The following is a 57,671-nucleotide window of genomic DNA, read 5'->3' as shown; positions in this document are numbered from 1 at the left end:
AGACTTTTACCCCGCGCTGCGACAGCTTTCCAAATACGATTGCGGGAGATTGTTACAGTGGCGAATACTCGTTTGTCCAGGTTACAGAAGGTGTGAATTATACTTTTTCGAGTGACCTTTCAACTGATTTTGTGACCATTAGCGATGAAGCTGGAACCGTTGTTTATGCATCTGGTGAAGGCAGTGCCGAATGGACAGCAACAATTTCAGGCATCATTCGTTTTTACCTGCACGATAACGCGGAATGCGCCGATAGCGATGACGAAAGAGCGCGTATCGTAACCTGCGGAACAGCGCCTATTTGCGAACCTCTCGATATTCCATTTACAGGCGGATTTGAATTTGATGAAAACATCAGTTGCTTTACTTATGAAGATGTCAATGGCGGCGAGGATTCGGGCTGGGCGGTACAAAGTGATGTTCCATCTGATTCAGGAACTTATAGTTTGCTTTACACGTATGATTCTGAATTACCTGGCGATGACTGGGCATTTACGCCTGGTTTAAACCTTACCGGCGGTGTGGCCTACAACTTAAAATTCAAATACCGCAGCGGATTGGGCTTGTTTGATTATGTAGAACATCTGGAAGTGAATTTCGGCGCTGAAGCCTCTTCTACAGCCATGAGCACTGAGCCGCTTTTGGTTTTTGACAACATGATCACAAGTTTTGATGATCCTTATGACGAAGCTACTGTGAATTTTACACCTCAAACCAGCGGGGTATATTATGTAGGGTTTCATAGTTTGTCTGATGCCGACCAAGGGTACATTCAAATCGACGACATTAGTTTAGATACGGCTTTGGCTACGACTGCCTTTGACAATAAGGCTTTTGCATATTATCCAAATCCTGTTAAAGACGTATTGCATTTTGCTGCGGCAAGCAATATTTCAGCTGTGTCAGTTTACAATCTTTTAGGACAGGAAGTAAAAGCGAAAAACATCAATGCTGTTACAGGTGATGTAGACTTTTCAGGGCTTTCAAAAGGGGCTTACATCGTAAAAGTCAATTCAGATAACATGACGAAAACGATTAAAATCATCAAGGAATAATTTATTTTCTGATATGAAAAAGGCTGCCCGAAAGAGCAGCCTTTTTTATTTTTTAGTTTCAGGTTCCGGATTTTTCCGCCTGTCTTTTTTCACGACTTTATTGGTTTTCGTATTGTATTCGGCATCGAGGATTTCTTTTCCGGTTTTGCTGAAGACTTTGATTTCGGGCTTTTCGTGCGTTCCGGTGATCACAATCGGAATTCCGATTAATCCCAAAGGCGGCAAACCGAGCCTCAATTTCAAATCGAGCAATCCGTCAAAACTTGTTGTTCCTTTAATTGTTGGCCTGAACGCCGAAACTTTGAAGGTAAAATCTTCAATATGGATCAGATTGTTGTTAATCGTTGTTTTGATGTCAATGCCTTTCATCTGCGGATTGTTGAGTCCGTCCTGCCCTGTTTTCTCGCTCACGCTGCCAAACAGTTTTAATCCTGTAACTTTTACATCCCTCAGATTGATCGTTCCTCCGCCTTCGAGCGATTCATATATCGGGCTCATATTTCCATCAATATCACCTTTCAACTGGTAATCTAACGAAATAATTCCTTCTGTTTTTTCAGCAGCCGAAACCATATCGTGAAACATCGGAATTTCATTATATGCTCTTTTTACGCTAAAATCGTTGGCACGGAAATGAACATCGAAGTTTGCAGCCAACGGCGTTTCGTCATCATATCTCGCATCGATGCCCACTTTGCATCCAATAATGTCAAAAACCGTATTTTCAAGGTACAGCTGCCCTTTTGAAATTCCGGTTTTGCCGGCTAGCGCATTAAGCACCAATCCGTTGTATTCGACTTTATCCACATTGGTAACCAGGGAAACATTGAGGTTTTTCGGCACGGCCACTACTCCACTCATTTTCGGGTTTTCTTCTTTCGCCACTTCAACATCGCCTTTGCGGTCTTTATTTTCACCTTCTTTGAGCGACATGAATTCATCAACATTGATCAGTTTTGACTTCAGGTTGAAGTTTCCGCTCAGCGTGCCATGCGATTCCAGGAAGTAATTGATCGTATTTAGTAAGTATCCATTTAACGCAAAATCAGATTTCCCATAATTGGCCGTAAATTTCTCGAACCACATTTTTTCATTCTGAAATCGGAACAAACCTTCATTGATCACAAATGCTTTCGGAAACAGCTCAGATGTGGTTTTGATGTTCTTTAAAATGATTGTTCCTTTATTATCAAGTTTGCTGTATTGTCCGGTGGTCGCATAGCTTTGCCTACCGTTCAGCGAAAGATCTGCTTTAGCATAACCAGTAACATCAAGGCCTTTTCGCGAAAATACCTGGTAAATCTTGCCCACGTTGAGTTCGCCCTTAATCCTAGCCTTATATGCCATATCGCTAAAATCTGATACCGCCGCATTCACATAAACCGGATTTCCTTCAAATTTAAAAGATGCCGGAGTGACAGCCACGCTCAAATCCTGAAAAGTTCCCGCATTGTTCAGGATGCTTGCCACAAAAGTAATGTTCGTAATCGGGTTTGGATAATATTTGGTTTTGATCCATCCGCCTTGCAGGTTGATTCCGCCTTTGGTTTTAGGAAAAAGCTTTAGGGAATCGCTGTAAGTTCCGTTTGCAGTAATATCTGTTTTAAGAATTCCACGCATGTCGAAATCGGGAATTCCAACGGCTGCGTTAAGGGTTTTTAGGTCAAGCGCACCTTTGATATTGGCATTGACATTCATTTCAGACAATCCTTTTGTTTGTAAAACGGCGTTGAAATAATCTTTTTCACCGAGTTTAAATCCGAAATTTTTCACGTCAAGCGTGAGTTTTTTAACATCCAGAGAAGGCATCATCGCCGATAAATCCATATTAAAATCAGTCAGCGGAACAGGTGATTTTTTATATTCAATTCCGCCATCGCGCACTTTAAACTTAAATCCGAGATCGGGCTTTTGGTTTTTGGAAGCGTTGTATCGGCCTTTAAAAGTAAACAGTAAATCGCTGCGGCCTTTGATTTTAGTATCTTCTGCCCAGGTTTGGTATTGTGGCGGCAAAACCGAAACCAGATCTTCAACGGTTGTGTTTTGTGACGCTGCATCAAGATTGATTTTATAACCGTCTTTTAAAATGGTAAACACACCTGTAAATTCAAGCGGCAACTTGTTGATCCGCAATTCGTTTTTCTGAAGAATGAAAGAAAGCGCGTTGGTGTTGATGCGCGTGATCAAATCGGCGTGCAGTTTTTTCTTTTGGAGGTAAGGCGTTTTATCGTAGTAAAAATCAAGCGAATCAATCTCGGCATCGGTTTGCAGATCGAACACATCTTCGCTGAGATCGCCTTTTCCAACATAATTGAAACCGTGCGCATCAACAAGGATTTTTGCAGATCGGTCGTTGTATTTGATGTGGCAGTTTTCAAAATCGATTCGGTCGAGCCTGATTGCCGTTCCTTCATCTGTCGAGTCTTTCGGCTGGTCTTTTGGAGCAATATACACATTGTAATTGGCTTCGCCTTTTGTATTAACCATGACGTTTACAAATGCATCGGAAATATAAAGCTTGTCAATTTTGACTTCATTGTTAAAAATCAGCCTTTTGAGATTGATCCCAAAAGCAACCTGATCGGCTTTTAATAAGGTATCGTTTCGAAATGGTGCCGAACCGGTAAGCGACAAATCGTCAAGCGAAACGGTGAGTGACGGAAAATGCGTAAAAAACGACAACTTTGATTTGGTGAAATTTAGTTTGGCGTCGAGACTTTTATTGGCGACTTTTTTTACTTCGGAAGCAATTGTTCCGGGAAACAGCATGGGAAGTAAAAACATCAGCAATAAAATTCCCGCGATCGTTATCCCGAACCACTTCATTATTTTCAAAAAGGTTTTCTTTAAATCGGATGTCATAATCTTTAAATTTAAGGCTAATAAAAATAGTTGTTTGTATGGGTACTTCGTTTCTTTTTAACCGTTTTTTGTTGTAAAATTCGGCTTTTACAAATGTTGAGATACTTGTTAAAACCAACAAATTTACATTCTTAGAATGGATTAAGCATATTCGAACTATGAATATTATAGTAAAAACGGATATACCTTTTAAATCAAAAAAAATAATTTTGTTATACGTCTTTTTATATATTTGTGAACTTATCATATTTTATTAAATAAATTATGATTATCGTAATTTTATCGAATAAAAATTAAATTATACAGATGTTTGAAAGCAATAGGCAGAATGACCAATTGCTCGTGCGTGAACTCAAAAATCACAGCGAGTTGGCTTTTCGCAAGCTTTTTGATCTGTATTACCAGGATATTTACGGTTATAGCCTGAGTTTATTAAAATCTAAAGATTTCGCCGAAGAAAATGTGCAGGATGTTTTTCTAAAAGTCTGGCTACACCGCGAAAACCTGGATTCCGAAAAATCTTTCAGGGCTTATTTATTTACCATAGCCCGAAACCAGGCTTTTAATTTGCTGAACAAAGCCGCTAACGATGTGCTGCTGAAACAGGAAATTTTCTATGAAAGCCAGACATCATACGATCAAGGCGATTACCACATCCGCGAAGACGATTGTAAAAAGATCAAAAAACAAGCGATCAACCAACTGCCGCCCAAACGAAAACAAATCTTCAAAATGTCCCGAAAGAAAGGCATGACCTATGAAGAAATCAGCATAGAACTCGGAATTTCTGTCAACACGGTCAAAAGCCAGATGAGCAAAGCGCTTGAATCGCTCCGGATTTTCCTTCAGGCACACGATGAAATCTATAAATGACGGCTTTAAAATTACAAATCACCTTTTGGGGTGATTTTTTTTGTAAAATTTTAACACTGAACTTCAATTTAAAATATCAGCAAAATCAATACTTCACAATTATTTTAGATGAAGTGCTGGAATTATTTTCTGTTAAAATTAAGAAATCTATAACGTTTGAGTAATACTCTGCGCCTTCCTGGCTGTATATTAAGAAACAAGTACAAAATCGATTGCGATGAACCAGAACCACGACATAAAAATTCTCTTAGAAAAGTTTGTATTAAACCAATGCACTGCTGATGAAATAGAGCAAGTTGTTTCCTACTTCAGGACAAACAAAATGACTGCTGATTTTCCAACCGTTGAAGAAATCAAATCATTGATTGGCGAAATGCCAAAAATGGAAACTTTTGTTGCAGAAGGCATTTTTGCCAACATCATGAATCAATCTGAAGAAAAAGAAATCATTTCAATCGCTCCGAAAAAATCAAACTGGCGCCGGTATGCTGCGATTGCCGCTTCGGTTGTCGTATTGCTTTCCATCGGAATCTCTTACCAGAAAGGGTTTTTTACAAATGAACAGCAAACTGTCATCGACAAAAACAGCAATCAGATTACGCTGCAACTTGAAAACGGCGAAATCCAGGTGATTTCTGAAAATACCACATCAACAGTAAAAGATGAGAACGGAAATGTCATTGGAAACCACAACCGCGACAAAATCGTCTATGACAATGAAACTCCAATAGAAAATTTAGTTTATAACACCATTAAAATTCCGTATGGAAAGCGTTTCCAGCTCCAATTGTCTGACGGAACGATCGTTCACCTTAACGCCGGAACAACTTTAAAATATCCGGTAAAATTCCTTGCCAGCCAGAACAGGCAGGTTTTTCTTGAAGGCGAAGCCTATTTTGATGTGGCCAAAGACAAGAAACATCCGTTTGTAATCAATGCTGATGAACTCAATGTTCGCGTTTTGGGAACACATTTCAATGTGTCGAATTATCCTGAAGACGATCAGACAGATGTGGTGCTTGTGGAAGGTTCGGTAGGAATGTATGGTGCGAATGAAATCTTTGATGCAACTAAAAACACCATCCTAAAACCAGGATTTAAAGGCAGTTTCGACCGAAAAAATAAAAGCATCGATACTAAGGCCGTTTCGACCGATTATTACACGTCCTGGATTCGCGGCGGATTGTCATTCAGGAATATGGCGTTTAAAAACATCTGTAAAAAGCTCGAAAGAAAATACAACGTGAAAATCGTGAACCAGAACAACAAATTTGAAACTGAGGTTTTCAATGCCAGTTTTGAAGATGAACCGCTTACGAAAATCCTGAGCTATTTCAATGACATTCATAGCTTTGACTATTACCAGAAAGACAATTACATCATTATTAAATAATCCAAACTAAAAACAGAACAGATATGACGAACTGACCTTAGGCCATAAAAAAATCGGAAAATGCTGCGAACAAATTCCGATCAGATAAGCGAACCAATCTTGCAGATTAAAACACTCAATCACAAACTTATGAAAAAAAAACCTAAGAACAGCGGATGTGCTTTTCCGTTGTTTAAAATTGACCTGAAATTGAAACTAACCACACTACTCCTTCTGGTCGCGATTTTCAATGTCAAGGCAAATACTTATGCGCAAACAAAAGTGAGCCTTGACCTCAATAATGCGACTGTAGAAAACGTCATTGAGACGCTCGAACAAAAGACAGATTTCCGTTTTATTTACAAAATGAACGATATCGATTTAGCCCGTGTCGTTTCCATCAATGTAAAAAATGAAACGATCGATGTCGTGCTCGACAAATTGTTCAAAGGAACGCCTACCGATTTTAAAGTACGCGACAAGCAAATCATTCTGAAAAGGCTTGTGATTGCTAAAAAAACAATCGAAAAAGGCGTGCCAAAAAACATCAAAGGTAAGATTACCGATGAAAACGGAATTCCGCTGCCAGGCGCGTCTGTTATGGTTGAAGGCACCAAAACCGGAGTGATTTCAGATTTTGATGGAAATTTTGAGATTACCGTTGACAGCGATGCCATTTTGGTATTCAGCTTCGTTGGCTACAAAGATAAAAAAGTTCCAGCCGGCCAGTCCAGTTTTGCCATTCAGATGTTTCCCGATACCAATGACCTGAATGAAGTCGTGGTTGTTGGATATGGAACTTCTACCAGGAAAGATGTTACCGGAGCGGTTTCCTCTATCGCTGCAAAAGACATGAACCAGGGCGCACACGTAAATGCACTGCAACTGATTTCAGGAAAACTTGCAGGTGTGAATATCACGCAAACGGGAAGCGAACCGGGATCTGCTCCGAATGTCAGGATTCGCGGGATTTCTTCATTGATTGGTGGAAATGATCCGCTGGTTGTTGTTGACGGTATTCAGGGAAATATGGATTTGTTAAACCAGATTCCACCAACAGAAATTGAATCAATCGACGTACTCAAAGATGCTTCTGCTACAGCTATTTACGGTTCCAGAGGTGCTCCGGGCGTGATTATGGTGACGACTAAAAAGAGCAAAGCCGGAAAAACAAATATCGAATACAACGCTTACACTTCATTTGATTTTATTCCGAAAAAACTAAAAATGCTCGACGCCAATGAATGGTGGCAACAAGCACAGACGATTGGCGTTCCGGCCGAGGCAAACCACGGTTCAAACACCGATTGGTATGACATCATGACCAAAAACGGAATGACGCAAACGCACACGATTTCCTTTGGAGGTGCTACAGATAAATTTAGCTACCGTGCTTCGGTAAGTGCGATTTTGCAGGATGGCGTTGTGATCAATTCTGAAAATAAAAAGTACGTTGGCCGAATCGTAGCGACTCAAACTGCTTTGAATGACAAACTGAAACTGACATTCAACTTGAATAGCGGCGCAAATGAAAAAACGAAAAGCGTTGAAACCATCGGACGCGCGTCTTTTACATCGAATTTAATTACAAATGCCTATCTGATGCGCCCAACCGATCCGGTTTACAATACCGATGGAACGTATTTTTCAGATAATAAAGTATTCCAGTATTTAAACCCGTTTGCTGTTGCGAAAACCGTTACCGATGAAGAGCAATTTGACAATTTATTCGGAAGTGTCCGCGCCGATCTTGAGCTTTACAAAGGACTCACAGCAGGTTGGTTTGGAAGCTGGAGGAAAACCCACGAAACAATCGGTTTTTACCTGCCGGTTGAATCGACTAGTGCAAATGCAATCGAACAAAAAGGGTTTGCAAACATCAGAAACAACAGCCAGAATGAGCGTTTGATGGATGTCAGCCTGAATTATAAAGGCGTTTTCGGAAAGCACAGCCTAAATCTTTTGGCCCTTTACGAATGGCAAACGCAATTGTACCAGGGAAGTTACGCACAAGCGAGAGGATTTATCAACGACATTGCAACTTATAACGCTTTGCAGCTTGGTGATTTGTCTAATGTGCGTCCTGGCGATGTTTCGTCATACAAAAACGACAGGAGTTTGGTGTCGTATCTGGGGCGTTTAAACTACTCTTTTTTAAGCAGGTATTTATTAACTGCGAGCATTAGACGTGACGGTTCTTCGGTATTTGGTGCGAATAACAAATGGGCTTATTTTCCTTCGGCCTCACTGGCGTGGCAAATTGACCAGGAACCTTTTATGGCAAACCAGAAAATAGTTTCAGGACTGAAATTGCGCGGTGGATATGGTGTTACAGGAAATCAGCAGGGATTGTTCCCGCAAAACTCGATTTCACTTGTAGGCGCTGCCGGCGTGACTTATTTTGGCGGTCAGCCCATAACAAACTTCAACATTGTGCAGAATGCCAATGCCGATTTGCGTTGGGAAACGAAAAAGCAAACGAACCTTGGTCTTGATTTTGCGCTTTTTAACAACATCGTCAGAGGTTCTGTAGATGTGTATACGGCAAAAACCGAAAACCTTTTATTTGATTACACTGTTCCGCAGCCGCCATTTCCTTATAATTCTATTAAAGCAAACGTTGGAAGCCTTGAAAATAAAGGGCTCGAGGTTTCTTTAGGTGTTGATGTGATCAAAACCCAAAACACAACCTTAACACTTGCAGGAAATGTTTCGTTCATGAAAAACAAAGTCTTGAATTTAAGCGGAAGCATCAACGGTGTACCGTTAAATACGAATTATGTCGGTTGGGGACCAAATGCTTACCTGATCGAAGGCCAGCCAATCGGGACTTTCAACATCGTTCACCACACTGGAAAAGACAATGAGAATTCGGAAACCGTTCTCGATGTTAACGGAGACGGAAAGATAGACCAGGGTGCTGAAAGTCCGGACCGAATCATGAAAGGCTCTACACTGCCAACTTACACTTATGCTTTCAACCCAACTTTCCAATACAAAAATTTTGATGCTTCAATGCTTTGGAGAGGTTCTGGCGGAAATAAAATTTACAACAGCTTGAGGTCGACTTTGAGCTATCAGGAAAATATCGGAAAATCAAATGTGCTTGAAAGTTCTGTTCCATTAGGATTATTCAATTCTAAATACGGTTCAGATCTATGGCTTGAAGACGGTTCTTTCCTGAGATTTGAAAACATCACAGTGGGTTATAATTATACCATCAAAGACAGCAAATATGTTGATTCGATCCGGTTTTCATTAACAGGAAACAACCTCGCGATCATTACAGATTATTCAGGAATCGATCCCGAAATTAACCTCAATGGTGCGAAAGATACTGGCGGTGACAACGGGATTTACCCACGCACCAGAAGTTTTGTAATTGGCCTGAACGTAAAATTTAAATAAAGATGAAAATGAAAATGAAGAATTTATTGGTCTTGGGAAGCATCAGTTTCCTTTTCCTTTCAGGATGTACCAATGTAGAGGAACGCGTATATGATAAATATGCCACGGATGCATTTTATGCCACGCCCGAAGGTGCAGATGTGGCATTGGCAGGTGTTTATGCACAGGTTGCAGGAAACTGGGATGGCGTAGGCTATGCAGGTGCTGATAAAGGCTGGTATGATCTGAACTGCATGAGTGCTGACGAACAGGTCATTCCGCACAGGACCAGCGGCGACTGGCAGCTCGATTTTGCCCGAATTTACCAGCACGACTGGCTGCCTACAGATTTAATCTTGAACAATACCTGGAACTGGCTCTACAAATCGGTTTTTAGTGCGAATCTTGCCGTAGAACAACTCACCCTTGCAAACGCAGATCCATCAAAGATCGCTGAAGCTAAAGTGCTTCGTGCCTTCTTCTATTATTTGTTAATTGACGATTATGGAAGCGTGCCGTTCTACACAGCAAACAACATTACGGTCGATCAGATTCCGCAGGCAAGCCGTACCGAAGTTTTTAACTTTATCATACAAGAGCTCACTGACAATGTAGAATCGCTTTCTGCAACAAAAGGCGGGAATTATTACGGAAGGTTTAATAAATATGCCGGTTATGCCTTATTGGCTAAAGTATATTTAAATGCCGAAGTATATACCGGAACGCCAAAATGGGCCGAATGCCTCGCAGCCTGTGATAAGGTTTCCGAAGGCGGATTTTCATTGCATCCAAGCGGGGCAGATATTTCAGCTCCCATGGGTAACAAGTACTTTGAATTGTTTGGAGATGTACTTCCGGACGATGAAACCATACTTGCGATTTATGTGACTGAAAATATTGTTTCAAGAAATGTCTATGCTGTTCGCAGTTTATATGGCCCGCATGCTGAGAAACTTTGGACATATCAAGGTTGGAACGGAACTTTTGTCCCAAAAGATTTCTTTCAGAAATATGCCAATGCCGACATACGCAAAAAACAATTTTTATACGGGCCACAGGAAGGCGGTTTCAATTATACAATTGACGTCGCTTCACTGGACAATCCCGGTGCGCCACCTCAGGCTGGTGTTAGGAATACAAAATTTTTCCCTGTCGGACAACAGGATGGTGGCGGTGCTTCAAACGACTTTCCTATCTACAGATATGCCGATATTTTGCTGATGAAAGCAGAATGCAATGTGCGTCTAGGCAACGCCGCTGCAGCAAAGCCTTACATCGATATGGTGCGCCAGCGTGCCGGGCTCAGCGCTTTGGCGGCAAATCCTACACTGGATAATATTTACGACGAACGGGGTTTCGAACTCAACTGGGAAGGCCATAGAAGACAGGATATGATCCGTTTTGATAAATTCCTGCTGCCTAATTTATTCCGCGGCGCTTCTCCTGAATACAGAAAATTATTTCCAATTCCAACCTCTGCACTCGATGCAAACCACGGGTTGAAGCAAAATACAGGCTACTAAATTTTTAAGATCATGAAAAAATATATCAATCAAATATTGGCGCTTGGAAGCCTCTTCTTCCTCGCCGCTTCGTGTACAGACGATACTCCGGTAACCACATTACAGCAAGTCGATTTCCCTGCTCCTATTGCTGCTGCTCCGGGAACGACGCTGGTGCTCACACAGGGAACAAAAAACAGAACCGCATTGACACTGTCGTGGACTGAACCTGTTTATCCAATCCACGCGCCGGTAACTTACGCCTTACAAATCGATGTCCCATCAGGTGCTATCGGAGAAACGGCCTGGTCAAAATCCATCCGTGTTGAAGCTGGTGAAGATGTACACAGCAAATCTTTTACAGGGGCAAACTTAAACGACATGGCATTGGAATTGGGATTGCCTACAGATGTACCCGGCGAACTTGCAGTGCGCATTGAGGCATACATGGATCACATTGTCTATTCACAAACACTGATTTTAACCGTAACGCCATTCTTAAAGCAAATAGTCACAGGTGAAATTTATGTGCCGGGCGCTTACAACGACTGGGATTTTGCTACCGCTGCCCCACTTACAGCAATTGACAATGACATTTTTCAGGGCCTGGTAAATTTTCCTGTTGGAAAACCGCGTGAATTTAAGTTCACCAGGGAAAGAAACTTCAACCATTTTTTTGGCGCAGATGCTGAGGGCAATTTTCTTGAGGGCGGCGATGTAAATCTGACTGTGCCAAATTATGGAACCTACCAGATTACGGTCGACCTGAACGACATGACCTACACGGCTGTTCCCTATTCATTTGCAATTGTTGGAACTGCAACGGCTGGCGGCTGGGACATCGATACGGATATGGCTTATGACCATATCGCAAAACAGTGGACTATTACGACGGCACTGGTTTCGGGCGCGCTGAAATTCAGGCTTAATAATTCCTGGGATGTAAATTATGGTCCAACAAATGGCAACAACGGCAATACGATGACCTTAGGTAATACAAATGCTTATACGATAAACGAAGCAGGAACTTATAAAGTCACTTTTTTTGTAAATCCTGATCCGGCTACGGCTACTTATTCTGTCACAAGGATCAATTAAAAAATTCATTTACATACAGGTTTTAAAATAATCAATTTGAGTTAGTTAGTTTTTTTAAACACTTCTCCGTTTTGATTCGGGGAAGTGTATTAAAAATAAAATACAAAGCCTATAAACAATAAACAATTATGAAATCATATTTATATCTCGCCCTGGCGCTGCTTGTTCCTTTTGCAATGACTTCGTGCAGCGATGACGATAATGGCGCCCCTAAAGCAGTTGCTCCGTACGAACAATACGGAACCGCATTTACAAACATGCCAAATAGCCAGGATGCTGTAATTTATCAGGTCAATATTCGTGCTTTTAGCCAGAATGGCAATCTGCAGGGCGTAACCGATAGGCTTTCGCAGATTCAGGAGCTTGGAGCCAATGTTATTTACCTGATGCCGGTTTATCCGGTGGGCATTTTAAATAATGCGGGTGGGCTCGGTTCTCCGTATGCCGTAAAAGATTACAAAGCGGTCAACACCGAATTTGGGACTTTACAAGATTTGCGCACATTGGTAGAAGAAGCACATAAAAAAAACATGGCGGTTATCTTAGACTGGGTTGCCAATCACACGGCCTGGGACAACCAATGGATTACAGATCATCCGGATTGGTATGCAAAAAATGATGCCGGAAATATTATTTCTCCTCCGGGTACGAATTTTAACGACGTGGCGCAACTCAATTATGACAACCAGGACATGCGGAATGCGATGATCGATGCGATGTCCTACTGGGTTTACAACGCAAATATTGACGGATTCCGATGTGATTTTGCAGACAATGTTCCGCAGAATTTCTGGTCAGATGCCATCACGAAGATTCGTAGCATCAAAAACCAAAACCTGATCATGTTTGCTGAAGGAACCAGACAAAACCATTTCGCCGTGGGCTTCGACTACACTTTTGGCTTTGCTTATTTTTCGGCATTGAAGAAAAAATTCCTCGAAAACCTTCCGGCGACAACGATCCAGGATGCCAATGCTGCGGAATATGCAACCAATTATAATGAGTCGCGCCGCATTGTGAGGTACACGACAAATCATGACGTAAACGTGACCGATGGAACGCCGTTGGAATTGTTTGGCGGATTGAAAGGATCAATTGCCACTTTCGTCGTTGCCGCTTACATGAAATCAATTCCTATGATCTACAACGGACAGGAAATCGGTTATGCCAGCAGGATTCCGTTTTTCACCCATACGCCAATCGACTGGACCACCGCAAATGCCGATGTGTTGGCACAATACAAAAAGATCATCGCCTTCAGAAGTTCGAGCAACGCAGTTAAAACCGGCGCTTATACAGGTTACAGCAGCACAAAAATCAGTGCTTTCACTATGGAAAAAGGCAGTGAAAAAGTGCTCGTGCTTTCAAATTTGTCAGCCGGAACTACCAATTTTATCGCTCCTGCTTCCCTTTCCGGAATTGCGTGGAAAGATGCATTTACCGGCGAATCATTTGCATTGTCAACAGATATTACACTTTCGCCTTATCAGTATATCATACTGAAAAATTAATCGAATCACTAGTATTTACAACCATCCAACATGAATTTTAAAGTTTCAGATATTCTACAAATCTGCACTTCCAAAAGAATTGCAATGCTTGCGCTGATTTGTATTTTTCCATTATTCGGACAGGCGCAAACCATTACTTCTCCCGATAAAAACTTATCGATGCATTTTGAATTGAAAGAAAACGGCGTGCCTTCGTATGAGCTTACTTACAAAGGAAAAGCAGTGATCAAGCCAAGCAGTCTCGGACTCGAAATCAAAGATGCGGCGTCATTTGTAAACGGTTTTTCGATCCAGAAAACAGAAGAATCAACCGTAGACACCAATTGGGATCCGGTGCTGGGCGAGCAAAAAACCATCCGCAACAATTACAATGAATTGCTGGTGACGCTTGTGCAGACGAAACTCAACAACCGCTACCTCCGGATCAGGTTTCGTTTGTTCAATGACGGACTCGGGTTCAGGTATGAATTTCCGAAACAAAAAGACCTGAATTATTTTATCATCAAAGAAGAGAATACGCAGTTCAACCTTTCCGGCGATCATAAGATATTCTGGATTCCGGGCGATTACGATACGAATGAATATGCGTATACGACTTCCAAAATTTCGGAAATCCCGTCCTTGATGAAAAATGCGACGATCAACATCAATGCGCAGCAGCCGATTAAAAATGTCGCTATACAAACGCCGTCGATGATGAAATCTGCAGATGGCCTTTACATCAACATTCATGAAGCGGCGCTGGTCAATTATCCTGCGATGTCTCTGAATGTCAATGCTGCCGAATTTAAACTGAGTTCGCACCTTACGCCCGACGCCGTTGGCAACAAAGGCTACATGCAAAGCGATACGCAATCTCCATGGAGAACCATTGTGTTAAGCGATAAAGCAACAGATATTCTTGCATCCAAACTGATCTTAAACCTGAACGAGCCAACGAAATACAAAGATGTTTCCTGGATCAGGCCAATGAAATACATCGGTGTTTGGTGGGAATATTTCGTTGCCGGAAAAAGTACCTGGGCTTACGGAACTGAAAACAATGTAAAATTAGACCAGGATTTTAGCAAGCTTACGCCAAACGGAAAGCATGGAGCAACAAACGAACGCGTCAAAGCATACATCGATTTTGCTGCTAAAAATGGTTTCGATGGCGTTTTGGTCGAAGGCTGGAATATCGGCTGGGAAGACTGGATCGGAAACTGGAAAGAAGAAGTGTTTGATTTCGTAACGCCTTACCCCGATTTTAATGTCAAAATGCTGCACGATTACGCAGCTTCAAAAGGGGTAAAAATCATCATGCACCATGAAACTTCGGGTGCTGCAACAAACTATGAACGCCGACTCGACCGTGCTTTCCAGTTCATGAACGACAATGGTTATGATGCAGTGAAAACCGGTTATGTTGGTCAGATCATTCCGCGTGGCGAACACCATGACGGACAATGGATGGTAAACCATTACATCCACGTTGCTGAGCGTGCGGCTGATTACAAGATCATGGTCAACAGCCACGAAGCAGTCCGCCCGACAGGATTAAACAGAACGTATCCAAACTGGATTGCACAGGAATCGGCACGCGGAACCGAGTTTGAAGCGATGGGCGGATTGGCACATGAGCATACGACAATCCTTCCGTTTACAAGATTGATGGGTGGCCCGATGGATTTCACACCGGGGATTTTCCAGACCGATCTTTCGTATTACAAAACCGGCGGAAACCAGCGCGTGAACACGACTTTGGCAAAGCAGCTGGCTTATTATGTGACGATGTACAGCCCATTGCAGATGGCTGCCGACATTCCGGACAATTACAACCGTTTCCCGGATGCTTTCCAATTCATCAAAGATGTTGCGGTAGATTGGGACAATACCTGGATCCTTGAAGCCGAGCCGGGCGATTACATCACGATTGCCAGAAAAGCAAAAGGCAAAGACGAATGGTTCGTAGGCGGCATCACCGATGAAAATACGAGAACCGCAAACGTGCCTTTCGATTATCTGTCGAAAGGCAAAAAATACACCGCCACCATTTATTCTGATGCGAAAGATGCGAGCTGGAAAGTCAATCCGCAGCATTACGAAATCAGAAAAGTAATTGTGGATTCAAAAAGCAATGTAAAGCAATTCGTCGCTCCGGGCGGTGGTTTTGCAATCAGTATCAAAGAAGCAACGGATACAGAAACTAAAGAAATCAAAAAGCTGTAAGAGCTATAAATTCTATTGACCAACTTTATTATTAACCAAATTTAATTACAATCATGAAAAAAATTACCACATTTCTCGTGTGTCTTTTTGCAATGGCATTTGCAAATGCACAACTTTCTTCGGTTGCCCTTGTTGGCAGCGGAACGCCACAAGGCTGGCCAAATGATCCGCAAACTGACACGCATGTCATGAGCTCGACAGATGGTGAACATTGGACACTCAACAACCTGGCACTTGTCAACGGCGCAGTAAAATTCCGCGGGAATAATTCGTGGGCTTTGCCATACAACTGGGGCGGAACTGCTTTTCCAAGCGGAACTGCAATAATCGATGGAAACGGCTTTACTTCCACTCCTGGTGTTTACAATGTGGCTTTTAACAGCACAACAGGCGATTACAGTTTCGTACTGCAGCAAAATGTTTTCACTGTAGTTGGAATCATCGGAACGGCAACTCCAGGCGGATGGGATGCAGATACGGATATGACTACAACCGATGGAATCCATTATATTTTAAACCGTGTGCCGTTGCTGCTTGGCGCGCTAAAATTCCGTCAGGACCACACCTGGACAGCAACAACGAATTGGGGCGGAGATGCTTTTCCATCAGGAACAGGAACCTTGGACGGTGCAGCAATCACAGTTCCGTCAGATGGAAAATACAATATTACTTTCAACAGGACTACGGCAGAATATACATTCTCTTTCCCAGGTGTAGCTGTCGTTGGGCCTGCTGCCGGCGGATGGCCGAATGATCCGCAGGTTGATGCCAATCAATTGTCGACTGTCGACGGAATCAATTATACGAAAGGCAGCATAACGCTTTTGGCAGACAATGCAAAATTCAGGGCAAACAATTCCTGGGCTGTAAATTGGGGTGCAACGGCATTTCCAAGTGGAACTGCGATTTTAGACAGCCCGGATTCTTTCGTATGTACTGCCGGGGATTATAGCGTGGCATTTAATTATGATAGCGGCGCTTATAGCTTTGGCGCACCATTGACAGCAAGTTCGTTTGAGAAAAATAAATTCGCAGCATTCCCAAATCCGACTCAAAACCAATGGAACATCAGAACTTCAAATGGAGTGATTGAAAACATTAAGGTTGTAGATGTTACAGGAAAAAAAGTCATCAGCATCAATCCAAATGCAACCGAAGCTGCCATTGATGCTTCGGCCCTACAAAGCGGCATTTATTTCGCAAAAGTATCAGCCGGAAATACCACTTCGACAGTAAAACTAATCAAAGAGTAAGTTTAAGTTTTTAGATTTTTATTTTAATTTAAATTGAGAAATCCCCGGTAAGCAATTATCGGGGATTTTGTTTTAATGTGTATTTGTGAAGCGTGGATTTCTCAGATTTATTTAGTAATGCAATCCTTCTGTCTGTAATCCCGCAAGGATTTCATACGAATAAAGCCTTGCACTATGGTCGTAAACCGGCGAAGTCACCATCAGTTCATCTACTTTGGTCACTTCAAGAAAGCGTTGGATTTCCATACGGATCTTCTCCGGCCCGCCCACAAATGAAAACCGTATCATTTGCTGTAAAGCCGCTTCTTCCATCGGATCCATGAAATTTTCCGGATCTTCCGGAGGCCCCAATTTTCGCCTTTTTCCGGTCAGGATCCCGAGGAATAATTTTTTAAATGATGTTGCCAGCTGTGCCGCTTCATGATCGGTATCAGCCGCAATCGCATTGACGCAAGCCATCACATAAGGTTCTTTTAAATGCTCTGAAGGCTTGAAGTTTTTACGGTAAATCGCAATCGCATCAAACAATTGTGCAGGCGCAAAATGGCTGGCAAACGCATACGGCAATCCCATATCTGCAGCCAGATAAGCGCTGTCGGTACTCGAACCTAAAATCCAGATCGGAATATCCAGACCTTCGCCGGGAATCGCCCGAACGGCAGCAGTACTGTTTGATGCCGATAAATATTTCTGAAGTTCTTTGACATTGTCCGGAAAATCCATCGCGGCACGCGGATCACGGCGCAAAGCACTTGCTGTGAGTTGGTCAGTTCCCGGAGCGCGCCCGAGTCCGAGATCAATACGGTCTGGATATAAAGTTGCCAAAGTTCCAAACTGTTCCGCAACCATTAACGGCGCGTGGTTTGGAAGCATAATGCCGCCAGAGCCCACCCTGATTGTTTTTGTTTTTGAAGCCACCATGCCAATAAGCAGCGAAGTCGCGCTTGATGCAATGCCTTCCATATTGTGGTGTTCTGCAAGCCAGTATCTTTTGTAACCGAGATTTTCGGCGTGTGCTGCAAGAGCCGCAGTTTTTTCGAATGTCGCGGCCGGAGTGCTCCCCTGTGGCACCATTGCCAGGTCAAGCACGGATAATTGTATATTTTTAGAAGCCATGAATTTTAGTTTTCCGTAAAATTACAGCCTAAAACCGGCATTGGTATTTGCTTTGTAAAAAATTTATCAATTCCGCTATATCAAATTCCTATTTTATTCAGAATGCAGCATCGGGAAAAAAGTTGTACATATCGTAACTGCTGTTTTCTTCGATCTTTTCATTGTTGATGCTGTCGCCGTCATTTTCATAACTGGTTTCCAGAAGATTTTCTTCCCAAGGCAAAAACTCGTTTTCTGAAGTGTAAATATTTTTCATAGCTTAATGATTTTTTATAATGATGTAAAAATACAATAGCGTATTTTCGTGGTCATTATAACGTTTTCGTTTGTTGTTGCACAATTCGTAGCCGGCCAGCGATTTACATCCAATTAAATTTTTATGAAATCTGAAAATATTCCTTCAATCATTCAGGCTCAGGCTTTGGCCAATTTATATCAGACGCAAAAAATCATCATAGCTGAAGCCGGAAATGGTGCTGCCGCCCGACAAGATTACGATCAATTGCATCTTCAAAATGCATTGTACCTCGATCTCGATTCCCAATTGGCGGAAGTTCCTGAAAATGCCGCTAATGGCGGAAGGCATCCGTTGCCGAAAATTGAAAAATTTGGAGAAACACTTATTAGTCTTGGAATTTCAAAAGACGATCATATCATCATTTACGACCGGAAAAACGGCGCCAATGCCGCAGCGCGATTTTGGTGGATGTTAAAATCGGCAGGATTTGAAAAAGTCCAGGTGTTGAATGGCGGATTTCAGGCAGCGCTGCAAGCAAATCTTCCGATGGATGATCATTTGGTGATTCCGCAAAAAGTTAATCCGTACCCAGTGGATTCCTGGAAACTTCCGACTGTTGGCATCAAAGAAGTTGAAGCATTTGCATCAGATCCAAAATCAATCGTAATTGATGTCCGCGAACCCATCCGCTACGACGGAAAAACAGAACCCATTGATTTGGTTGCCGGACACATTCCTGGAGCAATTAACATTCCGTTTGCTGAAAACTTAAATGCTAACGGGGAATTTTTGTCGCCTGAAGTGCTCAGATCCAAATATGAAAGGGCGCTTAACGGAACTGATCCTGAAAATATTGCCGTGCATTGTGGTTCCGGAGTTACTGCCTGCCACACGCTTTTAGCCATGGATTACGCCGGACTCAAAATCCCGAATTTGTATGTGGGTTCGTGGAGTGAATGGTCGCGAAATGAAAAACCAATCGCAACGAATACTTAAACATTACCCTTATGCCTGTGCAAATGATCCCATGCGCCGCTCGCCCACAAAGCCCAGAAGATCAAAACCGGCTGAAAGAACAAACGCATGATCCGCAGCGAATCGGAATTCAATCCGAAAGCATCGCGTTCATTTAAGTATTGTGCAATATTTCCGGGAAAAACCATCACGAAAAATACGGCTGCAAAAATGCCGATTTGTATGCGGTAACGCTTTGCAAAAATGATGACCAAACCTAACAGAATTTCGACAATACCCGAAAGCACTACGGTTAAATCTTTGTCCATCGGCACCCAATCGGGAACCTGTGCCTGAAATTCAATCCTTGCAAAAGCGAGATGACCGGTTCCGGCGATGACCAGCATCAGTCCGAGCAAAATCCTGAAAATATTTTGTGTTTTTGTTGTATGATGCCTATCCATGAAATGCTTTTATTTTCGAATTTGAAGACTAAAAATACTACAGGCGTTCTCGTTTTCATTACACAATTTTACTTTAATTTATAGCGATTAACGGAAACGCATTAAAAAAACAAGGCTTCAACGAAATTGCATTTGCCAAATTATTAGGTTTAAGCGGTGATTTGTATGAAGCCCTGCTGCACTATAATTTAAAATTCGCTTTTGCCTTTTTAATGTTCGTGACCGCCGCCGCCTTCACTTTTCAGCAGGTGGCTCTGGATATAATAAGCGCCTTTCAGTACGATTTTAGCATCGGCCGGAATTTCCTGTAAAACGGAAGCCTGTACAAATCCAAGTTGGGCCGTTCCGGTTTTGATTTCAATTCTTTGGAAATGATAGGTTTTGATTTTTACATTTTTGTCCTTGGCAGAATCTTCTTCATCGATATTTTCAAGGATAAAGACAAACTCGCGCCCTTCGGCTTTTACAATGGCATCGACTGGCAAAGCGTTTACGGTATTTGCGCCCACGTCGATCAGTGCGTTGACATACATTCCGGGAATGAGCTGCTGTTTGTCGTTTGCAATATCGGCATGTACGGCAACCGATTTGGTTTCATTTTCAAACGCTTTCCCAACGCTGAAGATTTTCCCGCTGATTTCAGAATTGTCCTGGTTCGTCAATACAAACCTTACATTTTGCCCGGTTTTGACTTTGTGAAGGTCTTTTTCATACACCAATAAATCGACGTGCAATTGCGAATTGTCAACAATGCTGAGCAACGGTTTTCCGGCTTCGACATTGCTTCCGATCTTGATATTGACCTCTGTAATAAATCCCGAAATCGGCGCAAGCACCGGAACTGTTGATGATGGCGTGGCACCTGTATTAATATTCAGCGTCTGCAACTGATGCTTTAACGAATTGAACCGCGATTTTTCGATCTCATATTCCGATTTGGTTTTCTGGAAAATTTTCTTCGAATTGACTTCTTCCTCGCTCAGGATGCGCTGTCTTTCATATTCGAGTTTCAGGAATTCCAGATTGCTTTTTGAAGTTAAATATTGTTCCTGCATGCGCGTAAATTCCGGACTTTCAACAGTTGCGATCAATTGTCCTTTCTTCACTTTTTGTCCTTCGATAATCGCTATGGTTTTGACAATTCCAGAAACAAAAACCGAAACGTCGGCCTGGTTTTGTGGCGGCAATTTCGTGTATCCGTTAGCATTGATGACTTCACTCAGGTTTTTTGGCGTAAAGGTTCCAAGCACAATTTCAGAAGCATTGTATTGCGCTTCGTTGAGTTCGACTTCTTTGATATTGCTTTCGTGTTCAGGTTTTTGCGTCGTTTCCGTTTTTACTTCAGCGGGCAACTTTTCTTCTTTTTTTCCACATCCAAAACAAAGCAAGAGCATTGCAATTGCTGAAGTCTGAACGATGGTATTTTTAAATATTTTCATGTTGTAATTTATTGGTTGATAAGGTAACGAATGTTAATCACCGTTTGGTTGTACTTATAAATGGCTTCACTGTACCGCAGTAAAATGGCGGTAGCAGTTTCAATATTTTGTGTATATTCTACATAAGAAATATCGCCGTTTTGGTAAGATTTTGTAGCATTGCCAAGGATTTTTTCAGCATTTGGCGCGCCTGATGTTTTGAAATATTCAATTTCAGATTGTGCCGTTTGAAACTGCTCCATTTCTTCTGAAAGCCTGATGCCGAGCTGCGCCTTGACATAAGCGGTATTTTCCTTTTCGCGTTCGATGCCGATTTTTGCAGCTTTGGCTTTTGCCGAAATGCTTCCGCTAAAAACTGGCAGGGAAAGCCCGACCGTAAATCCCTGAAACCGCAGCGCATTGTCATAATTAACCGGCGTTCCATTTACTTCCTGGCTTCCGGCAATCGACTGAATGAAATAGCCAGCGGAAATATCCGGATATAAATTGGCGCGCTCGGCTTTGGTATTTGCTTCGGCAATCTGGATTTGCTTTTCAGCCAATTTTGCCGCAGTGCTCTGCCCGATCAATGTGCTGTCGCCTTTCAGGTTAAAAACCAATGGAACAAATTCAGAATCTAAAAGGATAAAATCTTGAGTAGCGTTCAATAGCATTTTCAACTTCGATTTTTCAATCCGCAGCAGCGCTTCATTTTGTTTCACACGCTGTCTAAATTCTTGCTGCTTGGCGCCTGCAATGTTTTTTTCAAGGGAATTGGTTTCGCCTACGCGGAATTTTAGCTCCGCCGATTTCACGAATTTGTCCATGACTTTTCCATGTTCGCCCAACGTTAAAATCTGGTGCTGGTAAAATAAAATGTTGTTCCAGGCATTTCGGATTTCAAAAAGGATTTCCTGTTTCGTGGCTTCAAGTTGCAACGCACTTGCATTGCTGTTTTCCTGTAAAAGCTTTCGGGTTGCACCAATTTTAAACGGATTGATGCTTTGCGAAATGCCGATATTTTTATCCTGGGCATTTGAACTGATTTGTCCGAATGTTCCGGTAAGTTCTGTTTTTGGAATATCAAATGCAGTACGGATGAGCTGCGTATTCATTTTCAAATCAAGCTCGGAAACATGGATCGATCGGTTGTTTTTGATCCCGATGCTTTCCGCCTGTTCGAGTGTCATCGGTGTTTGCTGGGCCGAAGCATTTTCACAAATAAAACATCCGATGAAAATCAACCCGATCGCAGTCACATTGGCTTGAGCCTTAAATCCTTTTTCAAAGAAATAATACAACACCGGAAGTACGATCAAGGTTAACAAAGTCGCTGTGATCAATCCGCCGATGACGACAGTTGCCAATGGTTTCTGGACTTCCGCACCAGCGCTCGTACTGATCGCCATCGGAAGAAATCCCAGCGAAGCCACGGCCGCAGTCATCATGACAGGCCGCAGCCTGACTTTTGTTCCTTCTTTGATTCGTTGTTCTAAATTTTCCATTCCTTCTGATTTTAATTGGTTGAAATATCCGATGAGTACGATTCCGTTGAGCACGGCCACACCAAATAAGGCGATAAACCCTACACCTGCCGAGATGCTGAACGGCATGTCCCGAAGCCATAACGCAAAGACGCCGCCAATCGCTGACAGTGGAATCGCTGTAAAAATCAGCAGCGATTGCTTCAGCGAACGGAATGTAAAATACAACAAGACCAGGATCAATCCCAACGCCACAGGCAAGGCAATCGCCAGTCTTTTATTCGCATCGACGAGATTTTCAAACTGGCCGCCATATGTAATGTAATACCCTTCTGGCATTTTTAAACGCGCATCGAGCAGTTTGCCGATTTCGGCTACTACCGATGAAATGTCACGGCCGCGAACGTTAAAGCCAACGACAATGCGGCGTTTTCCGTCTTCACGGGAAATTTGCATCGGGCCGTCTTCATAAGCGACATCGGCAATTTGCTCGAGCGGAATCTGGTTTCCAGATGGCAAAGTCACAAACAGCGATTTGATGTTTGAAATGTCGCCACGGCTGCTTTCGTCGAGTCTTACGACCAGATCAAAACGCTTTTCGCCTTCATAAACTACGCCTGCAACTTCTCCGGCAAAACCCATGCTGATGACTTTGTTCAAATCGCCAATCTTCAATCCGTAAAGTGCCAATTTGTCTTTGTTGTATCTGATCGTGATTTGTGGCAAACCTGCAACACGCTCGGCTTTTGCATCAGAAACGCCTTCAACGCCGTTGATTATTTTTAGGGCTTCGTCACCTTTGCTGACGAGCAAATCGATATCATCGCCGAAAATCTTAACGGCCACATCACTGCGTACGCCGGTCATGAGTTCGTTGAAACGCATTTGTATGGGTTGGGAAAACTCGGTTGATGCACCTGGAATGTCGGCAAGTGCGGCTTCCATTTTTTCCATCAGTTCTTCTTTGGTTTCGGCAGATGTCCATTCGCTTCTGTCTTTGAGTAAAATGATCATATCGCCTGCTTCGACTGGCATCGGATCGGTTGGGATTTCTGCTGAACCGATCTTGGTAACGATCATTTTGATTTCGGGGAATTTGGCTTTTAGGATTTTCTCTGCTTTTGTCGTTGCTTCGATTTCCTGTGAAAGTGAACTTCCCGAGGCGATGATCAAATGTGTCGCAATATCGCCTTCGTCTAATGTTGGGATGAATTCGCCGCCCAGATTATTGAAAACAATCAAAGCCAATGCGAATAAAACAACCGCAATAGCAATTACGGCGTTTTTCATTTTTAATGCTTTGTTTAGAATCGGTGCATACCATTTGTAAAGCGTATTAATGATTTTGTCGCTAATGTTGTGTTTATGCCCGGTTTGTTTATCGAGTACTAACGACGAAACCATCGGGACATAAGTCAGCGACAGCAAAAACGCACCGATGATTGCAAAAGAAACCGTTTGTGCCATCGGGCCGAACATTTTGCCTTCGATTCCGGTTAACGAAAGGATCGGTAGGTAAACGATCAGGATGATGATTTGCCCGAATGCGGCGCTTTTCATCATTTTGCCTGTGCTTTTAGCCACTTCTTCATCCATTTCAGTTTGTGTCAACCGTTTTTTGGAAGCGATGTGTTCAAGTCCGAATAAAGTCGCTTCGACAATAATTACCGCGCCATCGACAATCAATCCGAAATCAATCGCGCCCAAACTCATTAAATTTCCGCTGACGCCAAAGAGCTTCATCATTGAAATCGCGAATAACAACGCCAACGGAATGACCGATGCGACGACCAGTCCGGCGCGCCAGTTTCCGAGCAGCAACACGAGTACGAAAATCACGATCAGCGCACCTTCGATCAGGTTTCGCTCGACGGTGCTAATTGCCCTGTCGACCAATTTCGTCCGATCCATAAAAGGTTCGATCGAAACGCCATTTGGCAATGATTTCTTAATCTGCTCCATTTTTTTCTTGACCAATGCAACGACTTCCCCACTGTTTTGGCCTTTGAGCATCATGACCATTCCGGTGACTTCTTCGCCTTTTCCGTCTTTAGTGACTGCGCCGTAGCGGATACTGCTTCCAATACGCACGTCGGCCACATCGCGAATCAAAATCGGAATGCCGTTCTGGTTTTTGACCACAATCTTTTTAATGTCGTCGATGCCATTTACCATTCCGATGCCACGGATGAAATAAGCGTAAGGCTTTTTGTCGATATAGGCGCCACCGGTATTTTCGTTGTTGTTTTCGAGCGCATCAAAAATCTCTGTAATCGTCGTATTCATGCTTTTGAGCTTGTCGGGCTGCACAGCGATTTCGTATTGTTTGAGGTAACCGCCGAGGGTGTTGACTTCTGCAACGCCTTTCGTTCCCATGAGTTGCGGCTTGATGATCCAGTCTTGAATCGTCCGAAGATCCGTTGCGTTGAATTGGCTTTCAAAGCCTTTTTTCGGAAAGACCACATATTGGTAAATTTCGCCCAATCCGGTGCTTACAGGAGCAAGCTCTGGCCTTCCGGCATTTGCAGGAATCGATTCTTCGGCTTCTTTGATACTTTCGCCGATTTGGGCCCGCGCCCAGTAAATGTCGGTACTTTCTTCAAAGACAACAGTTACTACGCTAAGTCCGAAACGGCTGATCGAACGCAACTCGATAACCCCGGGAATTGATTTTACTGATTGCTCGATCGGATAGGTGATGAATTGCTCGACTTCCTGAGTGGCTAATTTTGGTGAAGTCGTGATGATCTGAACCTGGTTGTTCGTGATATCCGGCAAGGCATCTATGGGCAAAGTATAAAGCGAATAGCTTCCCAAAGCCACTAAAACTAAGGTAAACAGCCCGATAATAAATTTATTACCGATGCTGAAATGTATGATTTTTTCTAACATTTGAATCGTATGAATGAATGAAAACCAAAGACAGGAATTTGCCTTCAGATGTATAAGTACATGCGTTTTCAACCCGGAATGACCCGGGCTACATTATGCGATTTGCGGCGGTTGCCAGACAGACCCGAAATATCCGGAAATAAAAGAAGTTTTATAGAAAGGAATTTGCGTTTTAATCACCGGTAAAACTGTAGCGAAATGATACACTACCGGCTGTGCAAAGTGAAAAATCTGCACGCCGCAACAACTGCAGATGCAAAAAGGCGAACACGAATCTTCCTGGTTTTCATGGGAATGGGTTGCTTTTTTTAAAGCTATTGATTGGCTATTGCCGGAAATGGTTTCTCCGTCGGCGCAAGGCTTGCAGGCCAACAGGGAAATATACAGCGACAATAAAATTGCAATCCATTTCATGGGGTAAAGTTAAAATAATATTTGAATTATCGGCACATCCGATTTTTGCAAAAGTTACGATCAGAATAAATAGCGATTAATCGTAGCTTTGGTTCCTGCATCTACAAGCTATGAAAATAAAAACATTTGCCCTTCCGCCCTTGCCAGCCGTGCTTTTAGCGATCATTAGCGTGCAATGCGGCGCTGCAATTGCTAAAACCCTGTTTCCAGAAATTGGCGCTATTGCTACGGCGTCGTTGCGGATTGGAATTTCAGCAATTATACTTCTAGCGGTATATCGCCCGAAATTAAGCCAATTGAGCAGTAATCAATGGAAACTGGTTGTTCCGTATGGATTGTCGCTTGGCGCCATGAACCTGATCTTCTATCTTGCGATTGAAAGAATCCCGATCGGGCTTGCCGTGACGCTTGAATTCATCGGGCCGTTGATGGTTGCGATATTGGGTTCGCGCCGTGCGGTTGATTTTATCTGGGTGACGTTTGCTGCTGCGGGCATTTTGCTGATCGCACCATGGACAAACAGCAATGTCGATTTACTCGGAGCCGGCCTGGCGGTTTTGGCAGGATTGCTATGGGCCGGTTATATTGTTTTAGGCGGACGCGTTTCTAAAGTCATGGACAGCGGAAGCGCCGTGGCGACCGGAATGCTGTTTGCTTCGCTGCTGATCCTGCCGTTTGCAATATTCAACGGGAAATTGACTACCATTAATCCGGGACATTTAGGCCTGGGGTTTGCGCTGGCGTTATTGTCGAGCGCGATTCCGTTTACCCTGGAAATGAAAGCGCTTGGGCAGCTTCCGGCGCGTACCTTTAGTATTTTAATGAGCCTGGAACCGGCGGCAGCTTCTTTATGCGGATTGCTTTTTTTGCATGAATATTTAAGCTTTAATGAAACCCTTGCTGTTGTTTTTGTAATTGTGGCATCGGCAGGATCGACGGTTACGGCAAGGCGCGTTGAAAATTCTTGAAAGTTTGAATATGAAATCTTAAAGAATTAGATATTTGTTAAGATTTTTGATTAAGATCAGGCAATGCTTTTTACAAGCGGATTGAAAAAACGCTCGACCATTCGGATAAAAATATACTGTTATACATTTATTATTGAAAAATCTTAAAAGCAAATTTTTATATTGCAGCATAATTGATGAAATAGAAATTATATGAAAGTCAAATCCATCCGTGCTTTTGTAGGCGCAAAAAATTTTGAAATATCGCGCAATTTTTACCGTGATCTGGGTTTCCAGGAAAATGAGTTGGGACCAAACATGTCTTATTTTCATATTAACGGATTTGGATTTTACCTCCAGGATGCTTATGTAAAAGACTGGATCGACAATACGATGGTCTTTATGGAAGTAGATGATGTGTTGCAATGCTATAATGATCTGCAGCGTTTAAACCTTTCAGACAAATATGAAAATGTAAAACTTGTTGCCATTCGTGAAGAACATTGGGGAAAGGAATGTTTCCTACATGATCCGTCGGGCGTGCTATGGCATTTTGGTGAATTTTACAATTCTGAAAAATAAAAAAAGCCTCAATTGCTGAGGCTTTTCGTTTAAGGATCAATTTATACGGCGCTTCCCGGACCGCTGGGATCCATATCGGAAGGTATTCCCGGATGTTCCTGCGGATCTACGGTTCCCCAATCGCGATCGGTGCTGTCTTCTTCATCATCGTCTTCTTCATCCTCATCGTCTCCTTCTTCAGGATCGTCATAACTGCTGGCGTAAATGGAATGCTCTTCCAGGTCTTCGCCTGTACCAAAACCGTTGGCTTCGGCACTGCGCAGATCCAGCTTTTGGTCATTTGGCTCCTGTGTTTTATTTTCTTCGTTTTCGGCTTGTTGCCAATGGTTTTCAGAATCTGAATTTGAAACTGTATTCCTGTTGCTTGTATTTTCCATGATGTAACTTTTTGATTGTTGTATAGTTATAAAATTATAGGAAACACGTTCAGAAATTTTATGCAGTTTGCAGAAAACGTTGTCTAATTATACGATTGACGCTTTTTTTTCAGCGGAAACTGCCATTTTGTTACTTTATTTTGAAATATCGATGGTATGGGTTTTCTGATGGCGCGGATTTACAATCCGTGCGGCTTGGTAAAAAAAATCTGCTCTATTTCAGGACAATACGATAAATTAAAAAATGATCTGTAGGCAAGGAAGTGTTCCCAAGCAGGATTTTTGCAGCTGACGGAAGTTTTATTGTAGTGGATTTTCCAAAGTTAGCAACTACAGTAATGCTTTCGCCATTGTAATTCCTGATAAATGAAATGCAGTCTCCTGACAATTCAAGCTTGCTGTACCTGCCATATTGCAAAACAGGTTCGCAATTTCTTAAACTGATAAGTTTTTTATAAACGCTCCATATCGAACTTTCATGGTTTTCCTGGGAGTAAACATTGTTTTGTGAATAATCCCCAATTTTAATCCACGGTTTGGCTGTCGAAAACCCGGCAAATTCTCCAGCATTCCATTGCATCGGGCTGCGCGATTTGTCTCGGTTGTTTGCATTCCCTTCAACAAGCGCTTCTTCGGGAGTTTTCCCTTTTGAGATTGCAAGATTATAATGTGTTTTTCCCTGAATGTCGGCGATTTCATCAAATGACTTTGCGGTAACATTGTGCATCCCTATTTCTTCACCATAATAAATAAAAGGAACACCTTTGGCAGTGAGCATTAATGCGGCTAACGCTTCTGCCCTTTCTGGATTTCCATCACATAAACGGTCGATCATCCTGGGCATGTCGTGGCTTCCGAAGAATAAGGTTGGATAATTGCTCATATTCTTTTCCATGCTTTTCAATTCGTCAAAAATCCTTTTTGCAGAAAATTGAGCGATGCTTCCGAAGTTAAAATTAAATACGACATCGAGCAAATCTTCCGATTGGTATTGTTTCAGGACTTCGATTTTATCGCTTCCGATTTCTCCAACAATAAAGCGGTCTTTGTATGCGCTTACCGCCGATTTTATCGTTCGCATCGCATTTTTCACACCCGATTGATCGATGTCGTACAGATGTTCCTGCTTACCGTCTTTCATCGGATTGTCTTTCGTGATTCCGTCGGTATTTAAAAAATTGATGACATCCAGTCGAAATCCGTCGACTCCTGCATCAAGCCAGAATCTTAAAATATTCAGGACTTCTGAAACGACTTTTGGGTTGGCCCAATTTAAATCGGCCATCCTGACATCAAATTTGTGGTAATAATACTGATTCGTCGCAGTGTCTTTTGCCCATGCTTTCCCACCAAAGAACGATTCCCAATTGTTGGGTTCGTCTTTCCAGATGTAATAATCGCGATACGGATTGTCTTTTGATTTTTTGGATTCCTGAAACCATTTGCAGTCGGTTGAGGTATGGTTTAAAACCATGTCCATAATGACTTTGATTCCGCGTTTGTGCGCTGCTGCAAGGAAATTATCGAAGTCGGCCTTGGTTCCGTAAGTCGGATCAATGGCATAGTAATCGGCAATGTCGTAACCGTTGTCGACTTTCGGTGATTTAAGGAACGGTGTGAGCCAGATGCCTTTGATGCCCAGTGTTTTTAAGTAATCCAGTTTCAATGTCATCCCGGCAAAATCACCATAACCATCGCCATTGCTGTCGGCATAGCTCGGCATGTAAATCTGGTAAAAAACAGTTTCTTTCCACCATTTTTTTGAAGCGTCAGGAAGTTGTGCTTTCATCAGATGTGAAGCAAAAAAGCAAAGAAATAAGATTGCAGTTTTTGATTTGATGGCTGAATAGTTTAAATGATTGTGCTTTTGCAAATATGTTATAGAAATTTAACGATTAAGGCATTAAGAGCCATTAAGTTTTAGTGCTTCATGTTTCTTAATGCCTTAATGATTAAAAATTGATTTAGCTAAAAGTTACCGCTAGTGCATTATTTTTTGATTTGGTATTGATAATCCACAACGACATTATTAACAAGCATTTTGGTTCCTGAATAGGTAATTTTTCCTTTAGCCGGAATCATAACCAATACTGCTGAATTTTTTGAAGTCAGTGTTATTTTAGCCGAATTGCTAACGTTCTTAGCGACAAAAGCGCCCGAAACCGTATCATACAAATCGACTTTTTTGCCTTTTGCAACTGAAACGGTTATGGTTTTGTTTTCCGTAAACGGATTGTAATACAAATACGAAGGATAGGCTTTGTCGTGGAAAAAATCGGTTGCCAATAAATCGAGTTGTAAAATACCATCGGCAGTTGTTGGTTTGATAATGCTTCCAAAAATCCCAACATGCCCGCTTCCATAAACGCTTAATTGCGATTCAGGCGGATTTTGTCCGGGCATCCAAAGCGGGCCGTCGCCTTGTGCAACAGGCGCTTTAATATCCTGGTATTCCGGATAATTGGATTGTTTGATAATGCCTTCATACGCTATGACATCTTTGCCTGCACTGGCGAGCTGCGGAATGATTTCGTGTTCGTCGGGCATGTATTTCGGATAGAAGAATTTTGACGCATTCGCGGCATTGAGCATCCATTTTCCGATCGCATTTGCGTAAGACTGGTTGTAACGAACGATTGGAACCAACGGCCAGGCCGCATCATAAGTATTCATTAAGAATCCGTAACCGCCGTGGTCTACCGTACTTCCAACGATTCCTGAAATATCAATACCATTCCAGTTTCCAACCAAAACGCCCCAGCCTTCGCGGCAAATTGGCGTTCCGTCAAAAGTCCAGTGCAGCATTTTGTTGATGTCATAATCCTGGTTTTCTTCCGCATTGATCCTCGCTGCCAACGACGCGCCGAAAGGCATCAATAATTCATAAGTTGGATTCAGTTTTTGAGATTGCAAAGCCGCCAGTGCCGATTTTGCACCTTTCAAGTATTTTGCATCCCCGAACTTTTTATAAGCCATGTACAAAACCCAGGCATGTCCTGCAGCTGCATCTGGCTGTGCACAGATGTTGTTTTTCATCGGTTTCATATTGCCGTAGTCAAAATATGAATAATCGTAATTTCCGTTCAGGATCACGTCGGCTTCATAAAATTTGTCGGCAATTTTGCGGGCCATTTCTTCGAGTCCGGGCTCGGTTGGATATTTGTCGTAAATTGCATAGAACATCACATTCGGATATACATCGTACCACCAGTCACGGCCATACCCACCGCCTAACAATGCAACTTTTGGCGTGGTATTGTTCATCATGATATTCCAGCCGGATTCTGCACTGAAATAATTCTTCAGCATGGCTACATAATTCAGTTTTTTCTGATTGGTCTTGTCGATGCCCACTAAAGTTGCCCCTAAAGTTGCTCCCATTGATGCCAATGCCTCATGAAACATTCCGTCATTATGTGCAGCGCCCTGTCGTACATCGCCAATTGCCGTGTACATTCCTACGACATCCTGCGGATAATTTTTCTGGCTTTTGTCGATCCATACCAATGGCCAGAATTTGCCTTTGGCATCAAAATCAAAAACAGTTTTATCGAAATCGAGTGCGAGTTTGTTGTAATCGATGATCTGGAAAGGTTTTGGCACGTCGGCCATTTGATCGACACGCGGAATGGCTTGTTGTTTGACCTGGGCATTTGCAATACCGCTTAAAAGCAATAAGCAAATCCCAGTAGATTTAAGAGAGATATTCATGTAAGAGTTTTTATATTAAACGAGATTTGTAGCGGTTTCTTCGAGGACTTTTTCGTCAACGACACCTTCGGCAGGTTCTTCAGGAGCGATTTTATTTCCCTGTGCAATGATGTTTTTACTGATGAAAATAGAACAAAGCTGTAATAACGCAATAATTCCGACGGCATAACGCAGCGCGACATCTTCGGAAACGGCAAAATACAATACTAAAAAGGTTCCTGCTCCAAGTAATCTTCCAAGATATAAGCCTGCTTCGTGGTTTAGGATATAAGTAAATTCTCCGCGTTTTTCGATTTTTGAAACAATGTCGATGACTCTCAATTGAATTGGATAATACGCCAGATCCATTAATGGTTTCGCGATCAGCAACAGCAGTAAAAACATGATAACGCCGGTTTTATTGAATAAGGCTGCATTAAGGCAGGCACCGATGGCGAATAAGATCAATCCGGCAGAGAAGGTTTTGATCCTGTCAGAAGGTTTTGAAAAGCGTCCGATAAAATAAATGATGATGGCAGCTAAAATCGCCCCGATAGATTGTGCTTTTCCAAGTTCGCCTTCCTCACCCAATATCTTGAAAATCAGCATGGCAGGCGCGGTTACTAAAAATCCTTGTGCAAGTCCTTTGAACATCGCCAATGAAAGCAATTTGTTCCAAAGCGGGTGAAATTTAAAAAAAATGTATTTCTTTTGGATCGGGTTTTCGAACCGGCCTCTGAAACAAACAACTGACGCCAGCATTGTAATGACAAATACAACTCCGGTAATGATTACATAAGCACCGTGTTTGGAATCGGCACCTGTTTTTGATTGGATAAACCACCCAATTGTTGCAGGAACGACAATCGCGATGATCGTATAAAAGAACGTTTCAAGGCCGTAATAATAGTTGCGGTTTTCATCATCGGTAATGGATAATGCAAGGTAATCTCGGTTTGACCAATACAAGCCGAAGGAAAGTCCCATGGTCATTCCGGCCACGCCAATTCCGATCAAATCAAGGTTTTTAAGCGACATCATAATGATCATTGAAACGCCGCTGAGCATCATTCCAAGCGAATACAATTTCCTGATATTGAAATATTTAAGAAGCAAACCGTTAAGCAAAAACGTCAATGGGATTCCGGTGTAAATTGCAAGCTGGTAAATTACCACTTTCGAAGTATCATTTGAATTCCGCATGATGTAAGCGGCTACAAAAATGTCTATCACAGGTTGCACGAGTGCGTAAACGACATTGGTTAAAACCAGTATTTTAAAATTGTGGCTTTGGCTTTTAAAATGATTGACTTCTGATGTCAGTTTCTTTAGCATTAGTTGTATTTTAAAAGTGAAATAATGGCGTTGATGGAAAACTTCGCGCCGCAAACAAACTCATCGGATGCACCGTAATAGATTGTTACCGTGTCGCCATCTGGCTCTATGATATGTCCGTTTGTAAAAACCACATTTCCGAAGAAACCACTAATTTCATAATCGGCTGTCGGAACCATGATCGGCAATTCGGTTCTTGCGATAACTTTTGTCGGATCTTCAATATCCATTAAAAAGGCACCTAAACAGTATTGATGGTTTTCATTCGCACCGTGGTAAATCTCAAGCCAGCCTTTTGAAGTTTTGATTGGGGCTGCCCCTGCACCTACGCGTTTGCTGTCCCAATGTCCTTTTCTGGTTCGAATGATACAATGGTGGTTTCCCCAATGGATGCCGTCAGGAGACGAAGCGATCCAGATGTAATTTCCGCCGATATCGACGCTGCTCGGGCGGTGCAAGGCATAAAACAAGCCATTGATTTTTTCTTCAAAAATGGCGCAATCTTTATTGTGGGCTGGCAGAATCATGCCGTGTTTTTCAAAATTTTTCCAGTCGGTTGTTGTACGAAGGCCTACGCCAACGCCGTTATCCGAAACCGATGTGAATGTCAGATAATATTTTCCGTCTATATGTGCCACGCGGCAATCTTCAATGCCGAATGCTTCGAGAATTCCTTCGCCAACTAAGGCCGGATAATCTTCAGGTTCATAAAATTTGATTCCATCGTCGCTGCAAAGCAAACGCAGATGCGACAAAGTAGTGAGGTAATCTGTGCCTTGGTAATTGATCACGCGTGCATCTGTAACGATGAGTTCGGCGTGGTCTTTATGGATTTCAATTATGGTGATGCTTCCGGTTTCGGTAAGGATCGGAAACGAAATGGTGTCGTCTTTTTGGCTTGGCCTTTCGGCAACGCGTACAATCAGCCAGGTTTTTCCCTTGAACTGAAATACGCCGGGATTAAGCAAGCAGGTAATTTCCAGGCCTTCGGTACTTGCCGGGATATCTTTGGGAGATAGCAATGGGTTTTCTACAAAGCGTTGTGCGATGTCTTTCATAATCGATCTGGTGTGAGAATTTAAAAAAAGGCCAACTCAGAACTAATTCAAATAAAACTGAGCCGACCTTTTTTAACTAACTTAAACTTATTTTAATACCCTGGATTTTGGGTAAGTGTTCCTGCAGAAGTTTCGATTTCAGTTTGTGGAATAGGATATAACATGTGTTTGTCCTGGAAATTTTTTCCTGCAGCATTCATGACCTGTTTGGCAATTCCCCATCTTTTTAGATCAAGCATTCTTTGATTTTCAAATCCAAGTTCGACCCTTCTTTCCGAAATAAGCCAGCCTTTAATAATGGCTTTATCAGAAGATGCGGGCCTGTCTGGCAATGTTCCAGCTGGAGGCAAAACACCGTCTGCAGCAGGCGAGGTTCTTGCTCTTTTTCTGATTTGATTGATGATGGCAACAGCACCTGCATAGTCACCAGTTTCATTTAAAGCTTCAGCTTTCCAAAGCAAGGCATCGGCATAACGGATGTAGATTTTGTTGTTTGGTGCATCGTCATTGCCTTTGTTTGCTCCGTTGAGGCTGCCTAGCATTTTATTTACGTTTTGGTCGGCAACGTTTACAGTCAGTGATTTTCTTGGATCATTTGGTTCAAAAGCGTTTAAGAAATCAGTACTTGGAGCAAAAAATCCCCATCCAAGCGGCGCACAAATTCCATTTCCTCTTCTTGGTGTGGCATTGGTTTGATGATCAAATGCAAAAATGACTTCATTGTCGGTAAATTCTGTACTGAAATTGTCAAAATAATTGGCATCCAGACTGAATCCCAAAGCCGATAACTGGTCTACTAATGCAGGAACAGCTGCCCAGTTTTGGGTATACAATTCTGATTTTGCCAACAAAGCGATTGCAGCACCTCTTGAAGCACGCCATTTTTCAGTGTCTGAAGAATATTTAGAATTTGGCAGTAAATCGCGGGATAAAACCAGGTCGTTTTTTATCTGGGCCCAAACCAATGATTTATCTGCGCGAACCGCAACCTCAAACGCTTCATCAAAGCTTTTGACAGGACGAACAATTAATGGCACATCACCAAAGTTTGTAACCAAAGAGAAATAGTAATAAGATCTCAAAAAGTAACATTCTCCCATCAATTGGTTTTTACCGGTAGTTGTGATTCCAGTGATGGATTCAATATCTGGATTCTGCAAGTGCTCAATGGCAGTGTTAAGCCTTTTAATCGCCTGATAATCATATCGCCACAATCCATTTGGCCCACCATTGGAAGAAGTAAAAGTGAAGTTGTTAATTTCGTCTATCCAAAGTTGGTCGCCATCAGGGTTCCATTTTCTTTCCATATCGTCAGAGGCAATATCCTGCATGATGTAGTCTGGCTGAAATACAAGTCCGCCTCCCCAATCCCAATTTCCTAGAATGTTTAACCTATTCGACAACAAATCATAGGAAGCCCTGGTGAGGTTTTCCATGATAGCAGTAGTAGGCGTATTGCCTGCTTGCTCAAGCGTGACTGCTCCAACAGGATCTAAGTCTAAGTCTTTTTCACAGCCAGCGACAGAAATAATTCCCGCCAGCAATATTAATTTATAATACTTTTTCATGATTTTTTTTTTTAAATTTTTATTCTTGCACCAAATATTACTGCTGCTGCCTGTGGATAGGTTCCTTGATCTTTAAGATTAGTCGATTCTGGATCTAATCCTGAGTAGTCAGTCCATGTTACTAAATTCTGCCCAGAAAGATAGATACGCAAGTTGGCGATTCCAACTAAAGATTTCCCAAAGGTATATCCGATTTCTATATTTTTAAGTCGCAAATAGGAAGCATCTTCAACAAAAGCACTTGATATTTCCTGTCCTCCGTTTGAGTTGAATGTAAGCCTCGGCCTAGTATTACTTGTGCCTTCACCATGCCAGCTGTCTAAAACACCTGTTGTGGAATTGAAAGGTCGTGTATCATAATCCAGGATTTGCTTTAAGTCATTATAACGATCAACATCTTCTACTCCTTGAAACAAAAATGACAGGTCGAAGTTTTTATACGATGCATTAAATGCCAATCCGTAAGTCATTTTAGGAATCGGGTTGCCAATAAATGTTTTATCGTTCGCATCAATCTGACCATCACCATTAACATCTTTAAATTTCATGTCTCCAGGTAGTCTTCCATTGGCACCATTATACAGATACGAATCAATTTCAGCCTGGTTTTGGTAAATTCCAATGAATTGATACCCGTAATAAGCATCTATCGGCTGACCGACAGTTGTTCTTGTATTGGCACTGGTGTTGTCAATGTTTTTCACCCTGTTATAAAGTTTGGTCACTTCATTATTTAAAGTGGCCAGATTTGCTGTTACACCATATTTAAATGCATGATCATTGTTTTGGAAATTTAGTGAATACTCAAATCCATCATTTTGTACTTCACCAGTATTGACATAACTTGGCTGGATTTGCCCAACAGAAACCGCCGGTAATTTTACCTGCAATAGCATATCAGTTGTTTCCTTTTTAAAGTAATCTACAGAGAAAGATAATTTATTTTTGATCAAGCCTAAATCGATACCAAAATTGGTTTGTTTCGTACTTTCCCATTGAAACTTAGGGCCCGCATAACGGATGATTTCTGTACCAAATTCATTAGTAGTTACAAAAGTTTCAAACGCATCATCAGGTACTTCCTGATTTCCGTTTATACCCCAACTCGCACGTAATTTAAGATTTGACAACCAGCTTACGTTTGACATAAAGTTTTCATTTGTAACGATCCAGTTTGCCGATGCAGATGGAAAATATCCCCATTTTTCTAGAGGACTAAACCTTGATGAACCATCAGCACGAATGGTACCTGTAACAAAATATCTGTTTTTGTAACCATATGTTCCAGAAGCAAAAAACGATAAAAGGCTATATCTTGACAAACTCCCTGAGCTGTAAGGATATGGAGTTGTTGAGCTACCTACGCCACCAAAGTCCAAAAATCGGTATGGTTCTGAAGTATTGTCAAAATTTGATCTAGCACCGCCTATTGCCGAAGATTTACTTTTGATAAGCTCTGAACCCAAAAGCGCATTTACACTATGATCACCAAATGTTTTTACATAATTTAAGGTGTTCGACCATGTAAATGTGGTCGCTTCGCCCCTGTTTTCATTCAAGCTATTTGGCCTGTTGTTCCTTCCCATACCATAATATTGGTCGCTAGGGTTAATAATATTGGCGTCACCATAATTTTCTGCAAACGTTTTATTATGTAAATACTTCACATCAGCTCCAAGATTGGTCTTAAATTTCAGGCTGTTGTCTTTCAAAAATGCATATTCAGCAAATACATTTCCAAATAGTTGGAAAGTACTTCTTGTATCATCTGTAAAGTGCACGATTGCTAACGGATTTGAACTATACTCATAATTCCTGCTGTATCCACCTGCATTTTGATCCGGACCTGTGTAAAAAGGCAAATCGGTGTAAGGATCGTTTGCAGAATAAGTAGGATCCGATGGATCTTTATAAACACCAATCACAGGAGGGCGAATTAATGCGTGACGGATTACACCAGGAGCATCTCCGCTTGAAGATAATCTGTCCTGTTTTACATAACTAAGCTGCACATTGCTTCCTACTGTAAAACGGTCGGTTACATTCGCATTTAGGTTTGTTCTGAAATTGACACGCTTATAACGGTCATTATTTTCGGTTACAATCCCGTCAATGCCATAATATCCTCCAGATACTAAGTACTGCATCTTATCATTACCGCCGCTAGTTGACAATTGGATGTTATTTGATAAGCCTGTCGTAAATAATTCTTTTTGCCAATCGGTATCGGCCAAATCTGTACTTGTTCTGCGATCAAATGCGTATGGACTTTCGGCATTTGCAGCATTTCCAGCACTATTGTGCCATGCCTGATCTTTTACATTAAGATATTGATCGGTATTAAGCATTTTTGGAAGGTTCAATGCAAAATGAATTCCTGTAAAAGCATCTACATCAATAGAAGATTTACCGATAGATCCGCGTTTTGTTGTAATTACGACCACTCCACCTGCTGCGCGTGAACCATAAATCGATGCAGACGCCGCATCTTTTAATACCGTAATGTTTTTAACATCTGAACTGTTTAGAAAAGAAATGTCGCGTGTTGGAATTCCATCCACAACATATAATGCATCATTGTTTCCAATGGTACCCTGGCCACGAATCCGAAGCTGGATGCCATCTCCCGGTGCACCAGTACTGGCTGCTACAAAAACACCGGCAACTTGTCCTTGCAAGGCTTGCGTAACATCGGGAACTTTGGTTTTGGATAAATCTTCCATATTAACCTGGCTGACAGCTCCGGAAATTGAATTTCTTTTTTGTCCTACATAACCAGTAACAATTACCTCGTCCAGTTTCTGAGAATCGGCAACCAATACGACAGCCATATTTGACGTTGCTAACGCTTCTTTTGTAATGTATCCAATGTAACTAAATACCAAAGTAGCATTTGGGCTCATGCTGGAAATCGTAAAATTCCCGTCAAAATCGGTAGTCGTATTGACCGAAGTTCCTTTTACAATAACATTTACTCCCGGTAGCGGCCCATTTGCATCGGCAACATTTCCTTTAAATGTTTGTGCGCTCAAAGCACTTCCTGATAATATTGTCCATATTAGGACAAGACTGTAAATAATTTTACTTTTCATACCAATAATGCTTTTTTGTTAATAATGAGTACTTTTTTTTTCATCTTGTTTAAAAATTAGTTTGAATAATTGTGAGAATGATTTTTTTGCCTGAATAATCAGGATATAAATGTAATCTCAGCGCGTAAAAAAACGTGTACACTATTTCTTCAAAAGTGTACACTAAAACGATATAGTTGATTTTCAGTTATTTGAAAAAGACAAGTGTTTCGACTTGTATTGGAGTTGGTAGTTCTTCGGCGTGGTGTTGTACATCTTTTTAAATTCCCTGTAGAAGTAAGACCGGTTGTTAAATCCCGACTCATAGCAGACTTCAGAAACCGTCAAAACGTTTTTTCGAAGCAATTCTGCCGCATGTTTCAATCGGATCGTACGAATTAGATCACCTGGTGAAAGCCCAAAAATCTCTTTGGTTTTGCGATACAATTGCGAGTTGCTGATTCCCAGTGTTTTTTCAATGAATGCACTTTGAAGGTTTTCATTGTCGATATTTTTCCGGATCAGTTCAATAACCAGTTTGATAAAATCCTTCTGCTCATTATTGATCGGGAATTCAGATAAATTGCCCACAACTGCATCTTGGGTAAAATGCTGCAGGATCAGTTCTTTTTCTTCGAGGAGTTTTTGAATCCGAACCAGCAAATGATCGGGATAAAACGGTTTCGGGATATACGAATTGGCACCGCTTTCAAGTCCTTCAATCCGATGCAGCACCGAATCTTTTGCCGTAAGCATGATCAGCGGAATGTGGCAGGTTCGAATGTCAGTCTTGATTTTCCTGCACAGCTCGACGCCATCCATTAACGGCATCATGACGTCACTGATGATCAGGTCAGGCAGTTCGCTTTCGATCAGTCCCAATGCTTCTACGCCATTGTATGCGGTCATGATCTTGTATTTATTGGCAAGCAGATCATTCAGAAACAAATGGATTTCTTTTTCATCTTCAACGATCAGGATCTTTTTGAGGTTGTTTTCGACGAGATCCAATGCTGAAATTTTATCCGGGACTTCATCGGGTTTCTCTGCAATTTCTTCAAGGATGTTTTTAAGATGCCGCGAAATCAAAATAGGCGACGTTTCCCGGTCGATTTCTTTTTCGACAAATGCGGCTTTGTCACACGGAATCAGTATGGTAAAAGTCGTTTCCTGATTTGGGATGCTCGACACGACAATTTCACCTCTCAAAACCGTCACGAGCTTTTTGATGTAGGCAAGGCCAATTCCGGTCCGGAACATTTCTGTATCTGTGGGTTGGTTTGTATCCGAAAGGAAAAAACGGTCAAACAGCGAGTCTAGTTTTTGTTTCGGAATTCCTTTTCCGGTATTTGTAACGGTGATGTTCAGCCTTTTTGAATCTTTTTCAATTTTGAATATGAGGTCGATTTTTCCATCTGTCGGCGTATATTTAAACGCATTCGACATCAGGTTGAAGATAATTTTCTCCAATTTGTCCTTATCAAACCAACCTGGCAATTCAGATGGCAAATCGACATGATAACTAATGTTTTTATCCAGTGCCCAATCATCGAAAAGCTCGGCGATTTGCTCCACAAGGTTTACCAGATCAAACTGTTTCACAGTGATTTCGAGATAATCGTATTCGGCTTTCCTGAATTCAAGCAACTGCTGCGTTAAGAACAACAATCTTGAGGAATTCCTGTGGATCATGTGGATGAATTTCTGGTTTTTCTCACCGAGATTCGTCGCTTCAGATAATTTTTGCACCGGTCCGACAATCAGCGTCAGCGGCGTTAAGAATTCGTGGGCAATGTTGGTAAAAAAGGTCAGCCTGTTCTCATGCAGTTCTTCTTCATTTTTCCGGAACAGAATGTTTTGCTGCAAGGATTGGCGTTTCAGGTAATAGCTTCTGACGAACAACCCGAAGAAAGCCAACAAAATCATGTAAACAATTATCGCCACATTAGACTGCCAGAATACCGGTTTGATCCGGATGTCGATCGCATGCACAGGCTTGCTCCAAACGCCATCTGCATTCGACCATTTGAGCCAAAGCGAGTAATTTCCTCTTGGAACATTTGTAAAAGAGATCATCTTGCGGTTGTCAATATCGTTCCAGTTTTTATCAAACCCTTTAAGCTGATAGGCATAATGGCATTTTTCACTGTTGATGTATGTAATTGCCGCCAATTGAATGTCAAAGAAGTTCTGGTTGTACTTTAATACAATCGATGGAAATGTTTGGGAATCAGGCGAAATCACCAAACCCTGATGGTATGGAACGGCTTGGTTTTGGCCGCTGATTTTATCGATCAGCAAATCAGGAACCACTGCCGATTCCTTGATTTTTTGCGGAAGAAAATAATTGAATCCTTTAATTCCGCCCATGAAAACGTAGCCCGATTTGGTGTCATTGTAGAAGGCGCCGTCTGCGAATTCGTTGTTCTGCAACCCTTCATTTCTAGAATAATTAGTGAATTTCGCCGGACTGACCACAAAATTGGACAATCCGAAATTGGTGCTGATCCAAAGGTTTGATTTTTTATCAGCTACAATTCCGTGGATGGTATTGTTTGGAAGCCCGTCTTTTACCGTATAACTTTTGAAAGTTGCTTTTCCGTCTTTCGTCATCGATTCGAGCACATTTAACCCAAAACTGGTACCAATCCAAAGCCTCTTGTCTGCATCGGTAACCAGGCACAAAATGTCATTATTGGACAAACTTTCAGGATTATTTGCCGCATTTTTATAGGTTTGAAATTGCCCCGATTTTTTATTGAAAAGGTTTAATCCACCAAGCCGCGTTCCAATCCAGAGCTCGTTATGATTTCGCGGAACGATCGAAAATACGATATTGCTGCTCAGCGTGCCGCGTGCCGCGCTGTCTGCTTTATATCTTCTAATATCGGTGATTTTTAATCCATTTGCCAATCTGGAAATTTTACAGCGAATCATTCCGTAACCGTTTGTTCCGAGCCAGATCAATCCGTCATCATCCTGATAGATCGCATAAACCGATTTAAAAAAATCACAACTTTCACTGCCCTGGATTTCGCGCCAAGAGACAACTTTAGATTTTAGTTTGTCGTAAATTGCAATTCCGGCGCCGTCGGTACCAATGAAAATGAGGTCGTCTTTTCCTTTGCACAATGCAAATACGGCATTGTTGATCGCACTATTTCCTTCGTTAAAATTGGTATAAGCCAAAGACTTTTCAGGATCAGAATAAAAATCTGCAGGAAGCCTGAAAAGGCCTTTTCCTTTAGTCCCGAGCCAAAAAGCATGATCCGTTTCGAGAAATGTGCGTACAATGCCGCCATCAAGTTCCGGTAATTGTGTTTTCGAAATGAGGTTGAATGGGTTTTTGATCGGGAACATCTTAAACATGCCGTCGCCATCCGTTCCCGTCCAAATGATATTTTCGTTGCCTTTTAATAAGGCGGTGATCTTTTGGTTTTTGATGTATTTTGACCAGGGTGCAGAAACGGTTTTTCCATCGGGATCAATCGTTAAATATCCGGATTTACCAGACAATACAAGCCCTTCAGGAACCAGCCCTACAATATTCTCAATATTTTCCTGAATTAAAACAGCTTCTTTTTTTTCGTCAAGCGAATGCAACGCTGCTTCGCCGGAAGTCGATACCGTGCAGATGTTTTTTCCAAGCGCATTAAATGTCTTGATATGACCGGAAACCAAAACCGATCTGGCGATGCTTTTTTCTCCATTCGATGTTTGCAGCGTCATGGCATACAATTCATTATTGTCAAACAGCAGCAGCAGTTTCCCGGTTTCGGAGAACTCCATTTTAATCACCGTATTTTTAATGAAATTTTTGCCTGGGATCGATTTGAATGTATTTCCGTCAAAGTATCCGATTCCCCAATCTTTCACCGCGCAATATACCTGTTTTGATGCATCGAGCGTCATATTGAATTCAGATTCAGACAGTGGCGGCTTGTTTTCCCTCGAAAAATAATAATTCGTGAATGCATCAGATTCTTTATCGTAGCGGTTAATGCCGTGCATAGTCAATATCCAGATGTGCCCGCTGTGGTCTTCGCCAACTTTAAGAATGACCTGGTTGCTTAGTGAATTTTGCCGATCAGGCTCGGGCCTGAAAATTTTAAAATTATTGCCGTCGTAGCGGTTGAGGCCGTCCCAGGTGCCAATCCAGAGCAGGTTTTGTGAATCCTGGAAAATGCAATTCACGGAACTGTTCGACAATCCTTTGGTGTTGTCAAGCTGCTCCATCGAATATTTTAAATCCGGCGCATTTTTAACTGCTTTTGAATTTTGCACTTCACTTAAATGACTTGCATCTACAACTGCTGGCGACGTTGCATCAGCTTTCTTCTGACGGCACGAAAAAAGCGCAGCCAAAATTAAAATATAGCAAAGAATTCTAGTTTTCAATGGAGTGGTATTTATGTTTGTCCAGTTGTCAGCAACTCAAATGTACAAAACAAAAAGTATTAATATCTTGCAAAAAGCGTGAATATGTTCGGATATACGCAAATGCTTACCGGAATAATTATGTGATGTATAAAAAACCTCAATTGGCCTTTAAAACCGCAAAATTTGAAGAAATCGATATAGCGGTCTGTAAAATTATTTGCCGTTTTTCAGAATTGCAATTTCATTTTACTTCCTGAGGCGTTACTTTCGATAAGGAACTTTCCTCCTATTTTTTCAACAAGATTAATGACCAGTTGCAATCCGAGGCCTGTGCCGGGTTCATTATTTGTTCCTTTTGTCGAAGCATATTGCTGGCTGAGTAGCATTTGGATTTTACTTTCTGACATTCCGATGCCCGTATCGCTGACTATGATCTGGTTTCCAGAAGCTGTAATGGAAATACTGCCATTTTCAGGGGTGAATTTAATGGCGTTTGAAATTAGGTTTCGGATGATAATCGTAAGGATTTCCACATCAGATTCAATCAAAGGCATCTTTGAAGTGTCTGTAGTAATTGTCAGATTTTTGTTTTCAATAGCCGATTGATGCGTTGCAATAACCGACTCGATTAAAGGATAAAGGGCAATTTCAGATTGATTGATAGTGATACTATTAAAGTTTAATTTGGCCCATTGCATCGTATTGTCCAGCAATTCCAGTACATGTGAAGATTGTGCATTAATCAGCCGTATGACTTCTGTAAATTCACCATCGGTAATGTCAGCATTGACAGCCATTGAGGAAATCCCCATTAAATTGGCCACCGGGCCGCGAAGATCATGCCCTAAAATAGACAGCATCCTGTCGTTATTGTCGTTTGCGTTTTTAAGTGTTTCCTGCAATGTAATTTCATTGTTCAGGTCTACAAATGCGACGACATGCACTTTTCCGATCACGGTCGCTTTAATTTCATACCAGCGTTTGCTGCCATCTTTCCGGGTGACCTGGGATTTTTTCTTGAGTGAAACTTTCCCTGCATGCAGCGCTTCTCTTTGTTCGATGTTCCAGTTGTTGATGACCTGTTGCCGGTATTCGGCATTTGGATAGGCATGTTCATACCAGGCTTCAATTGTTGGGATTTCATCAAGCGTATAGCTGATTTCCTCGATAAACTTTTCGTTTAAATGGGTATTGAGATGGATGCCTCCGATAATTTCTGCAATGATAAACGGATACGGAAGGAAATCGGCTACTTTCTGCAGATCGGTACGTGAAATTTCTAGGGATTCTTTCATGTTCGCGCGTTCAATATTTATTTGTATTCGGATTTCTTATAAATATAAGTAATATAATTTGACATAAAAATCCGACAATTATTCCGTAAATATATGATTTTTAATCAATAAAAATTTGCTTAACTGGTCTCTCCTATTCTTAACGATCATAATTTTTTCACAACAATTCATAATATTTCGGCATATCGGGAAAAACCGATATAAATTTGCGCCATGGAACAAGTTGAAATCTTCAAAGCACTGTCAAACAAAACACGCCTGCAATTGCTGGAATGGCTCAAAGATCCCGAAGCTAATTTTCCCGAGCAAAAAGAATACGGGTACGCGCATGGCGTTTGCGTTGGACAATTGCAAGTTAAAGCCGGACTGACGCAATCTACGATTTCAGAATATCTTTCCGTTTTGCAACGCGCCGGTTTTGTTGAATCGACACGTGTCGGGCAATGGACCTATTATAAACGCAACGAAGAAACGTTCCGGATTTTAAGCCAATTGATCACTGATTCTCTTTAATTAAATACTTTACAAATGAATACCAATAATTTATTTACGCCTTTTAAGCTCAAAACGCTTGACCTCAAAAACCGTATTGTCATGGCGCCAATGACGCGTTCTTTTTCACCAAACGGAATTCCAACACCCGCTGTCGCCGATTATTATAAGGCACGTGCCAAAGGCGAAGCCGGATTGATTTTATCTGAAGGAACGGTGATCAACCGTCCGTCTTCTTCGAATGATGCCAACATCCCGCATTTTTATGGTGCAGATTCACTTGCCGGATGGAAACGTGTCGTCGATGGCGTACACGCTGCCGGTGGAAAAATGGGCCCGCAAATCTGGCACATGGGCGTTATGGACAACCACCATTCGGGCTGGTTGCCGCCAGTTCCGTTTGAAGGTCCGTCAGGATTAAACCGCCCGGGATTTAGCAATGGAAACACGATGTCAATCAAAGACATTCAAGATACGATCTATGCTTTCGGACAAGCCGCGCTTGATGCGAAAAATGCCGGATTTGATACTGTAGAAATCCATGGTGCCCACGGTTATTTAATTGACCAGTTTTTCTGGGAAGAAACCAATTTACGCACCGATGAATATGGCGGAAAAACCCTGGCGGAGCGTACACGTTTCGCAACCGATGTGATTAAAGAAGTCCGCAGGCAAGTTGGGGAAGATTTTGCAATTATCATCAGATTATCCCAATTCAAACCATCAAATTACGATTACAAACTGGCTAATAATGTTAAAGAAATGGAAGCCTGGCTGCAGCCTCTTGTTGATGCTGGCGCAGATGTATTGCATTGTTCGCAACGCCGTTTCTGGGAACCGGAATTTGAAGGTTCCGATTTGAATTTTGCCGGCTGGGCGAAAAAAATTACAGGAAGCGCAACAATTACCGTTGGTTCAGTCGGACTTACCGGAGAATTTATGGCGGCTTTTGCAGGTGAAAGTTCCCAGCCAAGTTCGCTCGATGAATTGAACAGAAGATTAGATCGCGGCGATTTCGATTTGGTTGCAGTTGGTCGCCCAATTTTAGCCGATCCGAACTGGCCGTTAAAAATCAAAAACAACAGGACATCAGAACTCATAGGTTTCAGCAAAGAAGCTTTGGGAGAATTAATAGTTCAATAATATAAGTAATCATAAATCTGTGTAACTTTGAGGAAACACTTAACAATTAAAAAATGATACAAGCAAAAGGATACGCGGCACAAGATCCGCAAACCAATCTGGCTCCATGGGATTTTGCACGCCGTGAAGTGGGCCCGCATGATGTACAGTTCGATATTTTATATTGCGGCGTTTGCCATTCTGATTTGCATCAGATCAAAAACGACTGGTTCCCGGGAATTTTTCCAATGGTTCCGGGACATGAAATTGTGGGCCGCGTTATAAAAGTTGGCGATCACGTAAAGAATTTTAAAGTTGGCGATCTTGCCGGAACCGGGTGTATGGTTGATTCCTGTCAGGAATGTGAAAACTGTAAAAAGGATTTGGAACAATATTGCCTCGAAGGAAATACGGGAACTTACAACAGCATGGAACGCGATGGATCAAGCCCAACGTATGGCGGATATAGCAATACGATTGTCGTTCGCGAAGAATTCGTGCTGCATATTTCAGATAAATTACCTCTAGCAGCAGTTGCGCCGTTGCTTTGTGCCGGAATTACGACTTATTCGCCGCTAAGACACTGGAAAGTAGGCAAAGGACACAAACTTGCCGTGCTCGGGCTTGGCGGATTGGGTCACATGGCAGTGAAATTTGGTGTTGCTTTCGGTGCAGATGTCACAATTTTAAGTACATCTCCAAATAAAGAAGCCGACGCGAAAAAATTGGGCGCACATCATTTTGTAGTCACTTCAGATGAAGAACAGCTGAATGCCGTAAAAGGCAGTTTCGATTTCATTCTTGATACGGTTTCCGCACCGCACGATTTCAATCTATATTTGTCATTACTGCGTACAGATGGAACCATGATTTGTGTTGGTGTTCCACCTGAACCGGCGCAAATTGCCGCTTTCAGTTTGCTTGGAGGCAGAAAAAGCCTGGCAGGTTCTGGAATTGGCGGAATCGCCGAAACTCAGGAAATGCTGGATTTCTGTGCCGAGAATAATATCGTTTCAGAAATTGAAATGATTGATATCAAAGACATTCAAACTGCTTATGACCGTATGACAAAAGGCGATGTTCGTTACCGTTTTGTAATTGACATGGCGACATTATAAGCCAGATATTTCAATATTCAAAATAAAGCCTTCAATAATTGGAGGCTTTTTTTATTTTATTTTGTCCAAAAATAATATGTATTTGTTTTTAACCACCAATTACAAGAATCATTACGATTTTTTTGTGCAAGTCCGTGTAATTGCTTCGCCAATTTGCTTTACTCATGGCTGGATTTCAAGTTTTTTTACACATTATATAAATTTGAAACCATACATTATTTTTAGACCATGTTATATTTAAAACTTTCCGATTCTTAAAGTAAACTTTTAATCCAGATCTTCAACCGCTGCATCGGATGCATTTTTTTTTACAGATGCCATTCCTGTTTGTCTTGCTGCAGCCGTAGTGTAATTTTCGCTTCTTCCGATAATTTCACCATTAGCAGCTTTAAGGTTGAAAGTATAATTTGACAACTTGTCTTTAAGCTCATAATGGACATCAATCAAGGCGTTCTTTTTTACGGACTCAATGCCTAACTGCGCATTTTGTTTGGTCGTATAACCTTCGCCAGAAAGAATAATTTCGCCATTTTTTGCTTTCAATCTGAAATAAAACTGATTGTCTATGGAACTTTTGTATAATTGGAATTTCGGATCTTGACTCATATTTGTATCATCAATAATACAACAAGATTAATACTTCTTATAAATCATCTTTTACGGGAAAACCACAGTTTTCGTTAAAATTGGATCAATCGTATAAGAATAACTTCCAATGGTGTAAAAATTTGATATGGAGAATTGTCGAACTTTGCTTTAAATAAAAATATAAATTATGAAAACGATCGTAAAAACAATGCTTGCCTCTATATTGCTCGCAAACCTAAGCATTTCCTGTAAAAAAGAGAGTGAAAATACTACCACAGAAGTTTCATCGGAACCAACAGAACAAATCACCGACACTACCGCTATCGATACCAATTTTAATTCGACAACAACTGTAAGAAACACAAACGACAAACCAAGCGCAGGTCAGCAAAGCGAAACTTCAAAGCAATCAACAACTACCGCTTCTTCTTCCCAAAGTAAAGTCAGCAAAGACAAAAAAGCATCGGGAATGAGCGCTCCCGACGGCACTGATGCAGAAAACCACGATGGCGATATGTATACCAAAAACGACAATACAAAAATGCCATCCGGAACCCCAATCAAGTAATCATCTTCTTTTCGTGTCGAGCAATTCCCAGTCGGTCAACGACTTTTTAATCGCATTCATCACTTTGCCTTCAAGGGTTTTGTTCAGGATGACCTTTGCTCCTATCCACAAAAGTGCATTTGTAAATCCGCTAAGTTCGGCAATATTCAACAGGATCTTCTGAATGCGGTTTCGTATTGGTTTTTCGAATTTTTCAATCGTTTCAGAAGTGGTTGACGGCCAATTTGTTCCACTTGAAAAGACAGGCATCTTGATTGTAAATGGTGCCGGCCTTTCTGTAAATAATGGGATGATCGGGTAGCTGCGAACATCGTCAATAAGTGTCACATAAGCATTCTTATCTATTCCGGCATAACCGTCACGGAAGATTTTATTCTGCTGTAAAGCCGTTTCGGGAATCGTAAAATAATCCCGCAAAAAAACCTCGCAATTGTGCCTTCCGAGATAGTAATCGTGAATGCGGAATTCCTTGCTCAAAAATCCGCCAAATCCTGCTAATGTCCCGCAGGCAATCGCTTCTTCCCCGAACAATTCTTTTAAAACGTCACCATTTTCATCTGTCAACAACCGCGATGGCGAAATTAGAAACTGGCTCGCATCATCGGTTTCCATCGCAGATCGGTAATCGGCTGGTTTTGCCCGCATTTGTGCAGTCATCGCACCTAGTGTTTTTCCGGCGACAGCCAGTAAATCGTCTGCAAAATCAAAAGCCGGACTTTCTTTTCCGGGAAACGGATCGATCATCAAAACCGTATTTTCGAAAGTCGCATAACGACTGTTCATTTCAAACAGCAAGGTTTCGCGGTCTTCAAGTTCTTTAAATGTTTCAGGATCATTTGTCACCGTTATGTCGTCGAGTATGTCGCGGACTTTTTCAAACGGTTCGTTGTTGATCATTCCGCCGTCTACATGCAGGCTTTTCTTTGGCCCTGGCGGCAACGGATTTTTATGGAATACGTCTTTAAGCCATCCGATTTCATTGATGTGCGAGGCGTCACGCGTAATCGTCCGGGCACGCAACCCAAGAGGAAAAGCACCTGTTGCCATTGCTGCTTCCCTGGCTGTAGCCAATGATACTCCGGTTTGGAAATTAAGCGGCATCCAGCCTTTTGATGACGTTTTTCCGTCATCGGCGACTTCAAAACAAGCGTAATCGTTGTGGACAGACATGTTGTATTTGTCTTTTTTTCGGGCCGATAAAAAATCAACATTGTAATTGTAGCCTTCCAGATTCGACAAGGTCACAAAGACTTTTACAGGCGATTCGAAATATTTCGGCATTGGTTCCCACTGATCTGCATTGGCGCGAAGCATTTTATCGGCAACTTCATTAATGAATCGCGAATTGAGTAGAGAAATCACTTTTCCAGAGGAAATATCCGAAGTATCGAGCATTTTCGGAAACATGTCTTTTCCTGTTAAATCAACCCAACTGTGGTACAATTTGTTTTCAGGATGTTCGTTAAGCAATTGATTAGGAACAGGAACATCTACAGGCGTAATCGGGTTATTCAGCGTACTCGCAGCAAGCAAAGCGGTCATTCCGCCAGCTGATGCGCCGCCCATTATAGGGATTTGTACGCGGTGTGAAGGCACATTCGCCTCGCCTCTTTTGCGTTCCCAGTTTTCCAGTGCTTCGAGTAAAAAATCCATTACTCCAGCGGTATACGCGCCCGCAGAAACAGCTCCTGCCATGCAAATTCCAATTCGAAAAGGCTTGTTTTCCATAAATGTATGTCCTGAAATTTATATTGTTATTTGCCTGATGGAAATTTATCGGCAATGAGGTTTAATTTTAAGCCGTGTTCGAGATAGGCTTTCATTCCATCTAAACGGTCGTAAATCCGCCGGTTGAGTTGCGGAATTGATAATAATGCATCACCCGATTCCGTGTAGCCGGTTTCTTTAACCAAAACATACGTTTGATTTTCACCTAAATCTTTAAGGCTGAAAGTCGCAATTCTTCTGGGTTCGCCCCACTCAAATCTGATTTTTTCGTTCAGAATGATCTCGAGGATCTTTATCGTTGTGGAAACGTTGTACATTTCCCATTCCCAGGTCTGGGTTGTGATTTCGGGATTGGTTAAAGCCTCGAAAACTGCAGACGCTGGTTTCCTGACCAGCAGCTGTGCTTCTGAATTTTGAATTTTGATCGAACATTTGACAAGTGTTTTAAATTCAACTCGTATCAAATATACCACAACTCTTTTACATAAAGAGAAACCCTCTACATTTGTAAAGGGTTTTTTATTGAAATAAACTAAATATTAAAGATTTTCTTTGATCTCCCAAACCAGTGCGCTGGCACCTAAAATGGCAGCATCGGCTTCTTTAAGTTCGCTGAAGATCAGCTTGACGCGGTTTTTAAAAGTATCGAGTAAATGTGATTCCATTGATTCTTTGGTTGGTTTCAATAACAAATCTCCTGCTTTGGTCACGCCGCCAAATAAAATGATGGCATCCGGAGAAGAGAACATTGTAAAATTAGCCAATGCTTCACCCAGCACTTTTCCGGTGAAAGCATACACGTTTTTTGCCAGCTCATCGCCTTTCATCGCACAATCGTAAACGGCTTTTGAATCGATATCTTTCAATGTATATTGGCTTAATAAGCTTTCGGGCGCATCTTCTTTCTTGAGCATTTTTTTTGCTGTCAATGCAATTCCGGTGGCTGAGCAATACGATTCCAACGTGCCACGCAAACCGGTTGACCAGTGTTTTCGACCGTTGTGGCGAATGATCGTATGGCCGAGTTCTCCTGCGAGCGCGTGATTGCCGTATAGGATTTTTCCATTCACGACGATGCCGCTACCCACTCCGGTTCCAAGTGTGATCATGATGAAATCCTGCATGCCTTTTCCGGCCCCGAAAGTCTGTTCGCCAATCGCTGCAGCATTTGCATCGTTGTTGATGACGGCTGGGATTTTGAATTTATCTTCGATGAGTTTGGTCAGCGGAACGATGCCTTTCCAATGTAAATTTGGTGCATTTTCAATCGATCCGGTGTAGAAATTCCCGTTTGGCGCACCAATTCCGATACCTTTAATTTCCTGCCTTGATTGGTGTTTTTCAATGATCGGCATTAAGTTTTCATGCAAAGCTTCGATAAAACTTTCAACGGTCTCGTATTCACTGGTCTTGATCGCACCTTCATCGAGTATGCGTCCTCGTTTGGTAACGACGCCAAATTTCGTGTTTGTCCCACCAATATCGACACCGATGGCTAAGCTGGTTTTCTTCATATGTCTTGAGGTAGTTTTTGTGCCGCCGCTTCATCGGTTAAAAAAAGAAGTTCGCCATTTTCTGACGGATTTAAAAGCTGTGAAGGGTATTTTTCAAAATTCCGTTCACCCGAAATCACTTCATACAATGCATTTGCTTTATTGGCTCCAAAAACCAAAACAATATTTTTTCGTGCTTTGTTGATGAGTGGTGCAGTCAATGTAATCCTAAACATTTTTTGTGATTCGAGATAATAAGCATCGACCCATTTCTCTTGTTCGTGAAGTATTTTTGTTCCTGGAAATAAAGAAGCCGTATGTCCGTCATCACCCATTCCGGAAAGGATCAGGTCGAATTTTCCGTTGTCAAGGTATTCGTGGAGCAGTTTTTCATAGGCTTCGGCACGCACTTTGGGCTCGGTTTCATCTGCCCACATCGGAAAAATATGATTTCCGGGAATTAGAACATGATCGAGCAAATCGTGAAACGCCGCACCGGCATTGCTTTTTTCATCCGAGATTGGAACCCAGCGTTCATCGCCCCAAAAAACAAAAACTTTATTCCAGTTCATTTGCTTTTTATACGCCTCACTTGCAAGCAATCGGTATAATTTTGCCGGGGACGACCCGCCAGTTAAAGCCACTGTAAATTTTCCGCGTGCTTCAATGGCTTCTCTTGCAGCCTCAACAAATATTTCGGCTGCAGCCAATGACAAAGCATCTGCATCTTTAAATATTTTAACCATATTATTTTTTTTGAGTCGTATGCGCATTCAATGACCAAACGTGGCCCTGCCTTGCGATTAATGCTTCGGCACTTTCCGGTCCCCAGGTTCCTGCGGCATAATTTGGAAAATCCAAAGAATCGCGCGATTCCCAGGCTTCGAGTATCGGCGTGATCACGTCCCAGGCTTCTTCAACCTGATCCGATCGCATGAACAAAGTTGTATCGCCGTGCATGGCATCCTGAAGCAAAGTTTCGTAAGCTTCGGGCGTTTGCGTCGAGCATTCATCGTAATCGAAGATCATTTCCGCCGGGTTCAGGTTCATTTCCAGCCCTTGCTTTTTAGACATAAAACGCAATCTAATGTCCATTGAAGGCTGAATGTTAATTGTCAATCTGTTTGCCATCAGGCTGTCTTCCTGTGTTTTTGAAAAAGTCGAATGCGGAACCGGGCGGAATTGGATCGTAATCGAAGAGATTTTCTCCTGCATGCGTTTCCCTGTTCTTAAATAAAAAGGAACATCCTGCCAGCGCCAATTGTCCAAATAGAATTTGACTGCTGCAAAAGTTTCTGTATTCGAATGTTTATCAACTTTTGGCTCTTCCCTATAACCGACGACTTTTTTGCCCTGAACCCAACCGCCGTTGTATTGGCCACGAACGGCATATTTATGCACATCTTCAGGCCTGATTCGGCGTAAAGCCCGCAAAACATCGACTTTTCGATTGCGGATTTCTTCTGCTTCAAACGAAACCGGCGGTTCCATAGCGACCATGCAAAGAATCTGCAACAAGTGGTTTTGAATCATGTCGCGCAAAGCACCAGCGCCTTCGTAATATCCGCCGCGTTCTTCCACGCCAACTTCCTCAGCCACCGTAATTTGCACATAATCAATGTAATTGCGGTTCCAAAGTGGCTCGAATAACGTATTCGCAAAACGAAATGCAAGAATATTCTGAACAGTTTCTTTTCCGAGATAATGGTCGATGCGGTAAATTTGCTGCTCTTCAAAAGTTTTCACCAGCAGTTTGTTGAGTTCAATTGCCGTTTCCTTATTGTGACCGAAAGGTTTTTCGATGATGATCCGATCCGTATTCGGGTGATTCGCAAGCTTTGCTTTTTTGATGTTAACCGTTACGGTTTCTATGAATTCGGGCGAGACCGATAAATAAAACAATCTGTTGGCACGAATTCCCCATTTGGCATCGATCGCATCCATTTTGGCGGCAAGTCCTTTATAGGATTCCGGTTCGTTGATGTCAGATGTAAAATAAGTAACCGATTGTTTGAATGTATCCCATTGTTCTGCTTCAGGTTTTCCGTTCCTTGAAAAATCGGTCAATCCTTCAAAAAGATGCTGGCTGAAGTCATCATCGTGCAGTTTGGTGCGTCCGAGACCGATCAAAGCAAATTTTTCAGGCATCCAGCCATCCAAATATAAATTGTAAAAAGCCGGAATGAGTTTGCGTTTGGCGAGGTCGCCGGTTCCGCCAAAAATGACGATTATTGTGGGGTCAGTGTGTTGTTTGTTTGATTTCATTTGTATATTATCAAGGTTTGTCAGCTTCCCAAATGGTATGGAACAAGCCTTCGCGATCGGTTCTTTCGTATTGGTGCGCCCCGAAATAATCGCGCTGCGCCTGAATTAAATTGGTTGGCAAAATAGCGCTTCGGTAACTGTCAAAATAAGCGATTGAAGACATTAAAACTGAAACCGGTATGTGTTTGTCCAATGCTACTTTTACCACTGCTGCGGCATCCTGATGTTTGCTTTCCACCGATCTTCCAATCTTTTCATCCAATAAGATATTGACCAATTCCGGAGTTCTTGAATATGCTTCACGGAAATCTTCCAGACAGGCCGCACGAATGATACAACCACCACGCCATATTTTTGTAACCTCTTCAAGGTGAATATTATATTGGTATTCTTTTGAAGCGATGGTGATCTGTGCCAGACCTTGTGCATAGATGTTGATCATCGCAAAATAATAGGCATCTTTCAGTTGCGAAAGGATTGCATCTCCTACATTTTCAGTATTTGTGGAAACGCCGTTTAATAATTTTGCCGCTTCGATGCGTTCTTCTTTATGTGCCGACATGTTTCTCATGCTCACCGCTGCATCGATTGACGGAATCGGAGCCTGCAAATCCATCGCGTTTTGAGAAGTCCACTTTCCGGTGCCTTTGGAACGCGCCCAATCGGAAATCGTGTTTACGATTAATTTTCCGGATTCCGGATCTTCTTTCTGTAAAATATCTGCAGTAATCTGAATAAGAAAAGATTGCAATTCACCTTTATTCCAATCTGCAAAAAGCTGTTGAATGTTGGCATCCGAATGTCCGAGTCCGCGCTTTAATAAATCGTACACTTCAGAAATCAATTGCATGATCGCATATTCAATTCCGTTGTGCACCATTTTGACATAATTCCCTGCCGATCCGTTTCCGAGATAAGCCACGCAAGGTTCGCCGTTGACTTTCGCAGCAATCGCTTCAAAAATCGGTCGCAACCGTTCATAAGCCTGTTTGTCGCCGCCCGGCATCATACTCGGACCGAAACGCGCACCGCTTTCGCCACCTGAAATTCCCATTCCGAAGAAATGGATTCCTTGTTCCTTAAGCTCTTGAAACCTGCGGTTGGTATCAGGAAAATAAGAATTTCCGCCATCGATGACAATGTCGCCTTTTTCAAGATAGGGAAGCAAACTTTTAATTGCTGAATCTACCGGAATTCCGGCCGGAACCAAAAGCATGATCGCTCTTGGTGTTTTTAAGGATTTTGCAAAATCTTCTGCATTTATGGTTCCGAAAACTTTTTGTCCATCTTTAGCGGCACTTTGAAATGCTGCGGCTTTTTCCGGGCTCAGGTCAAGTCCGGCGGCCGAGAAACCGTGGTCGGCAACGTTCAGCAAAATATTGCTTCCCATGACGCCCAGCCCTACTGTGCCAAAATCATATTCGTTCATCTGTTGTTGTTGGTTAGTGTTATTGTGGATTTATTGATTGTTGTTTTCGATGGCGATGACTTTATCAAGACGCCTTTGAAAGCGCTCACCACCGTCATATTTCGCTTTTGCAAATGTTTCTGCGATTTCCCAGATTAAGGCTTGTCCTAAAACACGTCCGCCAATGCAAAGTAAATTCATGTCGTCGTGTTCTACACCTTGGTGCGCCGAATAAGTTTCGGTAATTAACGCGGCACGAACGCCCTTAATTTTATTGGCTGCGACCGAAACACCCACGCCGCTTCCGCAGACGGCAATGCCTTTGTGGACTTCCCCTTTTGCAATGGCTTTGGCCAATGGGACTACGATATCAGGATAATCGTCGTTGGCATCATAAGCAAACGCGCCAAAATCTTCTACTTCGTAACCTGCGGATTTTAACTGCACGAGCAATTGGTTTTTTTGTTCAAATCCGGCGTGATCGGCAGCGATTCCTATTTTCATGATGGTTTGTTTAGCAACGCTTTGGCCCTGTTGTAAACATTATCTACGGTAAATCCGAAATGTTCGAGAACTTCTTCGCCCGGCCCGGATTCCCCAAAACGGTCAATTCCGATCACATCGCCTTCAGCGGTAACATATTTATACCAGGCTTGCGTGATTCCGGCTTCAACAGCCAATCGGTTGTGGTTTTTTGGAGGGAAAACGCTGTCTTTATATTCCTTTGATTGCTTTTCGAACAATTCGAATGACGGCATGCTTACAACGCGAGTCGCAATTCCTTCAGCTTCGAGTTTTTTCTGGGCGTCGAGGATTAAATGCACTTCCGATCCTGTCGCGATCAATATCAGTTGTGGGGTTTTTTCTGAATCTTTTAAAATGTAAGCGCCCTTAGAAACATTTGATGCCTGGGCAAATTTTTGCTGATCGATGATTGGTAGTTTCTGTCTTGACAGAATTAAGGCAACCGGACCTTTGTCTCTTTTCAACGCAATTCGCCACGCTTCAGAAGTTTCATAAGCATCAGCAGGACGAATAACGGTTAAATTCGGAATGGTGCGCAATGCGGTTACATGTTCTACCGGCTGGTGCGTTGGGCCATCTTCCCCAAGCCCGATGCTGTCGTGCGTAAAAATATAAGTGACAGGTGCTTCGGTTAAAGCGGCAAGCCTGATCGATCCGCGCATGTAATCTGAAAAAGTCAGGAAAGTTCCGCCATAAGTCCGGATACCGCCATGTGCCGCCAATCCATTCAGCATTCCGCCCATCGCATGTTCACGCACACCGAACCAGATGTTTGAATTTCCATAATGTCCGGGCTGGAAACTGTCTTCGCCTTTTCCGGGCGTGTCATTCGAACTTGCCAGATCGGCTGAACCGCCAATGACCCACGGAATGGTTTTTTTGATTGCGTCGAGTGTTTTTCCAGAAGCCTGTCTGGTCGCAAGCGGCTCATCCAATGGAAATACAGGAAATTCGACATCCCAGTTTTCCGGCAATTCACCTTTAAAGCTGGTTTCGAATAATTTGGCTTCGGCCTGATTTTTATCTGCGAAAGCGTTGAAATTTTCTTGCCATTGCTGCTGCAATTCGGCACCACGTTTTCCGGCATTTTGGAAATGTGCTTTGGCTTCTTCAGGAATCACGAAGCTTTGCTCAGGATCCCAACCGAAAAAGGCTTTGGTTTTTTTGAGGTTTTCTTCGCCAAGCGGACTTCCATGCACTTTGTTTGTGCCTTCCATCGGACTTCCGAAACCAATGATGGTTTTAACAGAAATCAGCGAAGGCTTGTCGGTTACTTTTTGTGCTTCGAGGATTGCGGCTTCAATTTCCTGCAAATTATTTCCGTCGTGAACGGTGATCGTGTGCCAGTCATAAGCAGCAAACCTCGCCGGTACATCTTCTGTAAAGGCAAGGCTTGTTGGTCCGTCAAGGGAAATTTTATTATCGTCGTATAAGTAAATGATTTTGCCGAGTTTTAGATGGGCGGCGAGTGAAGCGGCTTCGGAAGCGATTCCTTCCATTAAATCGCCGTCGCTGACGATCGAATATGTATAATGATCGATTACTTTTTGTCCGTCTTTATTGTACTTTTCAGCTAAAAAAGCTTCTGCGATTGCGGTTCCGATTCCGTTAGCAAAACCCTGTCCGAGCGGTCCAGTGGTGACTTCAATTCCGGGAACCAACGTCGATTCGGGATGTCCGGGCGTTTTAGAGCCCAATTGGCGGAAGCGTTTTAATTCGTCGAGCGGAAGATCGTATCCGTACACATTTAAAAGGCTGTAAAGCATCGCCGATCCGTGCCCGGCCGATAAAATAAAACGGTCGCGGTTTGGCCAATGCGGGTCTTTTGGGTTGAATCTCAAAAAACGGTCCCAAAGCACATACGCCATTGGCGAAGCGCCTAACGGCAGTCCAGGATGCCCGGAGTTGGCCTTTTGAACCATATCAATCGATAAAAAACGGATGGTATTTACACAGAGTT

Annotated in this window: 41 protein-coding genes (2 of these 41 cut by a window edge); 16 read left to right on the top strand and 25 right to left on the bottom strand. The window is 42.2% G+C overall.

Annotated features, from left to right (window positions below; translation table 11 throughout):
- Positions 1-1,055, top strand: partial view of a T9SS-dependent choice-of-anchor J family protein gene (locus BLS32_RS12875; RefSeq protein ID WP_091396519.1) — the 3' portion only. Its footprint begins 106 nt before the window's first position; only the last 1,055 of its 1,161 coding nucleotides appear in the window; its start codon lies beyond the left edge, outside the window; it ends in the stop codon at positions 1,053-1,055.
- A gap of 45 nt (positions 1,056-1,100) precedes the next feature.
- On the opposite strand, the gene BLS32_RS12870 is transcribed toward BLS32_RS12875, so the two are convergent.
- Positions 1,101-3,881, bottom strand: coding sequence for an AsmA family protein (locus BLS32_RS12870; protein ID WP_245699450.1), 2,781 nt, complete (start codon positions 3,879-3,881; stop codon positions 1,101-1,103).
- Positions 3,882-4,223: 342 nt separating this feature from the next.
- Between BLS32_RS12870 and BLS32_RS12865 the strand changes: the two genes are divergently transcribed.
- The 8 genes from BLS32_RS12865 (at position 4,224) to BLS32_RS12830 (ending at position 17,121) form a co-directional block, all read left to right on the top strand.
- Positions 4,224-4,790, top strand: coding sequence for an RNA polymerase sigma factor (locus BLS32_RS12865; protein WP_091396514.1), 567 nt, complete (start codon positions 4,224-4,226; stop codon positions 4,788-4,790).
- Positions 4,791-5,007: 217 nt separating this feature from the next.
- Positions 5,008-6,183 (top strand): FecR family protein, encoded by a 1,176-nt coding sequence (locus tag BLS32_RS12860; protein ID WP_091396511.1) that lies wholly within the window; start codon positions 5,008-5,010, stop codon positions 6,181-6,183.
- A 129-nt stretch (positions 6,184-6,312) separates the two neighbouring features.
- On the top strand, positions 6,313-9,570 hold the full coding sequence (locus BLS32_RS12855) for a TonB-dependent receptor (protein WP_091396934.1): 3,258 nt from the start codon (positions 6,313-6,315) through the stop codon (positions 9,568-9,570).
- Between the two features lie 2 nt (positions 9,571-9,572).
- Positions 9,573-11,072 (top strand): RagB/SusD family nutrient uptake outer membrane protein, encoded by a 1,500-nt coding sequence (locus tag BLS32_RS12850; protein WP_245699448.1) that lies wholly within the window; start codon positions 9,573-9,575, stop codon positions 11,070-11,072.
- Between the two features lie 12 nt (positions 11,073-11,084).
- On the top strand, positions 11,085-12,149 hold the full coding sequence (locus BLS32_RS12845) for a SusE domain-containing protein (RefSeq protein WP_091396508.1): 1,065 nt from the start codon (positions 11,085-11,087) through the stop codon (positions 12,147-12,149).
- A gap of 128 nt (positions 12,150-12,277) precedes the next feature.
- Positions 12,278-13,660, top strand: a complete 1,383-nt coding sequence (locus tag BLS32_RS12840) for an alpha-amylase family glycosyl hydrolase (protein ID WP_091396506.1) — start codon at positions 12,278-12,280, stop codon at positions 13,658-13,660.
- Positions 13,661-13,744: 84 nt separating this feature from the next.
- Positions 13,745-15,868 (top strand): glycoside hydrolase family 97 protein, encoded by a 2,124-nt coding sequence (locus tag BLS32_RS12835; RefSeq protein WP_091396931.1) that lies wholly within the window; start codon positions 13,745-13,747, stop codon positions 15,866-15,868.
- Between the two features lie 53 nt (positions 15,869-15,921).
- The gene (locus tag BLS32_RS12830; protein ID WP_091396503.1) at positions 15,922-17,121 is read left to right on the top strand and encodes a T9SS type A sorting domain-containing protein; all 1,200 of its coding nucleotides are present in this window, start codon (positions 15,922-15,924) and stop codon (positions 17,119-17,121) included.
- A 111-nt stretch (positions 17,122-17,232) separates the two neighbouring features.
- Here BLS32_RS12830 and BLS32_RS12825 read toward each other — a convergent pair whose 3' ends face one another.
- Both BLS32_RS12825 and BLS32_RS18535 read right to left on the bottom strand, forming a co-directional pair.
- A complete protein-coding gene (locus tag BLS32_RS12825) occupies positions 17,233-18,237 on the bottom strand; it encodes an LLM class flavin-dependent oxidoreductase (protein ID WP_091396500.1) in 1,005 nt (334 codons plus the stop codon).
- A 97-nt stretch (positions 18,238-18,334) separates the two neighbouring features.
- Positions 18,335-18,493 (bottom strand): hypothetical protein, encoded by a 159-nt coding sequence (locus tag BLS32_RS18535; protein ID WP_170227582.1) that lies wholly within the window; start codon positions 18,491-18,493, stop codon positions 18,335-18,337.
- Between the two features lie 123 nt (positions 18,494-18,616).
- Here BLS32_RS18535 and BLS32_RS12820 point away from each other — a divergent pair, with 123 nt between their 5' ends.
- Positions 18,617-19,471 (top strand): sulfurtransferase, encoded by an 855-nt coding sequence (locus BLS32_RS12820; protein WP_174799819.1) that lies wholly within the window; start codon positions 18,617-18,619, stop codon positions 19,469-19,471.
- Here BLS32_RS12820 and BLS32_RS12815 read toward each other — a convergent pair.
- From BLS32_RS12815 to BLS32_RS12800, 4 genes are all read right to left on the bottom strand, one after another.
- Entirely contained in the window at positions 19,468-19,893 is a 426-nt protein-coding gene (locus BLS32_RS12815) for a DoxX family protein (RefSeq protein WP_091396498.1), read from the bottom strand. The genes BLS32_RS12820 and BLS32_RS12815 overlap by 4 nt on opposite strands.
- A 209-nt stretch (positions 19,894-20,102) precedes the next feature.
- On the bottom strand, positions 20,103-21,332 hold the full coding sequence (locus BLS32_RS12810) for an efflux RND transporter periplasmic adaptor subunit (RefSeq protein ID WP_091396497.1): 1,230 nt from the start codon (positions 21,330-21,332) through the stop codon (positions 20,103-20,105).
- 8 nt (positions 21,333-21,340) lie between these two features.
- On the bottom strand, positions 21,341-25,687 hold the full coding sequence (locus BLS32_RS12805) for a CusA/CzcA family heavy metal efflux RND transporter (RefSeq protein ID WP_091396495.1): 4,347 nt from the start codon (positions 25,685-25,687) through the stop codon (positions 21,341-21,343).
- A gap of 93 nt (positions 25,688-25,780) precedes the next feature.
- Entirely contained in the window at positions 25,781-26,101 is a 321-nt protein-coding gene (locus BLS32_RS12800) for a DUF6660 family protein (RefSeq protein ID WP_091396493.1), read from the bottom strand.
- 110 nt (positions 26,102-26,211) lie between these two features.
- On the opposite strand from BLS32_RS12800, the gene BLS32_RS12795 reads away from it, so the two are divergent.
- The gene (locus BLS32_RS12795) at positions 26,212-27,069 is read left to right on the top strand and encodes an EamA family transporter (RefSeq protein WP_091396491.1); all 858 of its coding nucleotides are present in this window, start codon (positions 26,212-26,214) and stop codon (positions 27,067-27,069) included.
- 192 nt (positions 27,070-27,261) lie between these two features.
- A complete protein-coding gene (locus tag BLS32_RS12790; protein WP_091396490.1) occupies positions 27,262-27,630 on the top strand; it encodes a VOC family protein in 369 nt (122 codons plus the stop codon).
- A 41-nt stretch (positions 27,631-27,671) separates the two neighbouring features.
- Here BLS32_RS12790 and BLS32_RS12785 read toward each other — a convergent pair whose 3' ends face one another.
- The 9 genes from BLS32_RS12785 to BLS32_RS12745 all read right to left on the bottom strand — a co-directional run bounded on the left by BLS32_RS12785 (position 27,672) and on the right by BLS32_RS12745 (position 44,404).
- Positions 27,672-28,007, bottom strand: a complete 336-nt coding sequence (locus BLS32_RS12785; protein WP_091396488.1) for a hypothetical protein — start codon at positions 28,005-28,007, stop codon at positions 27,672-27,674.
- Positions 28,008-28,221: 214 nt separating this feature from the next.
- Positions 28,222-29,796 carry an alpha-glucosidase gene (locus BLS32_RS12780; protein ID WP_091396486.1) on the bottom strand — a complete coding sequence of 525 codons (1,575 nt, stop codon included), beginning with the start codon at positions 29,794-29,796 and terminating at the stop codon, positions 28,222-28,224.
- Positions 29,797-29,996: 200 nt separating this feature from the next.
- Positions 29,997-31,718 carry a glycoside hydrolase family protein gene (locus tag BLS32_RS12775; RefSeq protein ID WP_091396484.1) on the bottom strand — a complete coding sequence of 574 codons (1,722 nt, stop codon included), beginning with the start codon at positions 31,716-31,718 and terminating at the stop codon, positions 29,997-29,999.
- A 15-nt stretch (positions 31,719-31,733) separates the two neighbouring features.
- Positions 31,734-33,032, bottom strand: coding sequence for an MFS transporter (locus tag BLS32_RS12770; RefSeq protein WP_091396483.1), 1,299 nt, complete (start codon positions 33,030-33,032; stop codon positions 31,734-31,736).
- Positions 33,032-34,090, bottom strand: coding sequence for a glycoside hydrolase family 130 protein (locus BLS32_RS12765; RefSeq protein WP_091396481.1), 1,059 nt, complete (start codon positions 34,088-34,090; stop codon positions 33,032-33,034). Before BLS32_RS12765 ends, BLS32_RS12770 begins: the two co-directional genes overlap by 1 nt.
- Before the next feature lie 92 nt (positions 34,091-34,182).
- Complete coding sequence (locus BLS32_RS12760) at positions 34,183-35,658, bottom strand: RagB/SusD family nutrient uptake outer membrane protein (protein WP_091396480.1); 1,476 nt, start codon at positions 35,656-35,658, stop codon at positions 34,183-34,185.
- Between the two features lie 11 nt (positions 35,659-35,669).
- Entirely contained in the window at positions 35,670-38,750 is a 3,081-nt protein-coding gene (locus BLS32_RS12755) for a SusC/RagA family TonB-linked outer membrane protein (RefSeq protein ID WP_091396478.1), read from the bottom strand.
- 183 nt (positions 38,751-38,933) lie between these two features.
- The gene (locus BLS32_RS12750) at positions 38,934-43,127 is read right to left on the bottom strand and encodes a hybrid sensor histidine kinase/response regulator transcription factor (RefSeq protein ID WP_245699446.1); all 4,194 of its coding nucleotides are present in this window, start codon (positions 43,125-43,127) and stop codon (positions 38,934-38,936) included.
- Positions 43,128-43,336: 209 nt separating this feature from the next.
- Positions 43,337-44,404, bottom strand: a complete 1,068-nt coding sequence (locus tag BLS32_RS12745) for a sensor histidine kinase (protein WP_091396476.1) — start codon at positions 44,402-44,404, stop codon at positions 43,337-43,339.
- Positions 44,405-44,617: 213 nt separating this feature from the next.
- Between BLS32_RS12745 and BLS32_RS12740 the strand changes: the two genes are divergently transcribed.
- From BLS32_RS12740 to BLS32_RS12730, 3 genes are read left to right on the top strand one after another with little or no spacing between them, the layout of a single operon-like run.
- Positions 44,618-44,917: an ArsR/SmtB family transcription factor gene (locus BLS32_RS12740; RefSeq protein WP_091396473.1), complete on the top strand. Its 300-nt coding sequence runs from the start codon at positions 44,618-44,620 to the stop codon at positions 44,915-44,917.
- A 15-nt stretch (positions 44,918-44,932) separates the two neighbouring features.
- Positions 44,933-46,039, top strand: coding sequence for an NADH:flavin oxidoreductase (locus BLS32_RS12735; protein ID WP_091396470.1), 1,107 nt, complete (start codon positions 44,933-44,935; stop codon positions 46,037-46,039).
- Positions 46,040-46,092: 53 nt separating this feature from the next.
- Positions 46,093-47,136 (top strand): NAD(P)-dependent alcohol dehydrogenase, encoded by a 1,044-nt coding sequence (locus tag BLS32_RS12730; RefSeq protein ID WP_091396467.1) that lies wholly within the window; start codon positions 46,093-46,095, stop codon positions 47,134-47,136.
- 267 nt (positions 47,137-47,403) lie between these two features.
- Here the strand turns inward: BLS32_RS12730 and BLS32_RS12725 are convergent, their stop codons facing one another.
- A complete protein-coding gene (locus tag BLS32_RS12725) occupies positions 47,404-47,742 on the bottom strand; it encodes a YegP family protein (protein WP_091396464.1) in 339 nt (112 codons plus the stop codon).
- 169 nt (positions 47,743-47,911) lie between these two features.
- Here BLS32_RS12725 and BLS32_RS12720 point away from each other — a divergent pair, with 169 nt between their 5' ends.
- A complete protein-coding gene (locus BLS32_RS12720) occupies positions 47,912-48,292 on the top strand; it encodes a hypothetical protein (RefSeq protein ID WP_091396462.1) in 381 nt (126 codons plus the stop codon).
- Here BLS32_RS12720 and BLS32_RS12715 read toward each other — a convergent pair whose 3' ends face one another.
- The 8 genes from BLS32_RS12715 to tkt all read right to left on the bottom strand — a co-directional run.
- Positions 48,293-49,987, bottom strand: coding sequence for a patatin-like phospholipase family protein (locus BLS32_RS12715; protein WP_170227583.1), 1,695 nt, complete (start codon positions 49,985-49,987; stop codon positions 48,293-48,295).
- Positions 49,988-50,046: 59 nt separating this feature from the next.
- Positions 50,047-50,484: an SRPBCC family protein gene (locus tag BLS32_RS12710; protein WP_217639575.1), complete on the bottom strand. Its 438-nt coding sequence runs from the start codon at positions 50,482-50,484 to the stop codon at positions 50,047-50,049.
- 75 nt (positions 50,485-50,559) lie between these two features.
- Positions 50,560-51,534, bottom strand: a complete 975-nt coding sequence (locus BLS32_RS12705; RefSeq protein WP_091396455.1) for an ROK family protein — start codon at positions 51,532-51,534, stop codon at positions 50,560-50,562.
- Entirely contained in the window at positions 51,531-52,259 is a 729-nt protein-coding gene (pgl, locus tag BLS32_RS12700; protein ID WP_091396451.1) for a 6-phosphogluconolactonase, read from the bottom strand. Before pgl ends, BLS32_RS12705 begins: the two co-directional genes overlap by 4 nt.
- 1 nt (position 52,260) lies before the next feature.
- On the bottom strand, positions 52,261-53,778 hold the full coding sequence (gene zwf, locus BLS32_RS12695) for a glucose-6-phosphate dehydrogenase (protein WP_091396448.1): 1,518 nt from the start codon (positions 53,776-53,778) through the stop codon (positions 52,261-52,263).
- Positions 53,779-53,788: 10 nt separating this feature from the next.
- On the bottom strand, positions 53,789-55,207 hold the full coding sequence (gene gndA, locus BLS32_RS12690) for an NADP-dependent phosphogluconate dehydrogenase (RefSeq protein WP_091396444.1): 1,419 nt from the start codon (positions 55,205-55,207) through the stop codon (positions 53,789-53,791).
- A 30-nt stretch (positions 55,208-55,237) separates the two neighbouring features.
- Entirely contained in the window at positions 55,238-55,690 is a 453-nt protein-coding gene (locus BLS32_RS12685) for an RpiB/LacA/LacB family sugar-phosphate isomerase (protein WP_091396441.1), read from the bottom strand.
- A protein-coding gene (gene tkt / locus BLS32_RS12680; protein WP_091396438.1) for a transketolase crosses the window boundary here: on the bottom strand, positions 55,687-57,671 show its 3' portion. It continues 31 nt past the right edge of the window; the window shows 1,985 of its 2,016 coding nt (coding positions 32-2,016); its start codon lies off the right edge, out of view; it ends in the stop codon at positions 55,687-55,689. Before tkt ends, BLS32_RS12685 begins: the two co-directional genes overlap by 4 nt.

Source organism: Flavobacterium noncentrifugens, assembly GCF_900100375.1.
In the GTDB taxonomy this organism is placed as follows: domain Bacteria; phylum Bacteroidota; class Bacteroidia; order Flavobacteriales; family Flavobacteriaceae; genus Flavobacterium; species Flavobacterium noncentrifugens.
Note: the sequence above shows the minus strand (reverse complement) of the source record. Positions and strands in the feature narration are given on the sequence as shown.

What these genes read in the sequence shown, in the direction of transcription:
- BLS32_RS12785 (WP_091396488.1), bottom strand. Translation starts at nt 28,007, where the DNA reads ATGGAAAATACAAGCAACAGGAATACAGTTTCAAATTCAGATTCTGAA.
- BLS32_RS12755 (WP_091396478.1), bottom strand. Translation starts at nt 38,750, where the DNA reads ATGAAAAGTAAAATTATTTACAGTCTTGTCCTAATATGGACAATATTA.
- BLS32_RS12840 (WP_091396506.1), top strand. Translation starts at nt 12,278, where the DNA reads ATGAAATCATATTTATATCTCGCCCTGGCGCTGCTTGTTCCTTTTGCA.
- BLS32_RS12765 (WP_091396481.1), bottom strand. Translation starts at nt 34,090, where the DNA reads ATGAAAGACATCGCACAACGCTTTGTAGAAAACCCATTGCTATCTCCC.
- BLS32_RS12810 (WP_091396497.1), bottom strand. Translation starts at nt 21,332, where the DNA reads ATGAAAATATTTAAAAATACCATCGTTCAGACTTCAGCAATTGCAATG.
- BLS32_RS12705 (WP_091396455.1), bottom strand. Translation starts at nt 51,534, where the DNA reads ATGAAGAAAACCAGCTTAGCCATCGGTGTCGATATTGGTGGGACAAAC.
- BLS32_RS12870 (WP_245699450.1), bottom strand. Translation starts at nt 3,881, where the DNA reads ATGAAGTGGTTCGGGATAACGATCGCGGGAATTTTATTGCTGATGTTT.
- BLS32_RS12820 (WP_174799819.1), top strand. Translation starts at nt 18,617, where the DNA reads ATGAAATCTGAAAATATTCCTTCAATCATTCAGGCTCAGGCTTTGGCC.
- BLS32_RS12775 (WP_091396484.1), bottom strand. Translation starts at nt 31,718, where the DNA reads ATGAATATCTCTCTTAAATCTACTGGGATTTGCTTATTGCTTTTAAGC.
- BLS32_RS12830 (WP_091396503.1), top strand. Translation starts at nt 15,922, where the DNA reads ATGAAAAAAATTACCACATTTCTCGTGTGTCTTTTTGCAATGGCATTT.
- BLS32_RS12865 (WP_091396514.1), top strand. Translation starts at nt 4,224, where the DNA reads ATGTTTGAAAGCAATAGGCAGAATGACCAATTGCTCGTGCGTGAACTC.
- BLS32_RS12850 (WP_245699448.1), top strand. Translation starts at nt 9,573, where the DNA reads ATGAAAATGAAAATGAAGAATTTATTGGTCTTGGGAAGCATCAGTTTC.
- BLS32_RS18535 (WP_170227582.1), bottom strand. Translation starts at nt 18,493, where the DNA reads ATGAAAAATATTTACACTTCAGAAAACGAGTTTTTGCCTTGGGAAGAA.
- BLS32_RS12735 (WP_091396470.1), top strand. Translation starts at nt 44,933, where the DNA reads ATGAATACCAATAATTTATTTACGCCTTTTAAGCTCAAAACGCTTGAC.
- BLS32_RS12835 (WP_091396931.1), top strand. Translation starts at nt 13,745, where the DNA reads ATGCTTGCGCTGATTTGTATTTTTCCATTATTCGGACAGGCGCAAACC.
- BLS32_RS12720 (WP_091396462.1), top strand. Translation starts at nt 47,912, where the DNA reads ATGAAAACGATCGTAAAAACAATGCTTGCCTCTATATTGCTCGCAAAC.
- BLS32_RS12825 (WP_091396500.1), bottom strand. Translation starts at nt 18,237, where the DNA reads ATGGCTTCTAAAAATATACAATTATCCGTGCTTGACCTGGCAATGGTG.
- BLS32_RS12795 (WP_091396491.1), top strand. Translation starts at nt 26,212, where the DNA reads ATGAAAATAAAAACATTTGCCCTTCCGCCCTTGCCAGCCGTGCTTTTA.
- BLS32_RS12815 (WP_091396498.1), bottom strand. Translation starts at nt 19,893, where the DNA reads ATGGATAGGCATCATACAACAAAAACACAAAATATTTTCAGGATTTTG.
- pgl (WP_091396451.1), bottom strand. Translation starts at nt 52,259, where the DNA reads ATGGTTAAAATATTTAAAGATGCAGATGCTTTGTCATTGGCTGCAGCC.
- BLS32_RS12725 (WP_091396464.1), bottom strand. Translation starts at nt 47,742, where the DNA reads ATGAGTCAAGATCCGAAATTCCAATTATACAAAAGTTCCATAGACAAT.
- BLS32_RS12860 (WP_091396511.1), top strand. Translation starts at nt 5,008, where the DNA reads ATGAACCAGAACCACGACATAAAAATTCTCTTAGAAAAGTTTGTATTA.
- BLS32_RS12730 (WP_091396467.1), top strand. Translation starts at nt 46,093, where the DNA reads ATGATACAAGCAAAAGGATACGCGGCACAAGATCCGCAAACCAATCTG.
- zwf (WP_091396448.1), bottom strand. Translation starts at nt 53,778, where the DNA reads ATGAAATCAAACAAACAACACACTGACCCCACAATAATCGTCATTTTT.
- BLS32_RS12845 (WP_091396508.1), top strand. Translation starts at nt 11,085, where the DNA reads ATGAAAAAATATATCAATCAAATATTGGCGCTTGGAAGCCTCTTCTTC.
- BLS32_RS12745 (WP_091396476.1), bottom strand. Translation starts at nt 44,404, where the DNA reads ATGAAAGAATCCCTAGAAATTTCACGTACCGATCTGCAGAAAGTAGCC.
- gndA (WP_091396444.1), bottom strand. Translation starts at nt 55,207, where the DNA reads ATGAACGAATATGATTTTGGCACAGTAGGGCTGGGCGTCATGGGAAGC.
- BLS32_RS12760 (WP_091396480.1), bottom strand. Translation starts at nt 35,658, where the DNA reads ATGAAAAAGTATTATAAATTAATATTGCTGGCGGGAATTATTTCTGTC.
- BLS32_RS12715 (WP_170227583.1), bottom strand. Translation starts at nt 49,987, where the DNA reads ATGGCAGGAGCTGTTTCTGCGGGCGCGTATACCGCTGGAGTAATGGAT.
- BLS32_RS12740 (WP_091396473.1), top strand. Translation starts at nt 44,618, where the DNA reads ATGGAACAAGTTGAAATCTTCAAAGCACTGTCAAACAAAACACGCCTG.
- BLS32_RS12685 (WP_091396441.1), bottom strand. Translation starts at nt 55,690, where the DNA reads ATGAAAATAGGAATCGCTGCCGATCACGCCGGATTTGAACAAAAAAAC.
- BLS32_RS12790 (WP_091396490.1), top strand. Translation starts at nt 27,262, where the DNA reads ATGAAAGTCAAATCCATCCGTGCTTTTGTAGGCGCAAAAAATTTTGAA.
- BLS32_RS12780 (WP_091396486.1), bottom strand. Translation starts at nt 29,796, where the DNA reads ATGAAAGCACAACTTCCTGACGCTTCAAAAAAATGGTGGAAAGAAACT.
- BLS32_RS12770 (WP_091396483.1), bottom strand. Translation starts at nt 33,032, where the DNA reads ATGCTAAAGAAACTGACATCAGAAGTCAATCATTTTAAAAGCCAAAGC.
- BLS32_RS12855 (WP_091396934.1), top strand. Translation starts at nt 6,313, where the DNA reads ATGAAAAAAAAACCTAAGAACAGCGGATGTGCTTTTCCGTTGTTTAAA.
- BLS32_RS12805 (WP_091396495.1), bottom strand. Translation starts at nt 25,687, where the DNA reads ATGTTAGAAAAAATCATACATTTCAGCATCGGTAATAAATTTATTATC.
- BLS32_RS12800 (WP_091396493.1), bottom strand. Translation starts at nt 26,101, where the DNA reads ATGAAATGGATTGCAATTTTATTGTCGCTGTATATTTCCCTGTTGGCC.